This window comes from Paraburkholderia sp. DHOC27 (assembly GCF_003429005.1).
In the GTDB taxonomy this organism is placed as follows: domain Bacteria; phylum Pseudomonadota; class Gammaproteobacteria; order Burkholderiales; family Burkholderiaceae; genus Paraburkholderia.
In genome coordinates, this window is sequence record NZ_QVQV01000003.1 from 458,095 (window position 1) to 514,686 (window position 56,592).

At 63.0% G+C, this 56,592-nt stretch carries 55 protein-coding genes and 1 tRNA gene (2 of these 56 cut by a window edge); 31 read left to right on the forward strand and 25 right to left on the reverse strand.

The features are described from left to right. The 3 genes from D0B32_RS14060 to D0B32_RS14070 all read left to right on the forward strand — a co-directional run. Positions 1–143, forward strand: partial view of an XdhC family protein gene (locus tag D0B32_RS14060; protein WP_117334577.1) — the final stretch only. Its footprint begins 895 nt before the window's first position; only the last 143 of its 1,038 coding nucleotides appear in the window; its start codon lies beyond the left edge, outside the window; the stop codon is at positions 141–143. 289 nt (positions 144–432) lie between these two features. Beyond that, the gene (locus tag D0B32_RS14065; RefSeq protein WP_117334578.1) at positions 433–783 is read left to right on the forward strand and encodes an XRE family transcriptional regulator; all 351 of its coding nucleotides are present in this window, start codon (positions 433–435) and stop codon (positions 781–783) included. A 63-nt stretch (positions 784–846) separates the two neighbouring features. Next, on the forward strand, positions 847–2,811 hold the full coding sequence (locus tag D0B32_RS14070) for a DUF3857 and transglutaminase domain-containing protein (RefSeq protein ID WP_117334579.1): 1,965 nt from the start codon (positions 847–849) through the stop codon (positions 2,809–2,811). A gap of 4 nt (positions 2,812–2,815) precedes the next feature. On the opposite strand, the gene D0B32_RS14075 is transcribed toward D0B32_RS14070, so the two are convergent. Continuing rightward, complete coding sequence (locus D0B32_RS14075; protein WP_117334580.1) at positions 2,816–3,844, reverse strand: serine/threonine protein kinase; 1,029 nt, start codon at positions 3,842–3,844, stop codon at positions 2,816–2,818. Positions 3,845–3,912: 68 nt separating this feature from the next. Further along, entirely contained in the window at positions 3,913–4,125 is a 213-nt protein-coding gene (locus tag D0B32_RS14080) for a hypothetical protein (protein ID WP_117334581.1), read from the reverse strand. On the opposite strand from D0B32_RS14080, the gene D0B32_RS32540 reads away from it, so the two are divergent. The 3 genes from D0B32_RS32540 to D0B32_RS14090 all read left to right on the forward strand — a co-directional run bounded on the left by D0B32_RS32540 (position 4,124) and on the right by D0B32_RS14090 (position 6,204). Further along, on the forward strand, positions 4,124–4,300 hold the full coding sequence (locus tag D0B32_RS32540) for a hypothetical protein (protein ID WP_181969804.1): 177 nt from the start codon (positions 4,124–4,126) through the stop codon (positions 4,298–4,300). The two genes, D0B32_RS14080 and D0B32_RS32540, sit on opposite strands and share 2 nt — an antisense overlap. A 157-nt stretch (positions 4,301–4,457) precedes the next feature. Next, positions 4,458–5,738: an MFS transporter gene (locus D0B32_RS14085; protein WP_117334582.1), complete on the forward strand. Its 1,281-nt coding sequence runs from the start codon at positions 4,458–4,460 to the stop codon at positions 5,736–5,738. Between the two features lie 280 nt (positions 5,739–6,018). Then, on the forward strand, positions 6,019–6,204 hold the full coding sequence (locus tag D0B32_RS14090) for a hypothetical protein (RefSeq protein ID WP_117334860.1): 186 nt from the start codon (positions 6,019–6,021) through the stop codon (positions 6,202–6,204). Between the two features lie 59 nt (positions 6,205–6,263). Here D0B32_RS14090 and D0B32_RS14095 read toward each other — a convergent pair whose 3' ends face one another. Both D0B32_RS14095 and mgrA read right to left on the reverse strand, forming a co-directional pair. Next, positions 6,264–7,274, reverse strand: a complete 1,011-nt coding sequence (locus tag D0B32_RS14095) for a fatty acid desaturase (protein ID WP_117334583.1) — start codon at positions 7,272–7,274, stop codon at positions 6,264–6,266. Between the two features lie 214 nt (positions 7,275–7,488). Next, complete coding sequence (mgrA, locus tag D0B32_RS14100; protein WP_117334584.1) at positions 7,489–8,532, reverse strand: L-glyceraldehyde 3-phosphate reductase; 1,044 nt, start codon at positions 8,530–8,532, stop codon at positions 7,489–7,491. Positions 8,533–8,836: 304 nt separating this feature from the next. On the opposite strand from mgrA, the gene D0B32_RS14105 reads away from it, so the two are divergent. After that, positions 8,837–9,043: a DUF3185 family protein gene (locus tag D0B32_RS14105; protein ID WP_117334585.1), complete on the forward strand. Its 207-nt coding sequence runs from the start codon at positions 8,837–8,839 to the stop codon at positions 9,041–9,043. A gap of 10 nt (positions 9,044–9,053) precedes the next feature. Here the strand turns inward: D0B32_RS14105 and D0B32_RS14110 are convergent, their stop codons facing one another. Then, positions 9,054–9,815 carry a phytanoyl-CoA dioxygenase family protein gene (locus D0B32_RS14110; RefSeq protein ID WP_117334586.1) on the reverse strand — a complete coding sequence of 254 codons (762 nt, stop codon included), beginning with the start codon at positions 9,813–9,815 and terminating at the stop codon, positions 9,054–9,056. A 427-nt stretch (positions 9,816–10,242) separates the two neighbouring features. Here D0B32_RS14110 and D0B32_RS14115 point away from each other — a divergent pair, with 427 nt between their 5' ends. Beyond that, positions 10,243–10,596: a hypothetical protein gene (locus D0B32_RS14115; protein WP_117334861.1), complete on the forward strand. Its 354-nt coding sequence runs from the start codon at positions 10,243–10,245 to the stop codon at positions 10,594–10,596. Between the two features lie 119 nt (positions 10,597–10,715). Here D0B32_RS14115 and metK read toward each other — a convergent pair whose 3' ends face one another. Further along, positions 10,716–11,906, reverse strand: coding sequence for a methionine adenosyltransferase (gene metK, locus D0B32_RS14120; protein ID WP_117334587.1), 1,191 nt, complete (start codon positions 11,904–11,906; stop codon positions 10,716–10,718). Positions 11,907–12,179: 273 nt separating this feature from the next. On the opposite strand from metK, the gene D0B32_RS14125 reads away from it, so the two are divergent. The 9 genes from D0B32_RS14125 (at position 12,180) to hslU (ending at position 21,968) form a co-directional block, all read left to right on the forward strand. Next, on the forward strand, positions 12,180–13,067 hold the full coding sequence (locus D0B32_RS14125; RefSeq protein ID WP_117334588.1) for a lipid A biosynthesis lauroyl acyltransferase: 888 nt from the start codon (positions 12,180–12,182) through the stop codon (positions 13,065–13,067). Between the two features lie 94 nt (positions 13,068–13,161). Continuing rightward, complete coding sequence (dapF, locus tag D0B32_RS14130; RefSeq protein ID WP_117334589.1) at positions 13,162–14,025, forward strand: diaminopimelate epimerase; 864 nt, start codon at positions 13,162–13,164, stop codon at positions 14,023–14,025. 200 nt (positions 14,026–14,225) lie between these two features. Continuing rightward, entirely contained in the window at positions 14,226–14,939 is a 714-nt protein-coding gene (locus D0B32_RS14135; protein WP_117334590.1) for a DUF484 family protein, read from the forward strand. Positions 14,940–15,052: 113 nt separating this feature from the next. Next, a complete protein-coding gene (gene xerC / locus D0B32_RS14140) occupies positions 15,053–15,958 on the forward strand; it encodes a tyrosine recombinase XerC (protein ID WP_117334862.1) in 906 nt (301 codons plus the stop codon). A 102-nt stretch (positions 15,959–16,060) separates the two neighbouring features. Further along, entirely contained in the window at positions 16,061–17,263 is a 1,203-nt protein-coding gene (locus tag D0B32_RS14145; protein ID WP_117334591.1) for a class I SAM-dependent rRNA methyltransferase, read from the forward strand. A gap of 228 nt (positions 17,264–17,491) precedes the next feature. Next, a complete protein-coding gene (locus D0B32_RS14150) occupies positions 17,492–18,577 on the forward strand; it encodes a GTP-binding protein (RefSeq protein WP_117334592.1) in 1,086 nt (361 codons plus the stop codon). A gap of 614 nt (positions 18,578–19,191) precedes the next feature. After that, positions 19,192–19,611 carry an RNA polymerase-binding protein DksA gene (dksA, locus tag D0B32_RS14160; RefSeq protein ID WP_074263073.1) on the forward strand — a complete coding sequence of 140 codons (420 nt, stop codon included), beginning with the start codon at positions 19,192–19,194 and terminating at the stop codon, positions 19,609–19,611. Positions 19,612–20,075: 464 nt separating this feature from the next. Next, positions 20,076–20,612, forward strand: coding sequence for an ATP-dependent protease subunit HslV (hslV, locus tag D0B32_RS14165; RefSeq protein ID WP_117334593.1), 537 nt, complete (start codon positions 20,076–20,078; stop codon positions 20,610–20,612). Positions 20,613–20,621: 9 nt separating this feature from the next. Beyond that, positions 20,622–21,968, forward strand: coding sequence for an ATP-dependent protease ATPase subunit HslU (hslU, locus tag D0B32_RS14170; RefSeq protein WP_117334594.1), 1,347 nt, complete (start codon positions 20,622–20,624; stop codon positions 21,966–21,968). 166 nt (positions 21,969–22,134) lie between these two features. Here hslU and D0B32_RS14175 read toward each other — a convergent pair whose 3' ends face one another. After that, positions 22,135–22,677 (reverse strand): response regulator transcription factor, encoded by a 543-nt coding sequence (locus tag D0B32_RS14175; protein WP_117334595.1) that lies wholly within the window; start codon positions 22,675–22,677, stop codon positions 22,135–22,137. Continuing rightward, the gene (locus tag D0B32_RS14180) at positions 22,674–23,984 is read right to left on the reverse strand and encodes an ATP-binding protein (protein ID WP_117334596.1); all 1,311 of its coding nucleotides are present in this window, start codon (positions 23,982–23,984) and stop codon (positions 22,674–22,676) included. Before D0B32_RS14180 ends, D0B32_RS14175 begins: the two co-directional genes overlap by 4 nt. Positions 23,985–24,085: 101 nt before the next feature. Between D0B32_RS14180 and D0B32_RS14185 the strand changes: the two genes are divergently transcribed. Further along, positions 24,086–25,720: a hypothetical protein gene (locus D0B32_RS14185; protein WP_404935551.1), complete on the forward strand. Its 1,635-nt coding sequence runs from the start codon at positions 24,086–24,088 to the stop codon at positions 25,718–25,720. Positions 25,721–25,768: 48 nt separating this feature from the next. Here the strand turns inward: D0B32_RS14185 and D0B32_RS14190 are convergent, their stop codons facing one another. After that, a complete protein-coding gene (locus D0B32_RS14190; RefSeq protein WP_117334597.1) occupies positions 25,769–26,011 on the reverse strand; it encodes a cysteine-rich CWC family protein in 243 nt (80 codons plus the stop codon). A 193-nt stretch (positions 26,012–26,204) separates the two neighbouring features. On the opposite strand from D0B32_RS14190, the gene argB reads away from it, so the two are divergent. The 8 genes from argB to D0B32_RS14240 all read left to right on the forward strand — a co-directional run bounded on the left by argB (position 26,205) and on the right by D0B32_RS14240 (position 34,245). Then, a complete protein-coding gene (gene argB / locus D0B32_RS14200; RefSeq protein WP_117334598.1) occupies positions 26,205–27,104 on the forward strand; it encodes an acetylglutamate kinase in 900 nt (299 codons plus the stop codon). A 120-nt stretch (positions 27,105–27,224) separates the two neighbouring features. Next, positions 27,225–28,013 carry a pyrimidine 5'-nucleotidase gene (locus tag D0B32_RS14205; protein WP_117334599.1) on the forward strand — a complete coding sequence of 263 codons (789 nt, stop codon included), beginning with the start codon at positions 27,225–27,227 and terminating at the stop codon, positions 28,011–28,013. Continuing rightward, positions 27,991–28,701 (forward strand): nucleoid occlusion factor SlmA, encoded by a 711-nt coding sequence (gene slmA / locus D0B32_RS14210; protein WP_117334600.1) that lies wholly within the window; start codon positions 27,991–27,993, stop codon positions 28,699–28,701. Before D0B32_RS14205 ends, slmA begins: the two co-directional genes overlap by 23 nt. 108 nt (positions 28,702–28,809) lie before the next feature. Continuing rightward, complete coding sequence (locus tag D0B32_RS14215) at positions 28,810–29,385, forward strand: HdeD family acid-resistance protein (protein WP_117334601.1); 576 nt, start codon at positions 28,810–28,812, stop codon at positions 29,383–29,385. A gap of 236 nt (positions 29,386–29,621) precedes the next feature. Continuing rightward, positions 29,622–30,767: a homoserine O-acetyltransferase gene (locus tag D0B32_RS14225; RefSeq protein ID WP_117334602.1), complete on the forward strand. Its 1,146-nt coding sequence runs from the start codon at positions 29,622–29,624 to the stop codon at positions 30,765–30,767. After that, positions 30,764–31,372: a methionine biosynthesis protein MetW gene (gene metW / locus D0B32_RS14230; RefSeq protein WP_117334603.1), complete on the forward strand. Its 609-nt coding sequence runs from the start codon at positions 30,764–30,766 to the stop codon at positions 31,370–31,372. The genes D0B32_RS14225 and metW overlap by 4 nt, the downstream gene beginning before the upstream one ends. A gap of 12 nt (positions 31,373–31,384) precedes the next feature. Then, positions 31,385–32,779: an AmpG family muropeptide MFS transporter gene (locus D0B32_RS14235; protein WP_117334604.1), complete on the forward strand. Its 1,395-nt coding sequence runs from the start codon at positions 31,385–31,387 to the stop codon at positions 32,777–32,779. A gap of 203 nt (positions 32,780–32,982) precedes the next feature. Next, positions 32,983–34,245, forward strand: a complete 1,263-nt coding sequence (locus D0B32_RS14240; RefSeq protein WP_117334865.1) for a M48 family metallopeptidase — start codon at positions 32,983–32,985, stop codon at positions 34,243–34,245. Between the two features lie 81 nt (positions 34,246–34,326). Here the strand turns inward: D0B32_RS14240 and D0B32_RS14245 are convergent, their stop codons facing one another. The 5 genes from D0B32_RS14245 to gatC all read right to left on the reverse strand — a co-directional run bounded on the left by D0B32_RS14245 (position 34,327) and on the right by gatC (position 39,660). Then, positions 34,327–35,106, reverse strand: a complete 780-nt coding sequence (locus D0B32_RS14245; protein ID WP_117334605.1) for an exodeoxyribonuclease III — start codon at positions 35,104–35,106, stop codon at positions 34,327–34,329. Between the two features lie 94 nt (positions 35,107–35,200). After that, a complete protein-coding gene (locus tag D0B32_RS14250) occupies positions 35,201–36,040 on the reverse strand; it encodes a PPK2 family polyphosphate kinase (RefSeq protein ID WP_117334606.1) in 840 nt (279 codons plus the stop codon). 166 nt (positions 36,041–36,206) lie between these two features. Next, entirely contained in the window at positions 36,207–37,682 is a 1,476-nt protein-coding gene (gene gatB / locus D0B32_RS14255) for an Asp-tRNA(Asn)/Glu-tRNA(Gln) amidotransferase subunit GatB (protein WP_117334607.1), read from the reverse strand. Between the two features lie 2 nt (positions 37,683–37,684). After that, positions 37,685–39,202, reverse strand: a complete 1,518-nt coding sequence (gatA, locus tag D0B32_RS14260; protein WP_117334608.1) for an Asp-tRNA(Asn)/Glu-tRNA(Gln) amidotransferase subunit GatA — start codon at positions 39,200–39,202, stop codon at positions 37,685–37,687. A 158-nt stretch (positions 39,203–39,360) separates the two neighbouring features. Continuing rightward, complete coding sequence (gene gatC, locus D0B32_RS14265; RefSeq protein ID WP_117334609.1) at positions 39,361–39,660, reverse strand: Asp-tRNA(Asn)/Glu-tRNA(Gln) amidotransferase subunit GatC; 300 nt, start codon at positions 39,658–39,660, stop codon at positions 39,361–39,363. 377 nt (positions 39,661–40,037) lie between these two features. On the opposite strand from gatC, the gene D0B32_RS14270 reads away from it, so the two are divergent. From D0B32_RS14270 to rodA, 5 genes are all read left to right on the forward strand, one after another. Continuing rightward, entirely contained in the window at positions 40,038–41,081 is a 1,044-nt protein-coding gene (locus tag D0B32_RS14270) for a rod shape-determining protein (protein WP_004189550.1), read from the forward strand. 152 nt (positions 41,082–41,233) lie between these two features. After that, the gene (gene mreC, locus D0B32_RS14275) at positions 41,234–42,445 is read left to right on the forward strand and encodes a rod shape-determining protein MreC (RefSeq protein ID WP_117334610.1); all 1,212 of its coding nucleotides are present in this window, start codon (positions 41,234–41,236) and stop codon (positions 42,443–42,445) included. Further along, positions 42,442–42,954: a rod shape-determining protein MreD gene (gene mreD, locus D0B32_RS14280; protein WP_117334611.1), complete on the forward strand. Its 513-nt coding sequence runs from the start codon at positions 42,442–42,444 to the stop codon at positions 42,952–42,954. The genes mreC and mreD overlap by 4 nt, the downstream gene beginning before the upstream one ends. A gap of 154 nt (positions 42,955–43,108) precedes the next feature. Continuing rightward, positions 43,109–45,514, forward strand: a complete 2,406-nt coding sequence (gene mrdA, locus D0B32_RS14285) for a penicillin-binding protein 2 (RefSeq protein WP_117334866.1) — start codon at positions 43,109–43,111, stop codon at positions 45,512–45,514. A gap of 10 nt (positions 45,515–45,524) precedes the next feature. Continuing rightward, entirely contained in the window at positions 45,525–46,673 is a 1,149-nt protein-coding gene (gene rodA, locus D0B32_RS14290) for a rod shape-determining protein RodA (protein WP_117334612.1), read from the forward strand. Between the two features lie 106 nt (positions 46,674–46,779). Here rodA and D0B32_RS14295 read toward each other — a convergent pair whose 3' ends face one another. The 11 genes from D0B32_RS14295 to htpX all read right to left on the reverse strand — a co-directional run. Further along, positions 46,780–47,493 carry a tetratricopeptide repeat protein gene (locus tag D0B32_RS14295; protein WP_117334613.1) on the reverse strand — a complete coding sequence of 238 codons (714 nt, stop codon included), beginning with the start codon at positions 47,491–47,493 and terminating at the stop codon, positions 46,780–46,782. Continuing rightward, complete coding sequence (locus tag D0B32_RS14300) at positions 47,490–48,272, reverse strand: HpcH/HpaI aldolase/citrate lyase family protein (protein WP_117334614.1); 783 nt, start codon at positions 48,270–48,272, stop codon at positions 47,490–47,492. The genes D0B32_RS14295 and D0B32_RS14300 overlap by 4 nt, the downstream gene beginning before the upstream one ends. Before the next feature lie 196 nt (positions 48,273–48,468). Continuing rightward, complete coding sequence (gene queD / locus D0B32_RS14305; protein WP_117334867.1) at positions 48,469–48,912, reverse strand: 6-carboxytetrahydropterin synthase QueD; 444 nt, start codon at positions 48,910–48,912, stop codon at positions 48,469–48,471. Positions 48,913–48,921: 9 nt separating this feature from the next. After that, positions 48,922–49,554 carry a 7-carboxy-7-deazaguanine synthase gene (gene queE, locus D0B32_RS14310; RefSeq protein WP_117334615.1) on the reverse strand — a complete coding sequence of 211 codons (633 nt, stop codon included), beginning with the start codon at positions 49,552–49,554 and terminating at the stop codon, positions 48,922–48,924. Between the two features lie 127 nt (positions 49,555–49,681). After that, positions 49,682–50,413, reverse strand: coding sequence for a 7-cyano-7-deazaguanine synthase QueC (gene queC / locus D0B32_RS14315; protein WP_117334616.1), 732 nt, complete (start codon positions 50,411–50,413; stop codon positions 49,682–49,684). A gap of 508 nt (positions 50,414–50,921) precedes the next feature. Beyond that, positions 50,922–50,997: transfer RNA gene (locus D0B32_RS14320), tRNA-Phe, on the reverse strand. Between the two features lie 122 nt (positions 50,998–51,119). After that, positions 51,120–51,809, reverse strand: coding sequence for a response regulator transcription factor EsaR (gene esaR, locus D0B32_RS14325; RefSeq protein WP_117334617.1), 690 nt, complete (start codon positions 51,807–51,809; stop codon positions 51,120–51,122). Further along, the gene (locus D0B32_RS14330; protein WP_117334618.1) at positions 51,810–54,227 is read right to left on the reverse strand and encodes a PAS domain-containing sensor histidine kinase; all 2,418 of its coding nucleotides are present in this window, start codon (positions 54,225–54,227) and stop codon (positions 51,810–51,812) included. Beyond that, entirely contained in the window at positions 54,217–54,807 is a 591-nt protein-coding gene (locus tag D0B32_RS14335; RefSeq protein ID WP_117334619.1) for a DUF4390 domain-containing protein, read from the reverse strand. The genes D0B32_RS14330 and D0B32_RS14335 overlap by 11 nt, the downstream gene beginning before the upstream one ends. Then, complete coding sequence (rsmB, locus tag D0B32_RS14340) at positions 54,804–56,237, reverse strand: 16S rRNA (cytosine(967)-C(5))-methyltransferase RsmB (protein ID WP_117334620.1); 1,434 nt, start codon at positions 56,235–56,237, stop codon at positions 54,804–54,806. The genes D0B32_RS14335 and rsmB overlap by 4 nt, the downstream gene beginning before the upstream one ends. Before the next feature lie 220 nt (positions 56,238–56,457). Continuing rightward, positions 56,458–56,592, reverse strand: the 3' end of a protein-coding gene (htpX, locus tag D0B32_RS14345) for a zinc metalloprotease HtpX (RefSeq protein WP_117334621.1). It continues 723 nt past the right edge of the window; 135 of the gene's 858 nt are visible here — the last part of the coding sequence; its start codon lies off the right edge, out of view; it ends in the stop codon at positions 56,458–56,460.

Consider the following 56,592-nt stretch of genomic DNA (forward strand, 5'->3'; position numbering starts at 1 on the left):
CCGTGTCCATTCTTGCCGAAGTCACCGCGGCAAAGAACGGCGTCTCGCTGCCCACGCTGCTGCAAGTGGAAGGCGCGAAAGCCGCGCGCGAGATCGCCGCGAGCAGCGGCGCGGCTTGCAGCGTCGAGTCGCTGAGCCGTTAAATTTTCGCGTCGCAGGCTAGTCTATAGCGAACTCAAAGTTGGCCAACTGGCTGACTGTCTGACGCTTCCGCAAATCCGTAGCATGTCCTCAGATACGACGCATTGATAGGCGGGCCGCGTGCCCGCGCGTCATGCGGCCGTAGCGTCGCGCTCAGGCATTCCATGACGTTCGCACGGACTGACCGTATGCGCGGATCGTACGCGCCGATCACACGCGGAGCGTATTCCTTTGACGGAATATTCCTTTGAGGATATGTTTATTCGTGGCTTGAATTCGAGGTGGCGAACGATGACCAACAAGTTCTCGGAATTGCGGGCAAAGATGCCGCCTGAAGCGCGGGCCCGTTCGGAACGGCAAGCAAACGAGATACTCGCCGAGATGGCACTCGCCGAAATGCGTCGCGCGCGCGGTCTTTCACAGGAAGAACTCGCCAGTCTGCTAAACGTGAAGCAGCCGAGCATCGCCAAGCTCGAACAACGAACGGACATGTACATTTCCACGTTGCGCGATCACATCCACGCATTGGGTGGCGAACTGGTGATGTTCGCCCGCTTCCCGGAAGGCGATGTAAAGATCAGTCCATTGGGAGAGGCGTCTGCCAATGCGAGCGTCGGCACGGGCACGAAAGGCTCCGCCTGACGGAAGCGTCCTGAAAGAGAGCCTCTGCGTCACCCCATAATCGTTCGCATACCTGAACCTGCCATGCGCCTCGCCCGCCTCGTGTGTATCGCCCTTGCCGGCTGGCTCACCAGTGCGTGTGCCACGAGCACCAGTGTGTCGAGCGCGCCAACCGACCCTTACACGAACGAAGGCGAAACGCAGACCTTCACGGTCAACGAGGACGGCTCGTTCGCCAAGCTCGACAGCGTGACGTTGCGCGTGAACAGCGAGGCAGGCGTAGCACGCGCGGCGCAGCAGTATGTCTGGTTCAATCGAAACATGGCGGACGTGCAGATCATCGAGGCGTACACGACCGGCGCCGATGGCGCGCGGCACGACGTGCAGCCCGAGCAGATTCGCGACGTGCAGGAAGCGCGCTCGTTCGATGCGCCGACCTTCCAGGACATTCAGGAAAAGGTCATCGTGTTTCCGGCGGTCGAACCCGGTGCGCGCGTGCATCTCACGTATCGCAAGACACAGAAAGTGCCTATCGTAGCGGGTCAATTCAGCGATTTCACACCGCCCGATCTCGCTCCCACACATAACTTCCGTCTGATCTACGATCTGCCCGCCGACAAGCCGCTGTATGCCGATGCGCGTGGCTTCACGGCGAGCCCGCCCGTCACGCACGATGGCCGCACCATTTACGAATTCCGCTACGACCGCGCGCATTTCGGCCGGCTCGAACGTGGGTCGGTGGCTTATGTGTCGTATGGCGACCGGCTCATGGTGTCCACTTTCGCGGACTATGCCGCGTTTGCCGCGACCTATCGCGCGTCGGCCGTGGACCCAAGCGCGCACAATGCCGCGCTCGTGCAGTTTGCACGCTCGCTCACCGCACATGACACGTCGCCGCGCGCAAAGGCCAAGACGCTCTACGACTGGGTGCGGCGCAACGTGCGATACGTCGCCATCAATGTAGGGCGAGCCGCCGTGGAACCACATCACGCCAGCGCGATTCTCGCGGACCGCTACGGCGACTGCAAAGATCACGTCGCGTTGTACAGCGCGTTGCTCGACGCCGTGGGCATCCGCAACGAGCCAGCCTTGATCAGCAACGGCACGATCTACACGCTGCCGAGCGTGCCCGGCTATGGCGTGATCAATCACGTCATTACGTGGCTGCCTGATCTGCAGATGTATGCGGACTCGACGGCGTCGAACGTCGAATTCGGCTATTTGCCGCCATCCGACATGGACCGTCCGGTGGTCCTCGTCAACGAGGGCACGCTTGCGCAAACACCCGCCACTGCGCCAATGGCGCACCGCACGGACCTGTCCATCACGGTCGCGCCGGATGGTTCAGCGAGCTTCGTCTATCAGCTCGAAGCTTCCGGCTGGTCGGCCGAGCAGGGTCGTGCGATGTTGCGCATGCAGACGCCGGCGCAACGTGAGGAGTCCATCCAGGCGGAATTGCGCAGCGCGAACCTGAACGGCACGGCCACGCTGTCGACCAGCGACCTGAGCGCAACGGACGGACCCTTGACTGTCACGATGACAGGCACGCTGGAAAGTCTCGTCGTACCGGGCGGTGCTGCCTCCATTCCGGCGCTGACGAGTCTCGCCGGAGGCTTCAGCGCCGATGCGCGCTATTGGCTCGGCGAACGGCGACGCACACAGCCGTTCATTTGCCATAACCTCGAATTGCACGAGCGCGCGCGCATTGCGCTGCCCGCCAATTTCCACGTGCTGGAGATGCCCGAGGCACTGCAGACGCAGGACCGTTATATCGACTTCAGTTCACGCTACGCATTCGATCCGCAGAGCAACGTGGTCACGATGACGCGCGACGGCAGCACGCATTTCGCCAGCGACGTCTGCATGCCCGACGATTTCGCCAGCGTGCGCCCGGTTATCGAAGCCATAGGACGCGACGTGCGCGCCGAGGTGATCGTGAAGTCGACGCTCGTCGAGACCTCGCACGTTGCGTCGTTCGAATCCGGCTCGCCGAATGCGCCGGGTTCGTCGGGTTCGCCGTCTTTACCGGCCACGCCGTTTGGACCCTAACGCGCTATACCGGCCAGAGCGGTCCTTCCTGCATCGCGCCGAGCTGCTCGCGCATCTCCAGGATGCGGTCCTCCCAGTAACGCTGCGTGTTGAACCACGGAAACGCCGCTGGAAACGCGGGGTCGTCCCAGCGTCGCGCGAGCCACGCCTGGTAGTGGATCAGGCGCAGCGTGCGCAGCGCTTCGATCAGATATAACTCGCGCGGCTCGAACTCGCAGAAATCTTCGTAGCCAGCGAGCAGATCGGCCAGCGCGCGCGAGGCTTCGACACGCTCGCCCGGCAGCAACAGCCATAGGTCCTGCACGGCAGGTCCCATGCGGCTATCGTCGAAATCGACGAAATGTGGCCCAGCATCGGTCCACAAGACGTTGCTCGGATGGCAGTCGCCGTGCATGCGCAAGGCGCGAATTTCGCCGGCCCGCTCGAAGGCTTGCTGCACGCCTTCCAGCGCGAGGTTCACGACCGTTTCCCAGGCAGTGCGGACGTCGTCGGGCACGAAGCGCTGGTTGAGCAGGAAATCGCGTGGCTCGTAGCCAAAGGTCTGAATATCCAGCGTGGGGCGCGCGATGTAATTCTGCGTTTGACCCACCGCGTGGATGCGGCCAATGAACCGCCCCAGCCATTCAAGCGTATCGCGCCGGTCCAGATCGGGCGCGCGGCCGCCGCGCCGCTCGAAGATCGAGAAGCGGAATCCGTCGAACGTATGCAATGTGTGGCCTTCGAAGGCACGTGCGGGCACGGCCGGAATCTCGCGCGCGGCAAGTTCGGCAACGAACGCGTGCTCTTCGAGGATGGCTTCGTCGGTCCAGCGTTCGGGCCGATAGAACTTGGCGACCACGGGCGGTCCGTCCTCGACACCAATCTGGTAGACGCGGTTTTCGTAGCTGTTGAGGGGCAGCATGCGCCCATCGGTGCGCACGCCGACCGTGCTCATTACGCTGTCGATAGCGTCGAGCACGCATTCCGGCGTCAGCCGGGCGAAAGGCACGGCACTGGAAGCGCCGTCCTGCGAATTGTGAGTTTCGTCGTTCATGCCCGCATTGTGCGCCGCGCCGTCCGCAAAGACGAGCGCCGCGGCACCGCCGCGGGCATCAAGCGCGTTCAGTGCATCTGCGCGCTGGACGGACGCACGAGTTCGCCCGTATCTATCAGGTCTTCGAGGAAAAAGGGTTCAGTGTTGAGTTGCAGCGAAGTGCCGGGTTCCCCGGCGTACCACGCCACCATCGCCATGTCGCCGAGAATACGCATGACTATCCCGCGCGCGCCTTGAGGCACGGCGATATGCACGGAGCGGACGATAGAACCGACTTGCATGATATTTCCCCGTTCTCCCATTGCCGGCTATATGGAAATCGTGCCGGTCGATGTGATGATAAAAAGCGCCGCTACGCCGAAAACGTTGCAAACGCACCTGATTTTTTCCGCGTCGGGCGCGGTGGCGGTCGAGTCCGATGACCTCACTTTACCGCATGCCGATGAGCCATCATAAACCCTGCTGCGCCGCTATATCGAAATCTCGCACGTCTGAACCCAATCGACCACTCTAAACACGCGTATGACACTGGCCCCGCTTGCCGGGCTCGAAGGCGTGATCGGTGCAATCGCGGTATCGTTGAGGCCTTTGCCATTGCGCAGGAGAGTGTTTCGTGACCGCATCGCCGGAACCCCACCGGACTGCTGCTTCAGCTGTTCCCCCGCCCCACGTTGCATCCCATGCTTCTCCCGCCGATGTGCCCTACCTCGAACGCGGCACGCACGCGTACTGGCGCGCGAGCGTCGCGCTGTTATTCGCAGGTTACGCGACCTTCTCACTGCTCTACTGTGTGCAACCCCTCCTGCCTGCGTTTTCCAGTGCGTTCGGGGTGAGTCCGGCGCAAAGCAGTCTGTCGCTCTCCGTGACGACGGCCGCGCTTGCGCTTGCTGTGTTCGTCGCCGGCTTCGTGTCCGAGGGCTGGAGCCGGCACCGTTTGATGACGCTGTCGTTGACGGTGTCAGCGCTGCTCACCCTGGGCGTGTCGGTCGCGCCGCAATGGCATCAGTTGCTGGTCTTGCGCACGCTCGAAGGACTCGCGCTGGGCGGCGTGCCGGCTGTCGCGATGGCCTATCTCGCGGAAGAAGTACATCCGGACGGGCTCGGCCTCGCAATGGGACTCTATGTGGGCGGCACCGCAATAGGCGGCATGGCAGGACGGGTCATCACCGGCGTGGTGGCTGACCTGTTTTCGTGGCGTGTGGCGATCGGCACGATCGGCGTGCTCGGCATTCTCGCGATGCTGGCGTTTCGCGCGCTGCTGCCGCCCTCACGCCACTTCGTGCCGCGTCGCGGACTCGGCTTCTCGCATCATCGTCTCGCGCTCGTCAAACAGTTCGCACGGCCGAGCCTGCCCGCGCTGTTCCTGATGGCGTTCGTACTGATGGGCAGCTTCGTCACGCTGTACAACTACATCGGTTACCGGCTGCTCGCGCCGCCGTTCCAGCTTAGCCAGACTGCCATAGGCGGCATCTTCGTCGTCTATCTGACCGGCGTGGTGGCGTCGCCGTGGTCGGGGCGCATGGCCGATACCTTCGGACGCGGCCGCGTGCTGACCGGCGCCATCGTCATCATGCTGGCCGGTCTGGCGCTGACGATGCTGCCGTCCATTCTCGGCATCGCGGCGGGGATCGCCTGCGTCACGTTTGGCTTTTTCGCCGGTCATGCGGTAGCGAGCGGCTGGGTGGGACGGCTCGCGAAAGAAGCCAAGGGACAGGCGGCCGCGCTGTATCTGCTGGCCTATTACCTTGGTTCGAGCATCGTCGGGTCGTATGGCGGACGTTTCTGGACGGCGCACGGCTGGAATGGCGTTGCCGGACTCGTAGCGGCGCTGCTGGCGCTTGGGGTGGTGACGTCGCTGTGGCTGCGCGGACGGGAGCGGCAAGGGGTGGCTTGAGCGGTTGCTGAGGCGGCTTTGGCGTGAGCCGCCTGTGCAGCACGCATATTCGAAAGCACGGTGTAAGCAAACGCTTCACACGTTCGCACCGCTTTGCCGGTGGCCGCCTGCCGGAGAGCCCCGTCCGGCGCGCCTGTCGCAACCGCGAAAGCGTCGCTGCAGCGCCGCAATCGTGCCTTTTTGCCCAAAGGGTGGCCTATACTCGAATCACGCGTGACAGCCGAAGTACTCCATAAAAAAGTGACTGTCGCCGTTAGGACATCAAAAGGAGACGGGCATGATGAATACCTACTTCACGGTCGCCGATTTCGTTCTGGTCATTCCGATGGCCTTGGCCGGTGCGTTGTTCGTCGGCGCGCTGCCCTGCAAAACGGAATTCCGGCACAACGTGTTTCGTCTGATTGGTGCGCTCATGGGTGTGGGCGTGGCGGTGCTGCTCGTGGAAGGGCTACCGGCGCTCGTTTAGCCGACGTCAATGGGCTTACGGGTGCGTACACAAGCGCGCGAGGCGCGCTTGCGGGGATCTCATGATGTCGTTGCGTCGAGTGCGCCCGGGCCTTTGAACTGACGCAGCACACTGCCGAAATAAGCGGGCGCTGGGGTTGCGCCTGCGTTGTCATGGGCTTCGCGTGCCAGAGCGGGCAACGCAGTCCACGGCACGGTTGGATGCTGATGATGCCATTGATGCAGATGGTGATTCATTAGTACGCCTTGCCATCCTCGCGGCACACGAAAATTTCGTGCGCGCCCAGGCACGTCGAGTCCTACGCCGTGATGCGGCAGGTTGTCGGCAAGCGATAACCAGACGCCACGCAGATACATCGTCTCGGCCAGCACCGGCCACCAGCGCCCGTAGAAATGAAACGCCACCGCGAAGAGCGCGAGCGCCAGCAGCGCGTCGCGGCGAATACGCGCACGCCGGGCCGGATCCGCTGCGAATCCACCGAACAGGCGTTGCACATCGGCGCCCACTGGGCCCTCGGCGCCAATCGCGCGCATCACCTGTGATCGCGCAAGCTTGCGAGGCAAAAAGGCCAGCGCCGGCAATGCCAGTTCGCCTACATACAAGCCGCCCAATATCCGCGCGTAATAGCTGACGCGTGTTTGCCAATGGGGCGTTGTTGCGTCGAGAACATCTGGGCGATCAAAAGGCTCGCGGGTAAAGCGATGGTGCATCAGATGCCCGAATCGCACGGCGTCGAAGGGCAGCGCGAAGGCGATCGCCAATGCACGCGCAACTGTTTCGTTCCAGCGGCGTTCGGCAAAAAGCTGCCCATGAATGGCCTCGTGAATCAGGCCCCAGTGCATGGGCGTGGAGATGACGAGTGGCACCATCAGCAGCAACGCAGGCGCGCCCCATGCACGCAGCAGAAAGGGCCACACAACGAGTTGCAACACCAACGCAAGCGTCATGAGCGCCAGCAAGGTGAGATTGGCGCGTGCGTTAATGGCGGTGCGTTTAGACGAGCGTCGTGCGCCTGGCGCGACAGACGGTGGTGTTGCTGATGCAGTCTGGGCGGCCGCACTTCGGTCCATCTTTCCTCCGTCGAATCATGGTCGGAGGCGACCTTAGCAGCGCTGTATGACAGCGGGAAGAATGGCAGGCGCCACGTCAGAGCGTTGCCTTTGATAGCGCACGTGAGCGCGCGCGCCGCCATGAAAAAAGCCGCCTTACGGCGGCTTTCCGATGCGTGGCCAAGCGCGCTTCGAGCGACGTTCAGCAAACCATGACCTCGCCGTGCAGCACCGCTTAAATTGCCTGATCCGTGGACGGCTTTTCCCACAGATTCACGCCGCCTTCAATCGCAAAGCGGTCGATCTCGGCCAGTTCCTCTTTCGAAAACTCGAGGTTCTTCAGCGCACCGGCGTTTTCGATCACTTGTTCGGGCTTGCTTGCGCCGATCAGGGCCGAGGTGATGCGCCCACCGCGCAGCGTCCATGCGAGCGCCATTTGCGCGAGGCTTTGGCCGCGTCGTTGCGCGATGTCGTTCAGCTTGCGCACGTGCTCGAGGTTTTGCGTGTTCAGGTGATCCTGCTTCAAAGAGCTGCCGCCCGGCTTGTTGACGCGCGCATCCTGCGGCACGCCGTTCAGATACTTGCCGGTCAGGAGACCCTGCGCCAGCGGCGTGAACGCGATGCTGCCCGTGCCGAGTTCATCCAGCGTGTCGAGCAACTCCTGCTCGACCCAACGGTTGAGCATGTTGTACGCCGGTTGATGGATCAGCAGCGGCACCTTGTATTCGGCGAGCAGCTTGGCCATCTCACGCGTCTTGGCTGCCGAGTACGACGAAATACCGACGTACAGCGCCTTACCCTGTTGCACCACGCTCGCCAGCGCGCCGGCGGTTTCTTCGAGCGGCGTATCGGCGTCGAAGCGGTGCGAGTAGAAGATGTCCACGTAGTCCAGACCCATACGTTGCAGGCTCTGATCCAGGCTGGCAAGGATGTATTTGCGCGAGCCGCCGCCCTGGCCATATGGGCCTGGCCACATATCCCAACCCGCTTTCGACGAGATCAGCAGTTCGTCGCGGTAAGGCTTGAAGTCGTCCTTGAACAGACGGCCGAAATTGGTTTCGGCGCTGCCATACGGGGGACCATAGTTGTTGGCCAGATCGAAGTGGGTGATCCCGAGATCGAAGGCCGTGCGCAGAATCTCGCGTTGCGTGGAGATGGGCGTCGTGTCGCCGAAGTTGTGCCACAGGCCAAGCGACAGCGCCGGCAGTTTGAGACCCGACTTGCCGCATACGCGGTACTGCATGTCTGAATAGCGTGCTGAGGCTGCTTCGTAAGCCATTGCTTGAGTCCTTGAGGTGAGCGGAAGGAAAGCGTGCCGGCGTCATGCTGCCAGTCACTGTTGTTGGGTTGAGTCTCGTGGGGCTGCGTTGCGTGGCGTTTGCGAGGTAGCACGCATGCCGCGCGTTATTACCCGGTGTTGCATCCAAGGCCACTGCGGCGACGACGCAGGGCGCTGCGCCGCAGACCAGCCCGTTATCTTAGCCAATCGCCGCGCCCATTGCAGGCACCCATTATGCGGGATGCACATGGACGCGGCCGCGCCGCTCCCCTACACTGCGGCGACACTTTTACGGGAGGAATCCATGACAAAAGCGATTTCAGTCGCGCTGATCGTTGGTGGTGTGCTGTTGCTGTACTTCGGTGGCCAGGCGTTTCATTCGTTGAGCAGCGATGTATCACGGGTATTCACCGGCTCGCCCACCAACAAGGCCATCTTTCTGATTGCCGGCGGTGTGGTGGCGACGCTCGCGGGTCTGATCGGCATCACCACGTCCGGCCGGCGGCGCTAACTCGCCCGGATCAGAACGCAACCTCAGGCTTCGACGTCGAACGCGATCCCGGCAGCGCGACATTGCTCGCGCCGTGATACGTGTACACCAGCGAAAACTTCACCGCGTCGCTGAGGTTCTGCCCTGCGGAGTGCAGCGTGTTGCAGTGGAAAAACACCACGTCGCCCTTCTTGAGTTCGGGCGACACCGCAGCACGAATCTGCGCCTCGTTTTCCGGCAGATCGGCGCGGAAAAACTTGGCCTGATCGAAACGGTCTGAGGTGAACGTTGCCGTGTGCGAGCGCGGCACGAACCACAAGCCGCCGTTGTCCACGGTCTCGGACCCTAGCGCAAGCCATGTGGACACCAGATCGTCCCGCTCGAAGGACCAGTAGCGCGCATCACGATGCCAGCCGGTCAAACTGCCGTACGCGGGATGCTTGGTCATCATGCAGTTGTGATGCGCGCGCGACAGACGCGGCTCCTCACCGAAATACAGCTCCATCCAGCCGCGGATTTCCGGGGCCGTGGCCCACTGTGCAAAGCGCGGGTGCCGCGCGTAGGCATCGAGCAAACGGCGCACGGTATGGCCGCCCGGCGCGTGCCGTGAATCCGGCGCGCCAGGATAGCGCAGGTCGGCTTCGAACTCGACCGGTGCGGCCGCTTCCTGCAACTGCAACTGCGCAATCTCTTTCATTTCATCACAGCGTTCGGGCGCAACCAGCCCCGGCACCACGACGAAGCCCTGCTCCCGCAAACTCTGAACCTGTTCTTTTTTCGAATGAACTGACATGGCGATCCAATACGTTCTGCTAGCCGATGCTCGATTGTAAAGCGGGCGTGATCGGCATGCGGCGTTTGCGTTCGCCTGCGCAATGGGCGGCTTGAAACGGTGCACGGGAGCCTGCACCCAGCGCGAGCATTCCTGCACGCCATTTGCGCACAAAGGGCGTGATCACACGGCTATCTTCTGCTTATTTCCTCCGTAGAAACCCGTAGTCGCTCGGGTTAAAACGGACTTTCTTGCGTCACGATTCGCGTGTAGCCTGCACGCATGTCGAATGTACTTGCCGTTCTTTCCCTTGGCGCACGGGCCGTCGAGCCCCACGCCGTCGCCGCACCCCATCCGTATTCAGGTTTGCGCGTCGAATTCGCTGGCACGCTTGCTGCATATTTTTGCAGCAACCGCGCCCGGTGACCCGCTGCCTATCGTTGAAGCCATGCACACTCTTTTGAACACCCGCTTGACCCGTGCCGCCCTCAAGGCAGCACGTCCCGCCCGCCGCCGTGTGGTGCGGGCTCTGCGCCATCACGCCACCCGCACGCGGGCACTCGCCGGACAATGGCGCGATGCCGGGCCGGTGGATAGCATCCGCATGTGGTTCCAGACCTTTTTCCGCGCGCTGCGCACCCAGGCAAGCTCACGCCGCTTCTCGCTACGCACGCTGCTGCGCAAGCCGACGCCGTTACGCGCGCTGCCTGCGCCTCGCGCGCTTGCACCGCGCAGCACCAGTCGGCGGCCGCGCCGTATGTCGTTTGGTCAGGAAGGGTGGTTCGGCTTCGCGAGCCGCTGAAACGCCGAGGCCTGAAGCGGTAGCGCGGTGAGACAACACGCACGACCATGAAAAAACCCCCGCCCGGCTTGCGCCGGCGGGGGTTTTTGTTCGTGCCGCGGACTGCGTTGCAGCGACGCTCAGGCGATCGCGGCGGCAACCGGTTCCGTACCGGCAGCTTCGGCCAGTACCAGCGCCTTGTCTGTGGCTTCCCACGTGAATTCCGGCTCTTCGCGGCCAAAGTGGCCGTAAGCCGCGCTCTTCTCGTAGATCGGACGCAGCAGATCCAGCATCTGGATGATGCCCTTCGGACGCAGATCGAAATGTTCCTGCACCAGACGCGTGATCGTCGCATCCGACACGCGGCCCGTACCGAACGTGTTGACCATCACCGAAGTGGGCTGCGCCACGCCAATGGCGTACGACACCTGGATCAGGCAACGCGAGGCGAGACCGGCCGCGACGATGTTCTTCGCGACATAACGGCCTGCATAAGCCGCCGAACGGTCGACCTTGGACGGATCCTTGCCCGAGAACGCGCCGCCACCGTGCGGAGCTGCGCCGCCGTACGTGTCGACGATGATCTTGCGGCCCGTCAGACCGCAATCGCCTTGCGGACCGCCAATCACGAAACGGCCCGTCGGGTTCACCAGGAACTTGATGTTGCCCTTGATGAGCTCGGCCGGCAGGGTCGGCTTGATAACTTCTTCGATGACGGCTTCACGCAGCGTGGACAGTTCGATGTCCGGCGAATGTTGGGTGGACAGCACGACGGTGTCGATGGAATCCGGCTTGCCGTCGACATAACGCACCGTGACCTGCGACTTCGCATCCGGACGCAGCCAGGGCAGACGGCCGTCGCGACGCAGGTTGGCCTGGCGTTCCACGAGGCGGTGCGACAGGTGAATGGGCAGCGGCATCAGTTCCGGCGTTTCTTCGCACGCGTAACCGAACATCAGGCCCTGGTCGCCCGCGCCTTGATCGAGGTTGTTGTCGTGCGCACGGTCGACGCCTTGCGCGATATCCGGCGATTGCTTGTCGTACGCCACCAGCACGGCACAGCCGCGATAGTCGATACCGAAGTCGGTATTGTCGTAACCAATGCGCTTGATCGTGTTGCGCGCGATCTGGATGTAGTCGACGTTTGCCGTGGTGGTAATTTCACCCGCCAGCACGACCAGACCCGTGTTGCACAGCGTTTCAGCGGCAACGCGCGAGTACTTGTCCTGGGTCAGGATGGCGTCGAGAATGGCGTCGGAGATTTGGTCGGCGACCTTGTCCGGATGGCCTTCGGAAACGGATTCGGAAGTGAAGAGATAGTCGTTTGCCACGTTGCAGACTCCTGTTATGTGGTTACGGTGAGCTTCACGTAGCCTGCTTCGGGAGCCTGAAGCGGCGACGCTTTAGCGGATTTCCTGACTGTTCGGTGTAAATCGTGATGCACACCAAGCAGCTTCGCCCCGCAAGTTGTCTATTAACTCGGCGAAGACCGTATTATAGCGACTTCCTACAATTGTCACAGAGTACCCACGCGTGTTGTATCTCGACCCGTTCGCCGTTTTCTTATGCGTAGTGTTGGCTGACACACATTACGGAGCCCGTGCATGCTGAGCCGCCTGGGAGCGAAGTTCGCCATTGGGCTGCTGAAACTGTTCGCACTGCTGCCTTACGGCCTGATTGCCCGCCTCGGCGACGGGCTCGGCTGGCTGCTGTATCAGATCCCCAGCCGCCGCAAACGTATCGTCCACATCAATCTGAAGCTGTGCTTTCCGGAGTGGAGCGAGGAGCGTCGTGAGGACGTCGCGCAGAAGCACTTCCGGCATGCCATCCGCAGCTACCTGGAGCGCAGCGTGCAGTGGTTCGCGCCCGCCGAAAAGCTCGAAAAGCTGATCCAGCTCGACAGCGCGATCGACCTCACCGATCCGAACCTGCCGCCCACTCTGTTTCTGGGCTTTCACTTCGTCGGCATCGAAGCGGGCTCGATCTTCCTGAACTACTCGCTCAGGCGCCAATGCGGCTCGCTGTATCAACCCATGTCGAACCCGGAGCTCGAAGAAGTGGCCAAGGCCGCGCGGGCCCGTTTCGGAGCGGATATGGCGAGCCGCGCAGACAGCGCGCGCATCGTGCTGCGCTGGCTGCGCGACAAAAAACCGGTCATGCTCGGCGCCGACATGGACTACGGCATGCGCAATTCGACCTTCGTGCCGTTCTTTGGCGTACCGACCTGCACGCTCACCGCCGTGGGCCGGCTCGCGAAGGTCGGGCACGCGCAGGTGGTGCCGTTCATCGGCGAGGTGCTGCCGAACTACAAGGGGTATCGGCTGAAGGTGTTCAAGCCGTGGGACAACTACCCCACCGGCGATGACGAAGCCGACGCCCGTCGCATGAACGCCTTCCTCGAAGAGCAGATTCCGTTGATGCCGGAGCAGTACTACTGGGTGCACAAGCGCTTCAAGACGCGGCCGCCCGGCGTGCCGAGCGTCTATGCCTGATGCACGCGGGAAGCCCGGCAGCGGCCTCAGCGGCCCGTCGCGAGGCGTTTAAACCGGTTCGGCGCGCCACCGCGCGCTCCCTTACAATAGCGGCATGAAACTGAAATTCACCAAGATGCACGGCGCGGGCAATGACTTCGTCGTGCTTGACGGCTTCACCCAGCCGCTCAATCTGAGCGCGGCGCAAGTGCGCGCGCTCGCAGACCGGCACTTTGGCGTCGGCGCTGATCAATTGCTGCTGGTCGAAAAACCTACCGTCGACGGCGTGGATTTCAGATATCGCATCTTCAACTGCGACGGTGGTGAGGTCGAACATTGCGGCAACGGGGCGCGTTGCTTCGTCAAGTTCGTCCGCGACACGCATCTCACCGACAAGCGCACAGTGCGCGTGCAGGTGCAGAACGGCGTCATCACGCTCACCATGCAGGAGAACGGCGACGTCACGGTCGACATGGGCACGCCCGTGTTCGAGCCGGCTCGGGTACCGTTCGACGCCAACGGTCTGGAAGGGCGCCGCGAAGGCGACGACACGCTCTGGCCGCTCGAGATCAACGGCGCGACGCGGTTCGTGTCGGCGGTGTCGATGGGCAATCCGCATGCAGTGCAGATCGTCGACGACGTCGAGGCGTTCCCGGTCCTCGTCGACGGTCCGGTCATCGAACGTCATGCGCGCTTCCCGCAGAAGGTGAACGCCGGCTTCATGCAGATCGTCGCACGCAATGAAATCAAGCTGCGCGTCTTTGAGCGCGGCGCCGGCGAAACGCTCGCCTGCGGCACGGGTGCCTGCGCGGCGGTGGCGGCCGGTATCCGTCGTGGTCTGCTGGACTCGCCGGTGAAGGTGCATACCCACGGCGGCATCCTGACCATTTCGTGGAACGGCGAGCACGACCCGTCGCCGCTCCTGATGGCCGGGCCGGCCGCGACCGTCTTCGAAGGCGAAATCGAACTCGCCGACTGACTGGCTTGATGAGTAGCGCGCGTTGCGCGAGTAGTTCTTGCCCGGCCAGTCAGCGCATTTAACGAACGGCCGGGGCAGCGCCGCAGAAGTGGCCAACGGAAGTTGTGAACCGCAGTTGCCAGGCGCAATTGCCAACCGAAGGCCAAGTGAATCCATTGACCGATGCGCCCGCGTAAGGGCGTCGTCCTTTAGCCGAAACCATGAACGATCGCGAAGTCGCCGAATACCTGCTCGCCAATCCTGATTTCTTCGCCGAACACGCGGAAATGCTCGCGACGATCCGGCTTGCGAACCCGCATGGCAAAGCCGCGGTTTCGCTGCAGGAACGGCAAATGGAAATGCTGCGCGACAAGAACAAGCATCTCGAACGCCGCCTTGCAGAACTGCTGCGCTACGGTCACGAGAACGACAGCATTGCCTCCAAGTTCAATCGCTGGACCATTCGCGTGATGGCCGAACGCGATCCGTACGCGCTGCCGCGCACGATCGCCAACGGGCTGCGCGACGTGTTCGATATGCCGCAAGCCGCACTGCGCGTGTGGGACGTGGCCGAGCCCTACAACCAGGCGGAATTTGCGCGTCAGGTAGGCGAAGAAGTGCGGATTTTCGCCAACAGCCTCACCACGCCTTACTGCGGCGCCAACACCGGCTTCGAAGCCGCGCAATGGCTCGCGCCGACGCTGACGGCGGTGTCCACGGAAGGCGGCAGCACGCCGGAAGGCGATCAGGCCACGGAATCCATCGCACTGCTGGCATTGCGCGATCCGGAAGCCGATGAAGGCGCCGCGACCTTCGGCTTGCTGGTGATGGGCTCGTCCGACCCGCGCCGCTTCCACGAAGGTATGGCCACCGACTTCCTGACGCAGATCAGCGCCCTCGCCAGCGCGGCGTTGAGCCGCCTGCTGCCGCGCTGACGCGACCACACCGGCCCGATATCGTGAGCGCCGCCGAGCCGAATGCCAATCCGACGACGGATGCAGATGCGGGTGCAAACCCAACTCCGGACGCGGCTCAACGTAGCGGGCCCATCGCTGGATATCTGTCGCATCTCGAGCACGAGCGTCGTCTGTCCGCGCACACGCTGCGCGGCTACACCCACGAACTCGACGAACTGCGGCTGCTGGCAAAAGGCCGGCCGCTGCAGAGCCTGAGCGCCATCGATATCCGCGGGGCGGTCTCGCGGGCTCACGCCAGCGGCATGACGGCGCGCTCGATCAGCCATCGGCTGTCGGCATGGCGCGCGTTTTACCGGTGGCTGGCCGGGCGCGTCGATCTGCCGGCCAATCCGGTCGCCACCGTGCGCGCGCCGAAGCAGGCGAAAACCTTGCCGAAGGCGCTCTCCGTCGACGACGCCAACCGCCTCATGGAAGCCCCCGCGGCCGGCACGGCGGAAGGGCTGCGCGATCACGCCATCCTCGAGTTGTTCTATTCTTCGGGCCTGCGGCTCGCCGAGCTGGTTGGACTCGACGTGCGCTTTGCCGACGTCAACGGCTATCGTTCCGCTGGCTGGCTCAAGCTCGACGCGGCCGAAGTGGAAGTGCTCGGCAAGGGCAACCGGCGCCGCATCGTGCCGGTCGGCAGCAAGGCGCTCGACGCGTTGCGCGCGTGGCTCGCCGTACGCGACGAGTGGGTCAAGGGCGATCCGCATCCGCTGTTTCTTTCGGCGCGCGGCAACCGCATGTCGCCGAACGTCGTGCGCGAACGCGTCAAGCGCATGGCGCTGGTGGCCGGTGTGCCGGCCAATGTCCACCCGCACGTGCTGCGTCACTCGTTTGCTACGCACGTGCTGCAGTCCAGCGGCGATCTGCGCGCCGTGCAGGAACTGCTCGGCCACGCCAGTATCACCGCCACCCAGGTCTATACCGCGCTCGACTTCCAGCATCTCGCGCACGTCTACGATCAGGCTCACCCGCGCGCGAAAAAGCGCGATTGAACGGGCAGTTGGGACGTGGCTGGCCTCGGGGCTGGCGCCACGGTTGGCCCCGCGCTTAGTCCCGCGCTCAGCCTTTCACTTTGCTGGATACCTCCTCGAATCATGAACACAGTCACGCTGAAACCGTCGAAAGACAAGTCGCTGCAGCGCCGCCATCCGTGGGTCTACGCGACCGCGATCGACCGCGTCGACGGCAACCCCGCGCCCGGTGCCACGGTGCTCGTGCGCGCCCACGACGGCCGCTTCCTCGCGCGCGCCGCGTACAGCCCGCATTCGCAGATCCGCGCGCGCGTCTGGAGTTTCGACGAGACCGAGCCGATCGACCACGCTTTCTTCAAGCGCCGCGTGCAGCGGGCCGTCGCGCACCGGCAAGCACTGGTGCACGACACCGGCGCGGTGCGGCTCATCTTTGGCGAAGCGGACGGCCTGCCCGGTCTGATCGTCGACCATTACGTCGCCGAAGCCGCCGGTCAGCGCAGCCAGCTCGTCTGCCAGTTCATGGCCACCGGCGTCGAGGCGTGGAAAGAGGCGATCGTGGCGGCGCTCATCAGCGCAACGGGTTGCCCGAACGTCTACGAGCGTTCGGACGTGTCGATCCGCGAGAAGGAAGGTCTCGAGCAGACCACCGGCGTACTGGCCGGCGAGCCGCCCTCGGACCCGCTGATCGCCAGCGAAAACGGCGTGCGTTATCACGTCGACGTGCGCAACGGCCATAAAACCGGCTTCTACGTGGATCAGCGCGACAACCGGGCACTGGTGCAGCAGCTCGCGCAGGATCGCGACGTACTGAACTGCTTCTGCTACACCGGCGGCTTTTCGCTCGCCGCCCTCAAGGGTGGCGCGAAGCGCGTGGTGTCGATCGATTCGTCCGGTGAAGCGCTGGCGTTGGCGCAGCAAAACGTCGTGGCCAACGGCTTCGATGCGGCGCGCGCTGAGTGGCTCGACGCGGACGCGTTCAAAACGCTGCGCCGCCTGTACGATGACGGCGAACGCTTCGATCTGGTAGTGCTGGACCCGCCCAAGTTCGCGCCGTCGCGCGAACATGTGGACCGCGCCTCGCGTGCCTACAAGGACATCAATCTGACCGGGCTCAAACTGCTGCGTCCGGGCGGGCTGCTCTTCACGTATTCGTGCTCGGGCGCGATCGACGCAGAGCTGTTCCAGAAGATCGTCGCCGGCGCGGCCGCCGACGCCCGGGTCGACGCGCGAATCCTGAAGCGACTGGGCGCCGGCGTCGATCATCCGCTGCTCACGGCCTTTCCCGAAGGCGAATATCTGAAAGGCCTATTGTTGCAAATCGCCTGATCGCCCATAGTTTCGGGGTATTTCCGCCGCGTTGGCTTGCTGGCCATTCGAACCGGGTTTTGAAAGCCGCCTTTGACGGCCAGCTTCGAACGCCGTTTCAGGCCTCCCCAGCAGCGGCTTGGCAGATATGTTTCAATAACCGACCAGCGCGAGCCGCGCGGCCCTGCCCGCCGGCTTCGGTACGCATTCCGATTCACGCAAAGATCCACGCACCAACAGGCGACCACCATGATTCCCGTGACTATCCTGACCGGCTTCCTCGGCAGCGGCAAAACCACCCTGCTCAAGCGCATCCTGAACGAAAAACACGGCATGAAGATCGCCGTGATCGAGAATGAGTTTGGCGAAGAGAACATCGACAACGACATCCTCGTGCAGGACTCGAACGAGCAGATCATCCAGATGAGCAACGGCTGTATCTGCTGCACGATTCGCGGCGATCTGGCGCGCGTGCTCAGCGACCTGGGCGCGAAAAAGCGCGCCGGTGAAGTGGATTTCGACCGCGTCGTGATCGAAACCACCGGCCTCGCCAACCCCGGCCCGGTGGCGCAGACGTTCTTCATGGATAACGAGATCGCCGACGAATTCCTGCTCGACGCCATCATCACGCTGGTCGACGCCAAGCACGCCAACCATCAACTGGACGAGCACGAAGTGGTGCAGCGTCAGGTCGGCTTCGCGGACCGTCTGTTCATCACCAAGGCCGACCTGGTCGACGAAGCGGCGCTGGACGCCCTGCGCCACCGTCTGCTGCACATGAATCCGCGTGCGGCCGTCAAGGTGGTGAATTTCGGTGAGGCCGACATCAAGGAAATCTTCGACCTGCGCGGCTTCAACCTGAATTCGAAGCTCGAGATCGACCCGGATTTTCTCGCCGAAGACGAGCACGCGCATAGCCACGCTCACGCGCATGATGAGCACGGCCATACTCACGATCACGCGAATTGCGACCACGATCATGGCCACTGCGATCACGAAGGCCATGACCACGGCCATCACCATCACGCGCATCACGACGACAAAATCAAGTCATTCGTATTCCGCAGCGAACGCGCGTTTGATCCAAACAAGCTGGAAGATTTTCTCGGCGGCATTTTGCAAATCTACGGCGAACGGCTGCTGCGTTATAAAGGCGTGCTTTATATGAAGGGCGTCGACCGCAAGGTGGTGTTCCAGGGCGTGCACCAGATGATGGGCAGCGATCTGGCCGCGAAGTGGCAACCGGTCGAGAAGAAAAACAGCAAAATGGTCTTTATCGGCATTGAGCTTCCGCAAGACCTGATTACGGACGGCTTGACCGCCTGTCTCGTCTGACGAACCCGCACGGCTAAAGACGCGGATAAGGACGCAGATAAGGGCGCCGGGAACGCCGAATGCTACGGGTCAGAGAACTCGCACGCGTCTGAAACAGACCGAAAACAGCCCGCAAACGCGTTAATTGCGAAAAACGCGTGAAAACCCTGTTGCAGGAATCGTGCACGGCCATCGCTTTTTGGCCGTGCGCGCGTTATATTTTCGGGATATCGGCGTGCAACGGGGATGATTCGTTCCCATTGCGGTGCCGGATTGTGATTCAGTTACAATACGTGCCCACTGGAGAATGACAAAGAATTGCCCGGTCAGCGCGTAACCCGCGCCGGGTAATATACGGCGCCGGAAAATCTTGTCCGGGGAGCTACACGCCGAGAAGCCGGCTGGCGCTTTGCCTCGACAGGCCGCGTCGCCGGTAAAGCATTGCCTCAGGAGCATTTGAAGATCGTTTCCAGAGGAGTTCGGCCCCGCATTCGCGCCCGACGCTTCGGCGTCACGACAGCCCACCGTCCGTGTTCGCCGGCGCTCAAAAGCGCCCGCCTTGGGCGCCTTTGCGGGCAACACGAAAGTGCGGGCAACCTGTAGAAGTTTTGCCTCACATTGAAGAAGCAAGCCAGATGACGACGAAACGACTCTTGACCGAAGCCGAAATCCTGAAGATGAGCGACAAGGATTACATGAATGAGGATCAGCTCGCTTTCTTCAAGAACAAGCTCGAACAGTTGCAGGCGGATATTCTCCGCAATGCCGGCCAGACGACCGAAAATCTTCGCGAAACCGTGATCGTGCCGGACCCGGCCGACCGCGCGACGATCGAGGAAGAGCATGCGCTCGAACTGCGCACGCGCGACCGCGAACGCAAGCTGCTGAAGAAGGTGCAGCAATCCATTGCGCGCATCGAATCGGGTGAGTACGGCTGGTGCGAAGAAACCGGCGAGCCGATTGGTATTCCGCGTATGCTCGCACGGCCCACGGCTACCCTGTCGCTCGAAGCGCAGGAACGCCGCGAACTGCGCCAGAAGCTGTTCGGCGACTGAACGCCACCGGCGCGGTTCGGGTACCGCGCCATTTCACGTTGCTTCGTCGAGAGGCGCACGGTGAACTGTGCGCCTTTTTTCTTTTGCATTTCGTCGATGCCGTACGGTTTGCGCCAGCGCCGCGCCAGCCTGGCGTCATGCATCGTCTCCACGACCGACCCCGCCGCCCGTTGCGCAATCGGTTCCATATCCCGGCGGCAGATTCGCTGCATCAATTCCCTCGCATTTTTCCGCCCCTGGCCATCCGGCTAGCTCTTGATATGACCGCGCACGCCCTAAAATAAACCGGACATGCGTAGTACGAGCGCGCGCATGGCCGGCTTTCATGCGGCTGTATTGCTGGCGCGCGCCCTGTCCGCACAACCGGATTCCAGCGGCAACGCACCGGCGCCCGAGTGGTCGAAGCGAGGCGCAGTGGTAAAGGTGCAGTGCTGCGTCCCACCTGTTTTGCAAAAGGAACGCATATGGAGCAATTTCACGGCACGACGATCGTCTCCGTGCGCCGCGGTGACAAGGTCGCCCTGGGCGGCGACGGCCAGGTGACACTGGGCAACATCGTCATGAAAGGCGGTGCGAAGAAGGTCCGGCGCATCTATAACGGCCAGGTGCTGGTCGGCTTCGCCGGTGGCACCGCCGATGCCTTCTCCCTGCTCGATCGCTTCGAAGCCAAGCTCGAGAAGCATCAGGGCAACCTGACCCGCTCGGCGGTCGAACTCGCCAAAGACTGGCGCACCGACCGCATGCTGCGCCGGCTCGAAGCCATGCTCATCGCCGCCGACGCGCACACCACCCTCGTCATCACCGGCAACGGCGACGTGCTGGACCCGGAAGGCGGAATCTGCGCGATCGGTTCGGGCGGCTCATACGCCCAGGCCGCCGCCAAGGCACTTGCTGACAACACCGACCTGTCGCCCCGCGAGATCGTCGAGAAGTCGCTGGAGATTGCCGGCGACATGTGCATCTATACGAATCACAACCGCGTCATCGAGACGATCGAGTAAGGACCCACGATGAGCACCATGACCCCGGCCGAGATCGTCTCGGAACTCGACAAGCACATCATTGGCCAAGGCCGCGCCAAGAAAGCGGTTGCCGTGGCGCTGCGCAACCGCTGGCGCCGTCAGCAGGTTGGCGAGCCGCTGCGTCAGGAAATCACGCCAAAGAACATTCTGATGATCGGACCGACGGGCGTCGGCAAGACGGAAATCGCCCGGCGTCTCGCGAAGCTGGCCGACGCGCCGTTCATCAAGATCGAAGCCACCAAGTTCACGGAAGTGGGCTACGTGGGGCGCGATGTCGACAGCATCGTGCGCGATCTGATTGAAATTTCGGTCAAGCAAACCCGCGAAACCGAGATGCGCAAGGTACGCACCAAGGCCGAGGATCAGGCCGAAGACCGCATTCTCGACATCCTGTTGCCGAGCGCGCGTCCGGTAGGCTTCGGCGCCAGTTCGAGCGCCGCGGACACGGCGGACGAAGGCGGCACGACGCGTCAAACGTTCCGCAAACGCCTGCGCGAAGGCCTGCTGGACGACAAGGAAATTGAGCTGGATGTTGAGCTGCCGCAAGTCGGCATGGACATCATGGGGCCGCCGGGCATGGAAGACATGACCGAGCAGATCCGTTCCATGTTCGCGAATCTGGGCGGCGGCAAGAAAACGCGCCGTAAGCTGAAGGTCAAGGAAGCGCTGAAGCTGCTCACCGATGAGGAAGCCGCCAAGATGCTCAACGACGAGGAAGTGAAGACCAAGGCGGTGCAGAACGTCGAGCAGAACGGCATTGTGTTCCTCGATGAAATCGACAAGATCGCCTCGCGCAGTGAAGCTGGCGGCGGTGAGGTTTCACGCCAGGGTGTGCAACGCGATTTGCTGCCGCTCGTCGAAGGCACGACCATCAACACGAAGTACGGCATGGTGAAGACGGATCACATTCTGTTCATCGCCAGCGGTGCGTTTCATCTCGCCAAGCCGAGCGACCTGATCCCCGAACTGCAGGGCCGATTCCCGATTCGTGTCGAGCTGGACTCGCTGTCGGTCAACGACTTCGAGTCGATCCTGGTCTCCACCGACGCAAGCCTCGTCAAGCAATATCAGGCGCTGCTGGCCACGGAAGACGTGCAGCTCGATTTCGCCGACGACGGCATCCGCCGTCTGGCCGAAATCGCTTTCTCGGTCAACGAAAAGACTGAGAACATCGGGGCGCGCCGGCTTTACACGGTGATTGAAAAGCTGCTGGAGGAAGTGTCGTTCGCAGCCGGCAATCACGCGGGCACCAACGTGAAGATCGACGCGGCGTATGTGGATCGCGCGCTGAACGAAGTCGCTGACGACGAAGACCTGTCGCGCTACGTGTTGTGAGTTTCACGTGACGCACACGCAAGCGCGGAAACGACTTGCCTGATGCCAAACGCGTGATACCAAACGCGTGACCCCAAACAAAACGGGCGGCCCCTCAAAAGGCCGCCCGTTTTTCCATTCCCTCGTGGCGCGGAGCTTTCACCCGCGCAGCTGCCTGCCTCAAGGGCTACTGCTTGACCGGCCGCTTCGCCAGCTTGCGTTGCAGCGTACGCCGATGCATGTTCAACGCACGCGCCGTTGCCGAAATATTGCCGCCGTGCTCCGCCAGCACGCGCTGAATGTGCTCCCATTCCAGCCGCGCCACCGAAAGCGGCGTGGGATGTTCGATCGCGTCCTCCGCCTGCAACGCGCTCGCTTCGCTTTGCAGTGCCGAGAGAATCGTCTCGACGTTTGCCGGCTTCGCCAGATAGTTGTCCGCGCCATCTTTCACCGCCTGCACGGCGGTTGCGATGCTCGCGTATCCCGTCAGCACCAGCATGCGTGCATCCGGTTGCAACTCGCGCAGCGGCGCCACGAGCGTCAGTCCCGAGTCGTTGCCTAGATGAAGGTCCACCGTGATCTGGCCGAACTTCTGCTGGTTCGCCAGCTTGATCGCTTCGTCGGCGTTGTGCGCTTCCGCTACGGTATATCCACGTCGCGTCAGACCGCGCGCGAGGATGCCGGAGAACACTTCGTCGTCGTCGATCACCAGAAAATTCATATCGCTCATGCCTGTTTCTCCGCATTGGATGGCGCGACGCCCGTGCGTCCGACGCCAGAAGATTGACGGCCCCCTACGGGCAGCCGCAGCACCGCGCGCGTCCCGCGCGGCGTGAAGTCGTTGACGTCCGTGAGCTCGATGGATCCGCGCAGTCGTGCGGCCGCCGAAAACGCCAGGTACAGGCCTACGCCGTGTCCGCCTTGTGTGCTGTCCACCGGCATGGCGCCCAGCGAGCCGCGCAACGACGCCGGAATGCCCGGCCCGGCGTCGCACACTTCGAATTCGATGCGATCGCCCTGTGGCGACAGGCGCGCCGCCAGCGTCACATGATCGCGGCTTGCACGCGCCGCATTGTCGAGCAGGATGGTGAGGATCTGGCTGACCGCCACGGTATCGTCAAGATTGAATTCAGCCGGAGGCGTGCCGATGCGTTCGAACTTGACGTGTGGATGACGCAGCCGCCACTGCTGCGCGAACGACTCCAGCCATTCGCCAACCGGCTCCCGCGCGGCCGTCACCGATGCACGCGAGCGCAGCCGCGCCAGCGCCGAGGTGCACAGCGTCATTTGCTGTTCGAGCAGATCGAGATCCGCCTTGTACGGCGCGAGCCCCTGGTCGGTGCGGGCGGCGTCGCGCAGCTCTTCGGAGAGCATCGCAATGGTGGAGAGTGGCGTGCCGATTTCATGCGCCACGGTCGCGGCCTGCACGCCGAGCGCCACCGCGCGCTCGTCGCGCAACAGGCGCTGCTGGGCGTCGCCGAGCGCCGCGTCGCGCAGACGCAGACCACGCGACATGCGCGCCACGAACCACGCAATCAGCCCGACGCTGACGGTGAAGTTCACCCACTCACCGGCGCGGTAGTAGTCGAACAGATTGGCCGGGTTGTCGAGATTCAGCGGCACGGAATCGAAGCCAAGCAGTGCGTAGCAAATCACGGCGAAGGCTGCGAGCCAGGCCATCAGATGCCACGGCAGCACCGCGGCCGCGATGGCCAGCGAAGGTAGATACAGCGAAACAAACGGATTCGTCGTGCCGCCCGACAGGAACAGGAGCGCGGACAAGGTGCCCAGATCGACCCATAGTTGCCCGAACAATTCGAGATTGGATTCAGGGCGTTGCCGCGCGACGCGCATCCACGTCAGCGCGTTGAACACCATTTCGAGGCCGATCACAAGCAGCATGGCCTGCAACGGCAAGTGCACGCCAATAAAAATCTGGACGACCGCGATGGTCACCAGTTGGCCGATGATAGCGAGGCAGCGCAGCCAGAACAGATGTCCCAGGTTGACGCGGCCGGTGTTGGTTATACGATGCATGACACGAGTTTACCCGTTCAGACTCGTCTCACATACGGCGACGCTTTGCGTCGGTAGCATCCACCGCTTGACAAACATCGCGTCACCGCCAGGATAGATTCATGTCGCATATGATTTCCGCCCCTGGCCACCCTGCGTGGCCCGCCTTTTTGACTTTTCTGCAACACGCGGCGGCAGCAAAGCAGCGCGGTCAGGTGGAAGCGCAGTGCATCTGGCTCGAAGCTGCCGGACATCTACAGGCGCTCGACGACACCGTTCTGCAACAAATCACGCGAGCGTTGCTCGAACAGCATCGTCACGATGATGTCATCGCGCTCTCCGCCGCCATTGCGCAACTTTATCCCGACGACCCGATCACCCACTTTCGCCTCGGCTATGCGCTGCAAATGGCGAATCGTCATCGTGACGCACTCGATCCGTATCGCCACGCACTCGCGCTGAACCCCGATCTTCCGCAACTGCGCAACAATCTGGCGGGCGCGCTGGCCATCCTCCGCGAGAACACGTCCGAACAGGTCGTGTTGCTCGAAGGCGCGGTCAAAGCGCAGCCGTCGAACAGCGACGCATGGATCAATCTCGCCCAGGCGTGCCGCTTTGCCATGAACTTGCCGCGCGCGTTGCAGGCCGGTCAACGCGCCGTCGAACTCGCGCCTGACAGTGCGCTCGCGCTCAACAACTATGCGCTGGCTCTCAAGGAAGCGCAACGTTGGGAAGAGGCGGAAGACCTCACGCAACGCGCCGCTGAACGCGCGCCCGGCGACCCGGCCATGCGTTCCAATCTCGCCCTGGTGCAGCTCGTACGCGGCGACTATGCGCACGGTTGGCCTGCACATGAAGCACGCTGGCAAGGCGCGATGGAACTGGGTGGCGCGCGGCCGGCCTTTCCGGCACCACAGTGGCAGGGCGAGCCGCTCGCGGGAAAAACCTTGCTGGTGTGGGGCGAGCAGGGCATGGGCGATCTGCTGCAAGGCTGCCGCTTCATTCCGCTGCTGGCCGAGCGCGTCCACGCAGAAGGCGGGCGCCTCGTATGGAACTCGTTTCCGCAGATGGGCGCCTTGCTCGAACGCAGTCTGGCGCAGCACGTCGACGCGTATTCGGCCGGAGGCGGCGTCGAGTCCCTGCCGCAGTTCGACTACGAGATTCCTCTCTTGAGCGTGCCGCTCGTGCTGGGCACGCTCGGCAACACGTTGCCGGAGACCGTGCCGTATCTGCATCCCGATCCGGCCGCGGTGGCCGCCTGGCGCTCGCGCCTAGCCGCAGAACACGGGCTCAACGTTGGCCTGGCGTGGACGGGGAGCCTGGGGCATCAGCGCAATCCTTTTCGCCGGGTGGGCTGGGAACGCTACGCGAAGGCCTTCGCGAAACTGGAAGGCGTGGCGTTCTATTCGCTGCAACCGGGCGCCGCGGCAGACGTCGCCGCCGCCCGTGACGCTGGCTTGCCCATGTTCGACTACAGCGGTGAACTGGCAACCTTCGATGACACGGCCGCGTTCGTCGGCGCGCTGGATCTCGTCATTACCGTTTGCACCTCGGTGGCCCATCTGAGTGGCGCGATCGGCCAGCGCACCTGGGTGCTGCTCGACACCAATCCACACTGGACCTGGCTGCTGGAGCGGCGCGACAACCCGTGGTATCCGTCCGCCACGCTGTATCGCCAACGCGAATTCGGCGAGTGGGGACCCGTCATGGACGAGGTCACGCATGATCTGGCCGCGCTGGCGAGTCCTGGCAAATAAGCACCGAGCAGTGCCAGAAAATGCCAACGCGCTTTGCGGCACGCCGCTTCAGTGATCCTCGCCGGCTTTCGTACTGGCACCGCCCGGCAGCCCTTGGGTCGCCGCGATTTCAGCGGCGAGGCACTCTGGACAAAGACATCGGCCGCCCGCCTCGAGACGGTTTGCGGGCAGGCTCGGCATGGCGGCGCACCAGCATCCCGGCGGCGCGGCGTGTCTGCCGCAGTCGAACGCATTGCCACAGCGCGGACAGCGGGCGCTTTTCACCGGCGCTTGGGAGGCGGGCGGGTTCATGACAGTTCCGAGTAAAACCGGACATCCGGTGGAGAAATAATGCCACGTCTCGCAGGACGGTTGAAAGCATCATTGCGTGGTGTGAAATTAGCCGTCCGGCCGAGGCCTGTTACGTGTGGAAATCCCTGCTGCACTGCGCCAGTCCTGTACAATTCGCCGTGTTTCAACTGTTCCGTGCCTGAGCCCCGCCGCCATGTCCGACATTCCCGACCTCTCGCAGATCGCGCCCACCCTCAAGGCTGAAATCCTGGCCGAGGCGCTGCCTTACATCAAGCAATATCACGGCAAGACCGTGGTCATCAAATACGGCGGCAACGCGATGACCGAAGAGCGCCTGAAGCAAGGCTTCGCGCGCGACGTGATTCTGCTGAAGCTGGTCGGTATCAATCCGGTCATCGTGCACGGCGGTGGTCCGCAGATCGACCAGGCGCTCAAGAAGATCGGCAAGCAGGGCACGTTCATCCAGGGCATGCGCGTCACCGACGAAGAGACGATGGAAGTCGTCGAGTGGGTGCTCGGCGGTGAAGTGCAGCAGGATATCGTCACGCTCATCAATCACTTTGGCGGCCAGGCTGTGGGCCTCACCGGCAAGGACGGCGGCCTGATCCACGCGCGCAAGATGCTGATGCCCGACCGCGACAACCCCGGCCAGTACCTCGATATCGGTCAGGTGGGCGAAGTGGAGGCGATCAATCCGGCTGTCGTGAAAGCGCTCCAGGACGACGCGTTCATTCCGGTCATCTCGCCTATCGGCTTCGGTGAAGACGGCCTTTCCTACAACATCAACGCGGATCTGGTCGCGGGCAAGCTGGCGGTCGTACTGAACGCCGAGAAGCTCGTCATGATGACCAACATCCCCGGCGTGATGGACAAGGAAGGCAACCTGCTCACCGACCTGTCGGCGCGGGAAATCGACGCGCTGTTCGAAGACGGCACCATCTCCGGCGGCATGCTGCCGAAGATCGCTTCCGCACTCGACGCGGCCAAGAGCGGCGTGCGCTCGGTGCACATCGTCGACGGCCGCATCGAACATTCGGTTCTGCTGGAAATTCTCACCGAACAGCCGTTCGGCACGATGATCCGCTCGCATTAATATGCGCTGCGTGCGCGGCACGTCCGGTGGATGTGCCGCGCAAACCTGCTGATGGAAAGCTGGCAGCCGCCCGCAGCCTCAATGCAGTAGCGGCACGCGCCAGCACCGCTCCTCACCCTCATGCGCACTTTCCCCTCAAGACACACCCGGCGCCGTCGACCGCACATTGCGGGCGGCAGTCCCGTGTGGCTCTTCGATCTCGACAACACCCTGCACCACGCGTCGCACGCGATCTTTCCCGCTATCAACCGGGCGATGACGCAATACATCATCGACACGTTGCAGGTGGAGCGAGACGAGGCCAACCGCCTGCGCACCGGCTACACGGAGCGCTACGGCGCAGCGCTGCTCGGCCTGACGCGTCACCATCCGGTCGATGCGCACGACTTCCTGAAAGTCGTGCACACGTTTCCCGACCTGCCTTCGATGGTGCGCAGCGAGCGCGGTCTGGCGCGGCTCGTCGCCGCGCTGCCCGGCCGCAAGATCGTGCTGACCAACGCGCCCGAAGACTACGCCCGCGCCGTGCTGGCCGAGTTGCGTATCGAGCGGCTGTTCGAGCGCGTGATCGCCATCGAACACATGCGCGACCGCCGCTACTGGCGCGCCAAGCCGGACCCCAGCATGCTGCGCCGGGCCATGCGCGACGCCCACGTGCCGCTTGCCGACGCGATCCTCGTCGAAGATACCCGCTCGCATCTGAAAAACTACCGCCGGCTCGGCATTCGCACCGTGTGGATTGTCGGCCATCTGCCGAATCCGCTGCGCGCGGACGGCACGCTGGGCCGCCTGCCGGGTACTGGCCGTCCGCACTATGTCGACCGACGCATTCGTTCGCTAAAATCACTGAGATTGGGCACCCGCTCAGTGCGACTGAAGGGACGACAGCATGCAACCGGATCACAAGCATGACGAAGCCGTAACCGAAGACCAGCCAGGCCAGGACAGTAGTCCTCACCGTGCCGCGCGCCTCAAACCGGGCGAGCGGCGCGTGCATATCCTCCAGACACTCGCCTCCATGCTGGAGGCGCCAAAAAACGAAAAGATCACGACGGCGGCGCTGGCCGCCCGGCTGGGTGTCTCCGAAGCCGCGCTGTACCGGCATTTCGCCAGCAAGGCGCAAATGTTCGAAGCCCTGATCGAGTTCATCGAACAATCCATCTTCGGGCTCATCAACCAGATCGTCACCAAAGAACCGAATGGCGTTTTGCAGGCACGTGCCATCGCGTTGATGCTGCTCAACTTTTCCGCGAAAAATCCGGGCATGACGCGGGTGCTGACCTGCGAGGCGCTGGTGGGCGAACACGAGCGTCTGACAGAGCGCGTGAACCAGATGATCGAACGTGTCGAGGCGTCGTTCAAGCAATGCCTGCGACTCGGTCTGATGGACGCCAATGTCCAGCAGGATCAGGCCTCGGCGGACCGTTCAGACAGTCCGCATGGCACACCCGTACCGTTGCCGGGCGACTACGATCCAGCCGTGCGCGCCAATCTTTTGTTGAGCTATATCGTGGGTCGCTGGCACCGTTACGTGCGTAGCGGCTTCGCACGCAACCCGGCCGAACAGGCAGATGCTCAGTTAAGATTGATTCTTCAGTAGTCCGTTGAAGTTTCGTGCAAGGACGGCGGCACTCCCTCATGTGCCGACGTCCTTACACGGATCGCACCGGACTGCGCCTCAATCCTGAACTCTGGGAGTCACCACGCCATGAACAGTCCATTCCTGTCCACGTTGCCGCCGGGCCTGCATACACTGGCCGCCCACTGGGGCTGGCTCGCCATCCGCGGCATCGTCGCCATCCTGTTCGGCATCCTTGCCTTCACGTTGCCGGGCCTCACCATCACCACGCTGGCGCTCGTGTGGGGCGCCTATGCGATCGTCGACGGCGCCTTCGCGCTCATCTACGGGGTGCGGGGCGGCGGCACACGGCGCTGGGCTTATGCATTCGTCGGCTTGATCGGCGTCATTGCCGGGCTGATCGCGTTCTTCTGGCCGAACGAAACGGCCATCATCCTCGTGATGATTATCGGCGCGTGGGCGCTCGCGGTCGGCATCTTCGAAATCATCTACGCCATTCAATATCGGCGCGCCAATGCGCATCCCTGGGTGGTCGGCCTGTCGGGTCTGTTATCCGCCGCAGTGGGCGTGTTTATCCTGATGTATCCGGGCGCGGGCGCGTTGTCACTGATCTGGCTGATCGGCACGTATGCGATCTTCTATGGCGTCCTGATGCTGTTTGCCGCCATCCAGTTACGGCGCTTCCGAAACCGTGCGGGTGCCTGAGTGCGGCCCGCGCCGACGCTGTCACGGCGAATTTTCCGCTATACTTTGCGCCTGAATGATGTGATTGATGCTGTAACAGACGCGCCGATTTGCTGACTCGATTGCGGGCGCGCGAACCAGCCGGACTCCAGTCCGGCGGTTCACTATAAATGCGGCTAAAGAGGTCGTCAGCCGCGCACCCTGTCTCTTCGCGCATTGCCGACACCATTTAGCCGCTCCTGTAGAAGGCGGAATGAATGGAATCGATCGGTATCGTCGCTCCCCAAAAAATGCATTTCCCCGAGCCGCTGCTCATGCAGAACGGCAGCTCGCTCGCCAGCTTCGACCTGATGGTCGAGACCTACGGCACGCTCAACGCAGCACACAGCAATGCCGTGCTGGTTTGCCACGCGTTGAACGCCTCGCACCACGTGGCAGGCGTCTACGCCGACGACCCCAAGAACGTCGGCTGGTGGGACAACATGGTCGGCCCCGGCAAGCCGCTCGACACCAACCGGTTCTTTGTAATCGGCGTGAACAACCTGGGTTCGTGCTTCGGCTCGACCGGGCCCATGAGCTTGAACCCGGCCACTGGCGAACCGTATGGCGCGAGTTTTCCGGTGGTCACCGTCGAAGACTGGGTCAACGCGCAAACCCGCGTGGCGGACGCGTTCGGCATCCAGCGCTTCGCGGCGGTGATGGGTGGCAGTCTGGGCGGCATGCAGGCGCTCGCGTGGAGCATGATGTATCCGGATCGCGTCGGCCACTGCATCGTGGTGGCGTCGACGCCCAAGCTCTCCGCGCAGAACATCGCATTCAACGAAGTCGCGCGCTCGGCGATCCTCTCGGACCCGGACTTCCATGGCGGCAACTACTACGCGCACAACGTGAAGCCGAAGCGCGGCTTGCGCGTGGCGCGCATGATCGGCCACATCACGTATTTGTCGGATGACGACATGGCCGAGAAATTCGGCCGCTCGCTGCGGCGCGCCGAAGGCGCACTGGATGCGTACAACTTCAATTTCGACGTCGAATTCGAAGTGGAGTCGTATCTGCGCTATCAGGGCGACAAGTTCGCCGACTACTTCGACGCCAACACGTATCTGCTGATCACCCGTGCGCTCGACTACTTCGATCCCGCCAAGGCCTTCGACGGCGATCTGACCAAAGCCGTCGCTCACACCACGGCGAAATACCTGATTGCCAGCTTCACGACCGACTGGCGCTTCGCGCCGGCGCGCTCGCGCGAACTGGTGAAGGCGCTGCTGGATCACAAGCGCACGGTCACGTATGCGGAAATCGACGCCCCGCACGGCCACGACGCTTTCCTGCTCGACGACGCGCGCTACCACAACGTGATGCGCGCCTATTACGAACGTATTGCCAGCGAGGTGAACGCATGAACCAGCGCGCTCTCGATTATCTTGCGCTGCGGCCCGACTTCCGCGCCATCGCCCGCTGGGTCGAACCGCGGGCGACCGTGCTCGACCTGGGCTGCGGCGACGGTTCGCTGCTCGCCACACTGAGCGAAGAACTCGAAGTGACGGGCTACGGCATCGAAATCAACGACGCCGGCGTGCTCGCTTCCGCGAAGAACGGCGTGAACGTGATCCAGCAGAATCTCGAGGACGGCCTGCGTCTCTTCGAAGACGGCAGCTTCGACTTTGCGATCCTGTCGCAGACCTTGCAGACCATTCATCAGACAGCGGCGATCCTGCGCGAGACGGTGCGGGTCGGCAAGCAGTGCATCGTCTCGTTCCCGAATTTCGGCTACTGGGCGCACCGGTTGTCGGTGTTGCAGGGGCGCATGCCGGTGTCGAAATCGCTGCCTTATCAATGGCACAACACGCCGAACGTGCGGGTGCTGACCATCAAGGATTTCGAGGCGCTGGCGCCGGAGGTCGGCATCGAAATTCTCGACCGCGTAGTGCTGCACGGCGGTCAGGCGGTGCGTTGGGGCGTGAACTGGCGTGGTAGTCTTGCGGTCTATCGCGTCAAGAAAAGCTAACCACACCTCCAAATGTCGAACCCGCCGCACGAGGCGCCCGCACTAACCGCTCATGTAGAACATACCGGCTGGCGTGCCTTTCTAAATACGCACATGCTGATTTGCGTCTTTCTCGGCTTCACGTCGGGATTGCCGCTGTTCACGCTCGTCTATCTGGTGCAGGCGTGGTTGCGCTCAGAGGGTGTCAATCTGAAGGAGATTGGCCTCTTCGCGCTGATCCAGTTTCCCTACACCTGGAAGTTCATCTGGGCTCCGCTGATGGACCGCTACGTGCCGCGCCTGCCCGGCTGGCGGCCTGGTCGGCGACGCGGCTGGATGCTGGTCACGCAGATTCTCGTGGCGGGCGCGATTGCCTCGCTCGGATTCGTCTCACCGAAAGAAGCGATCTGGACGGTTGCCGCGCTGACCGCGCTGGTCGCGTTCTTCGGTGCAAGCCAGGACATTTCCATTGATGCCTACCGGCGCGAACTGCTGACCGACACCGAGCAGGGTCTCGGCAACGCAGTGCACGTGAACGCTTACAAGATCGCCGCGCTGGTGCCGGGTTCACTCGCGCTGATCCTCTCGGACCATCTGCCGTGGACCACCGTGTTCATGGTCACCGCGGCGTTCATGGTGCCGGGCATGATCATGACGCTCGTCGTGCGTGAGCCCGAAGTGCACGGCGCGCCGCCCAAGAATCTGCGCGAAGCGATCGTCGAACCGTTCCGTGAATTCATCCAGCGTGATGGATGGCGCGGCGCGCTGTTCGTGCTGAGCTTCATCTTTCTCTACAAGCTCGGCGATACGATGGCGACCAATCTGTCGACGTCGTTCTTCCTCGATATCGGCTATTCGCGCACGCAGATCGGCGTGATCGCCAAGACCACCGCGTTCGGTGCGAGCCTCGCGGGCGGCATCGTCGGCGGTATCTGGATGATGCGCATCGGCATTGGCCGCGGCCTGTGGGTATTCGGCGCGCTGCAGATGCTGTCCACCTTCGGCTTTGCGTGGCTCGCGCATCTTGGGCCTTCTTCGCCCGGCCTCACGGCGATCTACGATTTCGCGGTCTTCACCAGCCACGCGGTGACGGAACTGCTGTCCGTGTTCGGCATCGACTGGACGGTGCAGCTCGATCCACGCTCGGTGGCGCTGGCGCTCGTCTATGGGCTCGAAACCTTCGCCACCGGTCTGACGATGGCCGCGTTCACTGCCTACATCGCCAGCACGACGGACCCGCGCTACACCGCGACCCAGTTCGCGCTTTTCACGAGCCTCGCGTCCGTGCCGCGGACGTTGGCCTCGGCGGCAAGCGGTTACGTGGTCGCGCAGATCGGCTGGTTCGATTACTTCCTTGCCTGTACCGCGCTGGCGCTGCCCGGCATGCTGCTGCTGCTGCGCATCGCGCCGTGGAGAGCGAAGCCGTGAGCGGGGTCGTTACGCGGCGGGTGGCGGCGTCGACGGGCGTGGGACCTGTCGACGGCGGGGCGGCTTCGGCTCCCGTTACCGTTGCGTATCGCGCTTTGGAAGACACGGCTGCTCACCCCGTATCTCCGAGGCAAGAGTCGGCGTGGAGCGTGTTACGGCGTTTGGCAGTCGCGCGAGTGTCGCGCTCGCTGCGGACGGCGTTGATGTTGCTGGTCCCGGTGAGTGGCGCCGTCGTCGCGCCATGCAACGCCTATGCGGCCGCCATGCCCGCTGTCGCGGCGTCAGCGGCATCGGGCTCTTCGCCCACCTCCAGCCCTTCGACGCCGCTTCCTCCCAGCGCGCCCGCTGCCAGATCGGCACCGAGTGCCCCGTCTGCGGAAGGTCCTGCGGCGGCGACATCGAATGCAACAAGCGGCGCCAATGCAGCCAGCGGACCCACCACGAACGGCACCGCAAACGCGCCGTCCGCCGCACCCGCCGTGTCAGCCTCGGGCGTGCAGCCCAACCCGCCGGTCACGGCGAAGCAGCCCGCCCGTACGCCCGCCGCCGCGTCTGCATCGGCCACCGGCGCTGCGACCGGCTCGGCTACGGCCACAGCTTCTGCCCCGAGTGCCGCCTCAGCCAGCGAAAACAAGGCGCCGGCCTACTCGCCCAATCCGCAGCCGCAATTCGGCAAATACGCGCTGTTCCGCAACCTGATTCCTTCACCGGCTCTGGAAAGCCAGGCGGCCGATGAATTCGCCGAGATCGTGCGCGGCGCCGTCCACGCCGACCGGCTCTACCCCGACACGGATGCACGTGTGATCCGCGTGCAAACCATCGTCGACAAGCTGATTCCGTACTCGTTGAAGTGGAACGAGCGGGCCAAAAACTGGAAGTGGGAAATTGCGGTGATCCGTTCGCCCGATATCCGCATGTACTGTCTGCCGGGCGGCAAGATCGTGATTTACAGCGGCATTCTCGATCGCGTTCGTCTGAACGACAATGAACTCGGCATGCTGCTCGGCCATGAGATCGCGCACGCGTTGCGTGAGCACGCACGCGAGCGCCTCGGCGAACAACAGGCGGGGCAGCTCGATTCGACCGGGACCATTCCGCAATTGTTCGGGCTCGCCGATCTCGGCGTAGCGCCGCTTGGCATCGGTTCGCAACTGCTGGAAATGAAATACTCGAACACCGACGAAACCGAAGCCGATGTGATTGGCAGCGACATCGCCTCACGCGCCGGCTACGACCCGCGTGCTGCCATCACGCTGTGGGACAAGCTGGCCGCCGCGACGCGCAGCAATCACGATCAGGGCTATATCTACGTACATCCGTACACGCCGGCACGGCGCGCCGACATCATGAAACGGCTGCCGGATATGCTGGTGCTCTACGCCAAGGCGATTGGCAAAACGGTCGACCAGCTCCCGGACTATGCCGGCATCGGGCGGCCTCGCCGCACCGGCCTGCGCGATCAGTAATCCGCTTGCAGACGTTAAGCGAACGTCCAGACTCGCACGCTTCGCTTCACGTCTGCGCTGCCACCGACGCCTGACGTCGGATTACTTCTTCACCTTGTGGTCGTAATCGACCGTTAGCGGCGCGTGGTCACTGAACTTGATGTCGCGGAACACCTCGGTACGCTTGGCCTTGCTGGCAATGCCGGATGTCGCGATCTGATAATCGATCCGCCACCCCACGTTCTTCGCGTACGCCTGGCCGCGATTGCTCCACCACGTGTACTGCTCGGGGCGCTGATCGAGCGTGCGGAACACGTCCACATAGCCCACTTCGTCGAACAATTTGGTGAGCCACGCACGCTCTTCCGGCAAGCAACCTGAGTTCTTCTGATTGCTCTTCCAGTTCTTGATGTCGATTTCCTTGTGGACGATGTTCACGTCGCCGCACACGATCACCTCGCGCTCCTTGCCGAGTTCGGCGAGATGCGGCATGAACTCGTCCATGAAGCGGAACTTGGCTTGCTGACGGTCTTCACCACTCGAACCGGACGGCACATACACCGACACGATGGAGAGCTTGCCAAAACGCAGCTCCACGTAGCGCCCTTCCGGATCGAACTCTTCGCTGCCAAAGCCGATCACGACTTCATCCGGCTCGTGCCGCGTATAAACGCCCGCGCCGCTGTAGCCTTTCTTCACCGCATGCTGGAAATAGCCGGTGAAATTGTGCGGCGCGAGGAATTCAGGCGTCATGTCGTCCTGCGAGCATTTGATTTCCTGCACGCACAACACGTCGGCTTTCTGCTCGCCGAACCATTCGAAAAAGCCTTTCTTTGCCGCGGAGCGGATGCCGTTCAGGTTGGCGGTGATAACACGCAACATGTCGTTCCTTTCTTGTTGATTCGTGATGGGTAGGGCGTCGCGGTGAGCGCCACGCCTGGACCGCCGGGGCCTGGGCCAGCGGTCCGCTTTTAGGTCATTCGACCTTCACGCCCTTGAGCGATTCCTTCGCGGGCGGATATTCGAGCTTCAAACCTTCGAGCGTACGCAGCAGCAACTCGGCGACCATCACGTTGCGATGCGTCTTCGAATCGGCCGGGATGATGTACCACGGCGCAAACTCGGTCGAAGTCGCGGCCAGTGCATCCTGATACGCCTCCTGATATTGGTCCCATTGCTTGCGCGCTTCGAGATCCGACACGTCGAACTTCCAGTGCTTGGTCGGATCGTCGATGCGCGCCTGCAAACGCTCGCGCTGCTCGTCCTTCGAAATGTGCAGCATGCATTTGATGATCGTCGTACCGCTGTCCGCGAGCAACGCTTCGAACTCGCGAATGTGACGGTAGCGCGTCTGCGCTTCGTCCTTGTTCAGTTGCCCCAGCACCACCGGCACCAGCACGTCTTCGTAGTGACTGCGGTTGAACACCGTCAACTCGCCGGCAGCCGGTGCCTGTGAATGGACGCGCCAGAGAAAATCATGCGCCAGCTCGGTAGGCGTGGGCGCCTTGAACGGCACGATCCGCAGGCCGAGCGGATCCACCTCGTGAAACACCGCACGCACCGTGCCGTCCTTGCCGCTCGTATCCATGCCCTGCAGCACCAGCAACACGCGCTGCACACGCTGCGCATGCAGACGCTCCTGCAACGCGTCGAGCTGCGCGCCGACTTCGGCGAGGCGCGCCTTGTCGGAATCTTTTGATCCCGTCGAAAACGGCTTCGTGCCCGGATCGAATTGCGCGAGCGCGAATTTCTCGATGCGTTTGGTGTCATCGAAATACGGCACGCGGTAATCGTCGAGTTCCGGCTTTTTTGACATGCATGTTCTCCCGAATCTGCCGCCGCGCCTGTACCGTCCAAACGCCGCGGGGTCCTGCAAAAGGAAACGGGCCGCTGCCCTACTTTCGTCCGGCAACAGCCCGTCTCGGAGGGACGCAGCGCACACCGAAGCGCAAGCCGCGTCCCTCACCTTACCTCGTCCAGGATCAGGACAGCTTCTTCTTCAGCAGTTCATTGACCTGCTGCGGATTCGCCTTGCCCTTGGTCGCCTTCATGGCCTGACCGATCAGCGCGTTGAAGGCCTTTTCCTTGCCCGCGCGGAATTCCTCGACCGACTTCTGATTGGCTGCGAGCACTTCGTCGATGATCGCTTCGAGCGCGCCAGTGTCGGAAATCTGCTTGAGGCCCTTCGCTTCGATGATGCGGTCAGCGGCAGCTTCGTCCGTGGCCTTTTCGTCCCACATGGCGACGAAAATTTCCTTGGCGATCTTGTTCGAGATCGTGCCGTCAGCAATGCGCTGCAACAGCAACGCGAGCTGCGCCGACGAGACCGGACTGTCGGCAATCTCGAGCCCCTCGCGATTCAGCAGCGACGACACCTCGCCCATCATCCAGTTCGCTGCAACTTTGGCGTGTGCCGCGCCGATCTTCGCCACCACGGCTTCGTAGTAGGCGGCCATCGCCTTGCTCGAGGTCAGCACCACGGCGTCATACGGCGTCAGACCGTATTGCTCCACCAGACGCTGCTGAATCGCCACCGGCAGCTCCGGCATTTCGGCCTTCACGCGCTTGACCCATTCCGCGTCGATCATCAGCGGCATCAGATCGGGGTCGGGGAAATAGCGATAATCGTGCGCGTCTTCCTTGCTGCGCATGGAACGCGTTTCGCGGCGGTCCGGGTCGTACAGACGCGTTTCCTGCACCACCGTGCCACCGTCTTCGATCAGTTCGATCTGACGGCGCACTTCGTATTGAATCGCTTCTTCGAGGAAGCGGAACGAGTTCAGGTTCTTGATCTCGGCGCGCGTGCCGAATTCCGCTTGCCCGACCGGGCGCACGGACACGTTCGCATCGCAACGGAACGAGCCTTCCTGCATGTTGCCGTCACAAATGCCGAGCCATGTGACGAGCGTATGCAGCGTCTTGGCGTAGGCAACCGCTTCGGCCGCACTGCGCATTTCCGGCTCGGTGACGATTTCGAGCAGCGGCGTGCCGGCGCGATTCAGGTCGATGCCGGTCATGTCCGCGAAGTCTTCGTGCAGCGACTTGCCCGCGTCTTCTTCGAGGTGGGCGCGCGTCAGATTGATAGTCTTGACGTAGGCTTCCTTGCCCGCCTTTTCATTGGCCGGCACCTGAATCGTGACCGTGCCGCCCTGCACGACCGGAATCTCGTACTGGCTGATCTGATAGCCCTTCGGCAGATCGGGGTAGAAATAATTCTTGCGCGCGAAGATGCTGCGCGGCGCGATGGTCGCGCCGATGGCGAGACCGAATTCGATGGCGCGCTGCACGGCGCCGCGGTTCATCACCGGCAGCGTGCCCGGCAGGGCGAGATCCACGGGGCAGGCTTGCGTGTTGGGCTCAGCGCCAAACTGCGTGGCCGCGCCCGAGAAAATCTTCGAAACGGTCGACAGTTGCGTGTGCGTTTCGAGACCGATGACAACTTCCCATTCCTTGGCCATAGTCAAACTCCTGCCGGTGCTTTGCGGTGCCAGTCCGTGGCACGCTGGAACGCGTCTGCAACCTGCAGCATGCGAGCTTCATTGAAGTAGTTGCCGATGATCTGCAGACCCACCGGGCGCTGCGCATTCGCGCCCGCGCCAAAGCCGCAGGGCACGCTCATGCCGGGCAAACCGGCGAGGCTCACCGAGAGCGTGTAGATATCGGCGAGATACATCTGCAGCGGATCGTCGCCCTTGGCGCCGAGATCCCACGCCACCGATGGCGCGACCGGTCCCATGATGACGTCGCACTGCTCGAACGCCTGCTGGAAATCCTGCGCGATGATGCGGCGGATCTTTTGCGCCTGCAGGTAGTACGCGTCGTAGTAGCCGTGCGACAGTACGTAGGCGCCCACCAGAATGCGCCGCTTCACTTCCGGACCGAAGCCCTCGGCGCGCGACTTCTTGTACATGTCGAGCAGATCACGGTATTCCGCGGCACGATGGCCGTAGCGCACGCCGTCGAAACGCGACAGGTTCGACGAAGCTTCCGCCGGCGCGATCACGTAATACACCGGGATGGAGAGCTCGGTTTTGGGCAGCGACACGTCTACGAGCGTGGCGCCGAGTGCTTCGTATTGCTTCAGGGCGGCGTCGATGGTCGCGCGCACGTCGTCCGCGAGACCCGCGCCGAAGTATTCCTTCGGCAAGCCAATGCGCAATCCTGCCAGGGGCTTCGCGCCAGCACCTGCTGGGGCTGCAGAACCCGCAGCAGCGTCAGCCGACCACGCCTGACCCAGGTAACGCGTGTAGTCTTCGTCGTCACGCTGGAGGCTGGTCGAATCGTGCGTGTCGAACCCGGCCATTGCGTTGAGCAGGGTGGCGCAATCCGACGCGCTTTGCGCCATCGGACCCGCCTGGTCGAGCGACGACGCAAACGCGATCATGCCGTAGCGCGACACGCGGCCATACGTGGGCTTGATGCCGGTGATGCCGGAGAACGACGCCGGCTGGCGAATCGAGCCGCCGGTATCTGTGCCGGTGGCAGCCGGCGCAAGGCGCGCGGCGACCGCCGCCGCCGAGCCGCCCGACGAGCCACCCGGCACCGCCTTGAGGTCCCACGGGTTCTGCACCGGACCGAAGTACGAATTCTCGTTGGAGGAGCCCATCGCGAACTCGTCCATGTTGGTCTTGCCGACGCACACCATGCCGGCGCGATTCAAACGCTCGACCACGGTTGCATCGAACGGGCTCGTGTAGTTGGCGAGCATTTTCGAACCGGCCGTGGAGCGCCAGCCGCGCGTGACGAACACGTCCTTGTGCGCGATCGGCACGCCCACCAGCGGCCCGGCGTGGCCGGTGTGAAGCAGCGCGTCGGCGGCTTTGGCCTGCGCCAGGGTCAGCTCTTCGTCGACCTGCACGAAGGCGTTCAGGCTGTTGGCGTCAGCGATGCGTTTTAGATACAACTGCGCCAGTTCGACTGCTGAGCATTCCTTCGCAGCGAGCGCGGCACGCAGTTCGGTCAAGCTTTTTTCATGCATTACGTTCTTCCTGAAGAGCGCGGCAGCGCCGCAGGCACTGCCGGAGAGGCGTTTGGCCAGACAGCCGGTGGATCCCGCCTAAGAGTCACACCTATGAGTCACACCTATAACCCACGCCGGGCAAAACCTCGCGGCGCCACGCGCCGGGGCCCGTTGGTTTATTCAATGACCTTGGGCACCAGATAGAGCCCGTCTTGCACGGCGGGAGCGGGACGCTGGAATTCGTCGCGCTGCACGACTTCCGTGACGGCATCCGCACGCAGGCGCAGTGCAACATCTTCGATCTGTTCGATAGGATGCGCGAGCGGTTCGATGCCCGTGGTGTCGACGGCCTGCATCTGCTCGACGAGGCCGAAAAAGTCATTGAGCTGGGCAAGTGTGTGCTCAGCTTCGGCGTCGGCCAGTTCGAGCCGCGCAAGATGCGCGATGCGTTTAACATCGGTCAGAGTCAGAGCCATGCAATCACCGGAAAATGTGGCGGGCTGTCACAGTGTGGAAAAACATTGCTGTGACAGCGAGTTACAACACTGGAGGGCGGCCTCGAAAAAGGGGCCAGCGGTGGCAAAAGTGCCAACCGTTTCCTTTAAATCAAGCAAAATTATAAGGTATCATTACGCGTTCGACCCAAACCCGGACCGACTTACCAAGGCCTTTCTGGTCATTTCCCACAAATGAATCAGAGTTTGAAGCCGGCCTTGTTTCGGCCTCCGGTAGATTCCCTCGCAGCTTCAAGCCGTTAAGGCGCCGCATCCGCCCGGTTGAAGCTGTTATTTTTTCCGCTGCCGCCCTGCGCATGAGTTGCGAGGCCCCGGCCCCAAGCGAGACAGGATTTTGAATGTTCGGTTTTTTGCGCAGCTACTTCTCTAACGATCTGGCGATTGACCTTGGCACTGCCAACACGCTCATCTACATGCGTGGCAAAGGTATCGTTCTCGACGAACCGTCAGTTGTCTCCATCCGCCAGGAAGGCGGTCCCAACGGCAAGAAAACCATTCAGGCGGTGGGCAAGGAAGCCAAGCAGATGCTTGGCAAGGTGCCAGGTAACATCGAGGCCATCCGCCCCATGAAAGACGGCGTGATCGCCGACTTCACCGTCACCGAACAGATGATCAAGCAGTTCATCAAGACGGCCCACGAATCGCGTATGTTCTCGCCGTCGCCGCGCATCATCATCTGCGTGCCGTGCGGTTCTACCCAGGTGGAACGCCGCGCCATCAAGGAAGCGGCACATGGTGCGGGCGCATCGCAGGTGTACCTCATCGAAGAGCCGATGGCTGCCGCAATCGGCGCCGGCCTGCCGGTGTCGGAAGCCACCGGCTCGATGGTCGTCGATATCGGCGGCGGCACCACGGAAGTCGGCGTGATCTCGCTCGGCGGCATCGTCTATAAAGGCTCGGTGCGCGTGGGTGGTGACAAGTTCGACGAAGCCATCGTCAACTACATCCGCCGCAACTACGGCATGCTGATCGGCGAGCAAACCGCCGAAGCCATCAAGAAGGAAATCGGCTCCGCGTTCCCTGGCTCTGAAGTCAAGGAAATGGAAGTGAAGGGCCGCAACCTGTCGGAAGGTATTCCGCGCAGCTTCACCATCTCCAGCAACGAAATCCTCGAAGCCCTCACGGATCCGCTGAACCAGATCGTGTCGTCGGTGAAGATCGCGCTCGAACAAACGCCGCCGGAACTCGGCGCGGACATCGCCGAGCGCGGCATGATGCTGACGGGTGGCGGCGCACTGCTGCGCGACCTCGACCGTCTGCTCGCCGAAGAAACCGGCCTGCCGGTGCTCGTCGCCGAAGACCCGCTGACTTGCGTCGTGCGTGGCTCGGGCATGGCCCTCGAGCGCATGGACAAGCTCGGCAGCATCTTCTCGTACGAGTAAGCGAGAGCGACTCTCCATGTCAGCAGCGCGGATCGGACGGCTAGCCTCCTCAGGGCCGGCCTGCCTTGAGCTGGGTCAACCAGCCACCGCGCACTGACCGCGCGTCTTCGCGTCCAAGCTCTACCCAACCGCTCACGCCCCCGGCGCCGACCATGGAATACAGTCCGCCGCCTCTGTTCAAGCAAGGCCCTTCCGCGCTCGCACGGCTGATTTTCTTCGTGCTGCTCGCGCTCGCCTTGCTGATCTCGGACGCGCGCTTCAACACGCTCGAGATCGTGCGCGGCGTGCTGGGCGCGGGCCTGTATCCATTGCAGCGTGCCGCACTGGTGCCGCGCGACATCTTCATGGGGGCTGCCGATCTTGCCGTCACCAGCGCCACTTTGCGCAGTCAGAACGACGAGCTCCATAAAAAGAATCTGCAGCTTTCGTTGCAGGCCAATTCGGCGGCGGAACTGAACGCCGAAAATGCCCATCTGCGCTCGTTGTTGCAGTTGTCACAGCGCATGACCACCGTGTCGATTCCCGCCGAGATCCAGTACGACACACGCGACCCGTTCACGCAAAAAGTCGTGATCGGCCGTGGCGCACAGCAGGGCATCCAGAACGGCTCGCCGGTCGTCAACGAAGACGGCGTGATCGGCCAGGTCACGCGTGTGTTCCCGATGCAGGCCGAGGTGACGCTCCTCACCGACAAGGATCAGGCCGTGCCGGTGCAGGTGGTGCGCACGGGCTTGCGCAGCGTGATCTACGGCACCCCGAAGGGCGACTCGCTCGATCTGCGCTTCGTGCCGATCAGCGCCGACGTTCAGACGGGTGATGAACTCGTGACGAGCGGACTGGACGGTACCTATCCGCCCGGCCTGCCGGTCGCGAAGGTGGTGCGGGTCGACAAGCAGGCGGATACCGCCTTCGCCCGCGTCGTCTGTCTGCCGGTCGCGCCGGTGCGCGGCGCGCGTCAGTTGCTCGTGCTGCACTATCAGAACACGGTGCTGCCACGTCCCGCCGACGAACCCGACGCCGCCAGTGCCGCAAAAGAAGCCAAGGCGAAGAAGGGCGCCAAACCCGGCGACAAGACCACGGAGAAGTCAGCGGAAAAAGCCACGGACAAGAACGCGAAAGCCGCCGCACCGGCCTCGGGCAGCGCAGCCGCGGCTGCCGCCGCGAAGCCTGCCTCGGCCGCAGCGGAAAAGAAGGGCACTGGCGAGAAGAAAGCAGCCGTCGAGAAAAAGTCCGCCGCTGCGCGCGCCGCCGCCGAAAAAGCCGAGAAAGCGGCCGCGGGCAAGTCCGCTCCGGGCACGCCCGCCGCCGCGAAACCGGCCGCCGATAACAGCGCCAAACAACCCGCGCAGGGGGGCCAGCAGTGAACCGCCCGCAATACATCCTGCAACCGGTCAATCCGTACTTCATCGCCTTTAGCCTCGCCGCCGCGTTCCTGCTGAACCTGATGCCGTGGGGGCGTCTGATCGGGGTGCCCGACTTCGTCGCACTGGTACTGCTGTTCTGGAACGTCCATCAGCCGCGCAAGGTGGGCATGGGCATCGCGTTCATGCTCGGCATTCTGATGGACGTGCATAACGCCAGTCTGCTGGGCGAGCATGCGCTGGCCTATACGCTGCTCTCGTATGGTGCTATCACTATCCATAGGCGCGTACTGTGGATGTCGATTGGCGTGCAGACCTTCGCGGTAATGCCGCTCTTCGTCGTCGCGCAACTGGTGCCGTTTTTCATCCGTCTTCTGATGGGGGCGGCATTTCCCGGCTGGGGCTACCTGATCGACGGGTTCGTCGAAGCGGCGCTCTGGCCCATTGCGAGTGTGCTGCTGCTGATGCCGCAGCGGCGTCCGGCTGATCCGGACGACACCCGCCCCATTTAGCGCAGTGCGCGCCTCGAGCCCCGTTGAACATGCTGAATACGCTGCACAGATGTTCGCCCGCCCGGCTCGATCCGCACGACGCACGCCTCCTGGCCCAAGCAGCCGGTGAGGCGCTACTTCACGATGGCCGCCTCGCGGCCCTTTGATCAAACGCATGGCTGCCGAATTCAAGGACACACAACAACAGCTTTCGAAATTCCGCCTGCGCGTCGCGGCGGCGGGGCTGTTCGTGTTCGTCTGCTTCGGGCTGATCGTGTTCCGTTTCCTGTTCCTGCAGGTCTGGCATTACAGCAAGTATTCGCTGCAGGCCGACGAGAACCGCATTTCCGTGGCGCCGATCGTGCCGAACCGCGGCATCATCACGGACCGTAACGGCGTGGTGCTGGCCAAGAACTATTCGGCCTACACGCTCGAAATCACGCCCTCGAAGCTCAACGACACGCTCGACAACGTGATCGACAATCTCGCCACCGTCATCTCCATCGACGCACGCGACCGGCGCCGCTTCAAGAAGCTGCAGGAAGATTCGAAGAACTTCGAGAGCCTGCCCATCCGTACCCGCCTCACCGACGACGAAGTGGCGCGTTTCACCGCGCAGCGTTTCCGCTTCCCCGGCGTCGAAGTGCGCGCGCGTCTGTTCCGGCAGTACCCACTCGGGCCGACGGCGGCGCACGTGATCGGTTATATCGGCCGCATTTCGCAGCACGATCAGGACAAGATCGACGAGGCCAGCGACCAGAACGACAGCGATCCGGATCACTACGATCCGCGCCTCGACGCGAACAACTACAAGGGCACCGACTACATCGGCAAAATCGGCATCGAGCAGAGCTACGAGACCGAACTGCATGGCCAGACCGGTTTCGAGGAAGTCGAAGTCACCGCTGGTGGACGCCCAGTGCGTACGCTGTCGCGTACCCAGGCAACGCCGGGCAACAACATCGTGCTGTCGCTCGACATCGGCCTTCAGCAGGTCGCCGAGCAGGCGTTCGCAGGCAAGCGCGGCGCGCTGGTCGCCATTGAACCCGCAACCGGCGACGTGCTGGCGTTCGTCTCGGCACCAAGCTTCGATCCGAACTCCTTCGTGGACGGCATTGATCAGCAGACGTGGGACGACCTCAACAACTCGCCCGATCACCCGCTGCTGAACCGTCCGCTGCACGGCACGTATCCGCCGGGGTCCACGTACAAGCCTTTCATGGCACTGGCCGCGCTCACGCTGCACAAGCGCACGCCGAGCTGGGGCTTTCAGGATCCGGGCTTCTACACCTTCGGTGGCCACACGTTCCGCAACGACGTGCGCTCGGGGCAAGGCTGGATCGACCTGAACCGTGCCATCGTGGTGTCGAACGATACGTACTTCTACATGCTCGCGCACGACCTGGGCGTTAACGCGATCGCCAACTTCATGAAGCCGTGGGGCTTCGGCCAGATCACCGGCATTGATATTTCCGGCGAAGCGAAGGGCATCCTGCCGTCCACGGAATGGAAGCGCAAAGCCTACCGCAAGCCTGAGCAGCAGCGCTGGTACGAAGGTGAGACCATCAGTCTCGGGATCGGCCAGGGCTACAACTCGTTCACGATCCTGCAACTCGCGCACGCGGTGGCCACGCTCGCCAACAACGGCGTCGTGATGAAGCCTCACCTTGCGAAAGAGATCGAAAACCCGATCACGAAAGATACGCGCCTCACCGTGCCGAAGGACGACGGCCGCATCGACGTGCCCCAGGCCGACATCGACATCGTCAAGCGGGCGATGGTCGGTGTGGTCACCAACGGCACGGCCTCGAAGCTCTTCATTGGCGCGCCTTATCAGGCGGCGGGCAAGACCGGTACGGCGCAGGTCTATTCGCTGCAGGGCGCCAACTATAAGGGTCATGCGATCGCCGAGCATCTGCGTGACCACGCGCTCTTCATCGCTTTCGCGCCCGCTGACCACCCGAAGATCGCGCTTGCGCTGATCGTGGAAAACGGCGGCTGGGGTGCGGAAGCGGCGGGCCCGATTGCGCGTCACGTGCTCGACTATTACCTCGTCGACCGCCAGAAGCCGGGCGCCGAAGCGGCCGCCATCGAAGCCGCGGCCTCGGCCACCGAGGACGCATCGGCGCCGGTGATTGGCGCGCCGCCCGCATCGTCGGTCGAAACGACGCAACCGGCCATCGTCGCCGCCGGCTTCACGCCGTTGCCCATGCCGGGCGCGGCGAGCGCTGCGGCGGCGGCTTCGGCGGCGGCAGCGGCTGCCGCCAACGCTGCCTCCAGCAGCGCGCCGGCCTCATTCTCGGCACCGGCGGTTTACGCGCCTGGCGCAGCCGCAGCGTCGCCCTCGACGCCCTCGACGCCGTTCAGCCCTACCACCGCATCGCCGGCAGCTTCCGACACGAGCGTCGTCGCACCGGTTACTGCAGCGTCATCGGCCAAGCCTGTCGCATCGCGCAAATCCGGCCCGCGTCATCCGCGCCCTGCGAGCGAGCCTGGCCAAACCGCTGCCGCCCCTTCGCGCGACGACAGTATTCAGCCCGCGTCACCCCGCCAGCCGGTTTCCGGCGGCATCGACGAGTAAGGAGAAAGGCATGCAGTTCGACAAGCGCGCCTGGCTCGACCGCATCAAGAAGATGTTCATCGGCTTCGACCGCCCGCTCGCGCTGGCGGTGTTCCTGCTGATGTGCGTCGGCATCGTCACGCTGTACAGCGCCACGCTCGACATGCCGGGCAAGGTGGAAGACCAGCTGCGCAACATCATGCTGACCTTCGTGCTGATGTGGGCGCTGGCCAACGTGCCGCCCAACACGCTGATACGCTTCGCGGTCCCGCTCTACACCTTCGGCATAGCGTTGCTGGTCGCGGTCGCGCTGTTTGGCCTCACGCGCAAGGGCGCCAAGCGCTGGATCAACGTGGGTGTGGTGATCCAGCCGTCCGAGATCATGAAGATCGCCACGCCGCTGATGCTCGCGTGGTACTACCAGCGTCGCGAAGGAGTCATGCGCTGGTATGACTACATCGTCGGCCTGATCATTCTTGCCGTGCCGGTGGGGCTGATCGCCAAACAGCCTGACCTCGGCACGGCGGTGCTGGTGTTCGCGGCAGGGCTGTTCGTCATCTACTTCGCAGGCCTCAGCTTCAAACTGATCGTGCCGGTGCTGCTTGCTGCGGTAATCGCGGTGGGCTCTATCGCCACGTTCCAGGACAAGATCTGTCAGCCGGAAGTGCAGTGGCCGCTGATGCACGACTACCAGAAGCATCGTATCTGTACGCTGCTCGATCCGACTTCGGATCCGCTCGGCAAGGGCTTCCACACCATTCAGGCAGTGATTGCGATTGGCTCGGGTGGCCCGCTCGGCAAGGGCTGGTTGAAGGGCACCCAGGCGCACCTGGAATTCATTCCTGAGAAGCACACCGACTTCATTTTTGCGGTGTTCTCCGAAGAGTTCGGACTGGCTGGCGGCGTCGTGCTGCTGGTGCTGTATATGGCGCTGATTGCGCGAGGGCTATACATCGCGGCCAACGGTGCAACGCTATTTGGACGCTTGCTGGCGGGCTCGCTCACGATGGCCTTCTTCACCTACGCGTTCGTCAATATCGGCATGGTGAGCGGCATTCTGCCGGTGGTCGGCGTGCCGTTACCGTTCATGAGTTACGGGGGAACGGCGTTGATTACGCTGGGCGTTGCCACCGGGCTCATCATGAGCGTGGGCCGGCAGAAGCGCTTGATGCAGAGTTGATTGCGACGTGAAGTCATGTCGCGCATAGACGCTTGGTACATCGAGCGTGAACGCTAAAAACAAGGGGCGCCACAGCGCCCCTTGTTCGTTTACCGCCGCGCCAGCATCACTGCGGCTTGGCTTCGTGCTCGTCGCGCAACTCAGCGCTGAGTTGCTGAAACTTGAGCTTGGCGGCGGGATCGCCCTGCGCCGCGGCAGCCGCGTAATACGCACGCGCGACGTTCAGGTTCTTGTCCACGCCATCGCCACCACGCTCGTAAAACGAACCGGCAACATACTGCGCGGTCATATCGCCACCCTCGGCCGCTTTCTTGTACCAGATGAACGCCTGCCGATTGTCGCGCGCCGTGCCGCGACCATCCAGAAACTGATTTGCCAGTGCCAGCTCGGCCTGCACGTGACCCTGCTGCGCGGCCTTCAGAAACCAGCGATGCGCCTCGACCGGATCGCGCCCGACAAACTCACCATCGTCGTACATCTTGCCGTACACATACTGCGCGTGTGACATGTTCGCTTCAGCGGCTTTGAGCAGCCACTTCTTGCCTTCGTCGACATTGGCCGTGGTGCCTTCGCCGTTGAGCAGCATCATCGCGTAGTTGAATTCGGCCAGCCGGTTGCCGCGCTCGGCGGCGTGCCGGAATTCGGTGAGCGCAGCGCCCATGTTGCCCGCGTTGTAGTCGGCCACCGCGGACTGCGTTTCCGGGTCATCTACCTTCGGCGCCTTTTGCTGCGCATTTGCGGCAGCAGAAAACGCAGTCACTGCCACACAGACGGCAACGCAAACGGCCACGCGTGCCACGCCCTTTGAAACCACCCTCATGACCTAACCTCCTGAAGCGCCTGACGTGTCGCGCGCACCAGCCACATGACGTCGGCCGCTACCGCGATGAAACGAAAACCGGCGTCGCGATACTGACGCGCGCCGGCTGAATCCATAGCGAAGATACCGGTGGCGATGTTCGCCTTTTGTGCCGCAGCAACGACATGCGACATTGCCTCCTGCACCTCCGGATGCTTCGAGTCGCCGAGATGGCCGAGGCTGGCGGCGAGATCGGCGGGTCCGATGAACAGGCAATCCACGCCCGGCGTCGCCGCGATCTTGTCCACTTCCTGCACGGCGCGCGCCGACTCGATCTGCACGATCGTCGCGATCTGCGCGTTGGCCGTCTGCACATAGTCGCGGCGCATGCCATACGAACCGGCGCGCACGGCACCGGCCACGCCGCGCAGACCGTCGGGGGCATCGGCCGTTGGGTACTGCGTCAGACGCACCGCTCGCGCGGCTTCCTCGGCGGATTCGATATTCGGGAACATCAGCGTGCGCGCGCCGGCATCGAGCACGCGCTTGACGAGCCAGCCCTCGTTCGCCGGCACGCGCACCACGGGCTCGCTCGGCAGGTGCGCTGCAGCAATGGCGCGCAACTGGCTCGTGACATCGGCGCTGTCGATGGGCGCATGCTCCATGTCGATCAGCAGCCAGTCGAAACCGGCGTGCGCGAGCGCCTCGGCGGCGCTATCGCTGCCCAGCGACAGCCATAGCCCGAAGAGCGGTTCGGCTTCCGCCAGACGTTGCTTGAGGGGATTGGTGAAGGTGCTCATCGCCGCGCTCCCCGGCAAGACGCACGCTTGCGTGGAACACGGGAAAGGCGGCTGGCGCCGCTGGCTGGCTGCCCGCTGGGCAGTATCTCGAGCAATGGATTGACCGGCATGTCTCGCTCCGCTTGGTTATCGAAACGATCATACCGTGACAATAACGCGGCCGCTGAGGCTCACCCGGTCGCGTATCGGCGCGGGTTCAATCGCGGACCACGTCGGCCCAGCAATTCGGCGTTTCGTAGAGCCGCACTTTATGCAAACGCAGGTTCACGCCGTAGTGCGCGTCGTAGACGTTGGCGAGGATATTGAACGCGACGGCGGCGAGGTTTTCGACCGTCGGAATGCGATCGAGCACCACCGTCTTGTGACCCGGCATGGCGTCGAGAAAGCCGCGTACCTGGGTATCGCCTTCGTACACGATAAACGCGTGATCCCACACGTCCACCAGATGCTCGACCGCGAGCGATTTCACATCGGCGAAGTCCATCACCATGCCGCGATCCGGCGCGCCTTCTGTTTCGACGAGGTCGCCTTGCAGCGTCACTTCGAGTACGTAGCGATGCCCGTGCAGATTGCGACACTGGCTACGGTGATCAGGAATGCGGTGGCCCGCATCGAATTCGAGTTTTCGGGTAATCGTCAGCACGGCAAATCAGGGAATGTTCAGATACTTGTGGGTCTGCATCGACAGGCGCCATTGTGGATGGCGTTTGCACCAGTCGATCGCGAGTTTGGTGTTGATGTCGCGCGACGGGCCGTCCATAGGCTGGACGAGGAAATATTCGAAGTCGAGCGCCGCGTATTCGGACAACCGCTGGTTGTCCTGAGGAATCACGACCTTCAGTTCGTTGCCTTTCGTGACGACCAGCGGTGCGTCGGCCTTCGGGCTCACGCAGATCCAGTCGATCGTCTCGAGCACCGGCAACGAGCCGTTGGTTTCAATGGCAATCTCGAAGCCCGCGGCATGCAGCGCGCCGACGAAAGGCTGGTCCATCTGCAACATCGGCTCGCCGCCGGTACAGACGACGAAGCGCTCGCCTTCACCTTCCGGCCATTGCGACGCGATCATCTGCACCAGTTCTTCGGCGGTGCGGTACTTGCCGCCATTCTCGCCATCCGTGCCGACGAAGTCCGTATCGCAGAAGCGGCACACGGCCTCAGCACGGTCTTCCTCGCGGCCCGACCACAGGTTGCAGCCGGCAAACCGGCAAAACACTGCCGGACGCCCGGCATTCGCGCCTTCGCCCTGCAAGGTGTAGAAAATTTCTTTGACCGCGTACGTCATGCTGCTTTCTGCCTGGCCATCATGGCCTGATTAAGGTTGCCGCTAGTTGCCCGCGGCCTCGTAGGGAGCAGGCTCACGCGGTCTGGAACAACGCCGGACGTCTGGAATGGCTGGAACGGATGCCGGCCTAAACGGGCTCCGTGACTTTCTCGCCGCTCAGATACGCTTCGTAGCCGCGCTTGCGCAGACGGCACGCCGGACACTCACCGCAGCCAAAACCCCACGCATGCAGTTCGGCCCGCTCGCCCACGTAACACGTGTGCGTTTCGACGCGGATCAGTTCGACCAGCTCGTCGCCGCCCAGCTCATGCGCGAGGCGCCACGTATCGGCCTTGTCGAGCCACATGAGCGGCGTTTCGAGCAGCAGACGCGTATCCATGCCCAGATTGAGCGCCACTTGCAGCGCCTTCATCGTATCGTCGCGGCAGTCGGGGTAGCCGGAGAAATCCGTCTCGCACATACCGCCAACCAGCACCTGCAAACCGCGCCGATAAGCAATTGCTGCGGCGATGGTCATGAACATCAGATTGCGACCCGGCACGAAGGTGTTCGGCAAGCCGCTCGCCGCGGCCTCGATCTGGATTTCGCGCGTCATCGCGGTTTCGCTGATCGACCCGAGCACGGACAGGTCGATCATGTGATCGTCGCCAAGCCGCTCGGCCCACTGCGGAAACCCGCGGGCAACCGCACTGCGGAAGCCTTCCCGGCATTCGAGTTCGACCCGATGCCGCTGACCATAATTAAAGCCGAGTGTCTCGACCGTTTCGTATCGTTCGAGCGCCCAGGCAAGGCACGTAGCCGAGTCCTGACCGCCGGAAAACAGCACCAGAGCGCTACGCTTAGCGTCTTTGCGGATCACCGTGAAACTCCGTGAATGAAGAGAGCGACGTCGCGCTGCGCGTTATGCGCCATGCCACGCGACGCAGGCCGGCGTTACAACCGGCTCATGCAGTATAGGCCGCGCCTCTCGCGTGGAAAGTCGCTCGCACTTATACCGCTAATGGTCGGGCACATGGCTTCGCGCGATGCCGCTTCTGCGGCTTTCGCGGCTTCGCAGACGGAGCCGCGCCGGGATGAACCCTTGCCGCGATCGGGCGCCGGTTGCGCCGCCCTGGCGAGAATCGCCCGTGACCAACGCACATGACAAACACGGATGAAGCACCAGCCCGAGCCGTGAGGGACTTGTCTGAAAGCACAGCAAGTCCTTGAACTGGCGCGATTTTATCATGCGACGCCCAATGCCGCCCGAGGCACAACAACGGCCTCAAGAGCAGCCTCACCGCCCTGACCCGCGCGGCTCGATACGCCTCGCGCCCGTCAGAAAAGGAAAAGCCCCAGGAATCTTGCGAGTTCCTGGGGCTGAATCCTGGTGGCCTGGGACGGAATCGAACCATCGACACGCGGATTTTCAATCCGCTGCTCTACCAACTGAGCTACCGGGCCAACGAAGAAGCGAGAGTATAACAAAGGGAGCCGACCGCCTCAAGCCCCTCTCTCAAATTTTTTGCTGACGTGAATGATTGGCCGATCACTGGCCGACCATTCGCGCCCACATCTGGGCAATTTTACTCGCCCTTGTTCTTGCCCAGATCGACACCGAGCTGCTTGAGCTTGCGATACAAATGCGTGCGTTCAAGCCCGGTCTTTTCGGCTACGCGCGTCATGCTGCCATTCTCGCGCGCGAGGTGATATTCGAAGTACGCGCGCTCGAACGCGTCGCGTGCGTCGCGCAGCGGGATGTCGAATGAAATCGAGGCCGTTTGCGCGGCGCCTGCGCCGCTGCCAAGTCCATCACCGGAGAGCATCGGCAGTGCGGCCGCCGAGGCCACCGCCGACGGGCTGCTGGGCACCGCGGGCTTGCTCGCCGCGCCCGGCGCAGCAGGTGCCGGATTACCGCGTGCAAGACCCTGCTCGACCGCCTTCAGCAACTTTTGCAGCGCGATCGGTTTCTCGAGGAAGTTGAGCGCGCCGATCTTGGTGGCTTCGACCGCCGTGTCGATGGTTGCGTGGCCCGACATCATGATCACCGGCATCGTCAGTTGACCTTGCGCGGCCCATTCTTTGAGCAACGTCACGCCATCAGTGTCGGGCATCCAGATGTCGAGCAGCACCAGGTCAGGCGCCTGGCGCAGCCGGAAGTCGCGCGCTTCCTGCGCGTTCTCCGCCGCCTCCACGACATGCCCTTCGTCGCTCAGGATCTCCGAGAGCAATTCCCGGATGCCCATTTCATCATCTACCACCAGGATGGTTGCCATTTAAGCTGCCCTTGTCTGCACTGTTGCTTTTGTCGTTCCCTGCGCCGCATTGCCATGCGCCGCCTGCGGCCCTGCTCCCGGTGCCGCAGCCACATCGTCTGCCAATTGAAGAAAGAGGATCGAAATCTGCGCACCCTCGATCACATCGCCTGCTCTCATGCGATTACGAATGTCGATACGCGCGCCGTGTTCATCGACGATCTTCTTGACCATTGCCAACCCAAGTCCTGTTCCTTTGGCCTTGGTCGTCACGTAAGGTTCGAATGCACGCGTCAGAATGCGCGCGGGGAAACCCGGTCCGTTGTCGGATACGGTCAGACGTACCGCGACGCGCGCTTTGCCTTCTGCGTCGGGGTCGCCATATTCTACTGTCCTCGTCTCCAGCAGCACACGTGGTTGCTGGGCCTCGGCTACCGCATCCTGCGCATTCTGCAGCAGGTTGTGGATGACCTGGCGCAATTGCGTTGCGTCGCCACGTATCACCGGCAACGCGGCCAGCTCGACACGAATCGCGCTCTTGCCTTCTTCGATACCGTACAGCGTCAGCACTTCGCTCACCAGTTCGTTGAGCTGCAGATTGGCGAGCACCGCTGGCGGCGTGCGCGCGTAATCGCGGAAACTGTCCACCATCTGCTTCATCGCCGCGACCTGATTGACGATCGTCGTTGCGCCGCGCTTCAGCACGTCCGCGTCGCTCGGCGCGAGCTTGTCCGCGAGTTTCATCTGTAGACGCTCGGCTGACAACTGGATCGGCGTGAGCGGATTCTTGATCTCGTGCGCAAGGCGCCGCGCTACTTCACCCCAGGCAATGGAACGCTGCGCCGAGATCACGTCGGAGATGTCGTCGAACACCACCACGTAGCCCGAGGTTTGCACGTCTTCCGCGTCGCGGTCCGTGGCGGACACGAGGCGCGCGCCACGTACCAGCAGGGTCAACGGTTCGGTTTCGCCTGGCACCTGCACCGAGAATTGCTGCTGCCAGTGGCCGCGATCATCGTGACCATCGCCGCTGGCTGCCTCGCGATCGGCGAAGGCCTTGCGCACCATCGCGCCGAAATCGCTCAACACCGTGATGCGATCAAGCGCGGAACCCAGCGCGGCCTGGAACGGTTGACGGAAGATTCGTTCCGCGCCGCGATTGGCCGTGGTCAAGCGAAACTGCCGGTCGAATACGAACACGCCCGCGGTGAGGTTGGCGAGAATACTCTCCAGATACGCCTTCGAATGTTCCAGTGCGATGCGGTTGTTTTCCACCGCCGCGCGCGCCTCGGAGAGTTGCCGCGTCATCGCATTGAACGACTGCGTCAGGAAGCCGAGTTCGTCACGCGACTTGATTTCGCGCTTGGGCGTGTAGTCGCCTTCGGTCACTTCCTTTGTGCCCTGCGCCAGCAGGAACAGCGGTCGCGCAAGCTGATTGCCCAAGGCGAGCGCGAGCATCATCGCGATGAAGGTGGCGAGAAAGAGCGCCAACGTCAGCGTGCCGATGTACATCTTGCGCAAGCCCGTGCGCCCCAATGCCTTCTCCTGATACTCGCGATACGCACGCTGCACAGCGTCTGCGTTGCGGGCCAGCGATGGCGGCACCGGTTGCGTGAGTTGCAGGAAACGGTCACCAGGTTGCAGCAACGAAGCGTTGGCGTCCGGGATGCGCTGCACGACGCGCAATCGCAGCACACCCTTGCCACCGTTGGCGTTCGGATCGCCATCCACTTCGCCTTCAATGGCGGCGAAGCCGTGGCCACGCGCCTGTTCGATCATCATGGGCGTGGGCAGGTCGTTCGGCACCAGCGTCACATAGTTGCCCGAAGCCTGCGCGACGACGTGCATGTCAGGCGCCGCGCCCGACATGCTGCCCACCGGTTCGACGATGGTCGCATCCTGCACACCGAACTGGTCGCGCAGACGCAGCAGCGTCAGCGTCGTACCCGCCGAATCGGCGCTGGCGAGTTGCTCGGCCATCAAACGGCCCTTGGTTTGCAGGTCCGACAGCGACGCGTCGAGCATGCCGCGGCCCAGATTCAGGCCGGACGTGAGCGCCGTTTCCACATTCACGTCGAACCACGATTCGATACTGCGCGAGACGAACTGATACGACACGACGTAAATGATGCCGCCTGGCACCACGCCCACCAATGCCATGAAGAAGGCAAGCTTTGCCAGCAGCCGCGTGCCGAACTTCCCTTTGCGCAACCGGTAAATGATGATCAGGACGAGCGCCGTCACCACCAGCAGGAAGATCAGCGCGACCGCGACATTGGCCGCGTACAGCCATTGGTAGTAGCGGTCGAAGAATTCGGTGTTGGCGCTGGCAGCGGCCAGCAACACCAGCAGCAGCACGGCCGTGACCGCCACCGTCGACACCAGTACGCGCACGACGATGCTGCTGATGCTGGTGGTACCGCGCACTCTATTTAGCACGTTCGGTCACCGTGAAAGTAAAACGCTTCCAGTCGGAAGAGAGATTCCAGTCGCGGTTGTTGACGGCGTCGATCTGGAATGGCTTGGGCATCAGTGCGATGTCGAGTTGCATGCGCACGGACGCGGTATAGGTTTCTCCGTTCTGCACTTGATTGCGGTCAATCACATGCCATGACGTCACGTGCTGGATCACCGCCAGTGCGTCTTTCAGCGTGCTGAAGCCGAGTTGCAAACCGCCGGTCGACACACGGTATTCGCGCGTGAGCGGCTGAAACGACAGCCGGATGCTTTGCGACACGCTCACTGGCTGTTCGTCGAACCAGTACCAGCGCGGCCGGCTGAGTTCGAAGTCGGTCGTGAAGTAAAGCGGAATGCCTTTGTTGACGGCGTCTTCGAGATTGCTGTTCAACTCGAAGTCGAATCGCGCGTCGAGCTGCCAGCCGTTACCATCCGATTGCAGCGAGGCGCGCTGCACCGCGATCGAATCCGCACGCGCCGCATCTGGCGCGACCAGCCAAAAGGCCAGCGCTATCCAGAGCACGGCGGCGAGCCGAAGCGGAAAGAAGCGTTTGATGGTCACCGTTTCTGAAAGCGCGCGTAGAAAAATCCGTCGTGATCTGGGTTCGAGCCGGTTTCCGGCCCGGTATGGGAACCGTCCGGAGCGTCGGCAGGCGCGCGGGCCGCTGTGGGCAGCAGTTGCCCCGGCGCGTCCAATCGTACCGCATCCTGGTAGTTGTCTCCAAACCACTGCGCCTGCAGTTCGCCCTCGTCAGGAAAGATCGAACAGGTGACGTACAGCAACTCGCCGCCCGGTTTCACGAGCGGCCACAGCGCCGCCAGAATGCGCCGCTGCTCGGTCACCAGCGCGGGAATATCCGATGCACGCCGTAACCAGCGAATGTCCGGATGACGCCGGACGATGCCCGACGCCGAACACGGCACGTCGGCAAGAATGCGGTCGAAGGGGCGGTCGATGTCGTCGTGCCACTTGGCCGGCGCACCCGCATCGCCGATACGGACCTCGGCCGACAAACCCAGCCGTTGCAGGTTCTCGCCAATGCGCCGTGCACGGGTCGCATCGCTTTCGAGCGCAATCAGTTCGAGATTGGCAAGTTCGAGCAAATGCCCGGTCTTGCCGCCAGGCGCGGCACAGGCGTCCAGCACACGCATGCCGTCGCGCGCGCCCAGCCATTGCGCGGCCAGTTGCGCGCCCGCATCCTGAACCGACACGACGCCGTCGCTGAAGCCCGGAATGCGATCGACCGGCATGGCTGTTTCAAGGCGCACGCCATCCTCACCGGCGCGAGCGGCTTCGATATGGTGATCGCGCAAGACTTGCAGATAGGCGTCGACGGTCGAGCGGCGTGCGTTCACCCGCAGCGTGAGCGGGCCCTGCACATTGCCGGCGGCAAGCACGTCCTGCCATTGATCGGGCCATGCGCGACGCACGCTGTCGATCCACCAGGCCGGATAGTTCCAGTGCGCGACTTCGTCGGCTTGCGATTCGCTCAACAGCGCCTCGCGTTCGCGCAGGAAATTGCGCAGTACCGCGTTGACGAGTCCCTTCGCGAAGGCAAATTCACGCCGCGCGGCGATGGCATTGACCGCCTGGTCGACCACGGTGAAGGGCGGGTAGGCCGCGACGTCTTCGTCATCGGCGAGCAGGGTGAGCGCGCAGGCGAGCAGATTGCCGACGTGCGGCGGCGGGGCTTTACGAACCAGCTTTGCGATCAGCCAGTCGGCGGTCGCGAGACGCCGCATGGTGCGGTAGGAGATGTCCTGTACCGCACCGCGTGCCGCCGCTGCGTTGCCCTCGGGCGCAGACACGAAAACCGACTGCAACGCTGCCGGGAGCGCCGAACCGAGCCGCACGGAACCGACCGCCTGGGCCGCGCAGTCAAGCGCGAAACCGAGCGATTCAGGCGCGAGATGCAGCGTCGACAGACGCGATTCACGCTGACGCGGCGCGGGCGATGGCGAAACAGAACGCGTGGAAGGCTTTGATGTCATGGGAAGGCAGCAGCAGGCCGCGCGGAGCGCGCAACGCAAACAACACATTGTAGCGTGGGCCGCCGGGCGGCCTATGTGGAGGGGCTACAGGTGAGTGGCTTGCCGCCGGGGCTGGCGTGAGATGTCGGAAGACAGCGCGCTTGCGGCGCGGCGGCCGCTTCGGTCTGCGCGGCTTTGGCCGCCAGGCTCCGGCGGCATTCGGCGCCCAGCCTCGTGCGCGTTACTCGAAACGCCCAGTACGCGCCATTTCCGTCAGTCGCGAGATACGCTCCTCGGTGGACGGGTGGGTGGAAAAGAGGCTTGCCATGCCGCCGCCGGACAGCGGATTCATGATCATCATCTGTGCCGTGGACGG

What these genes read in the sequence shown, in the direction of transcription:
- D0B32_RS14065 (WP_117334578.1), top strand. Translation starts at nt 433, where the DNA reads ATGACCAACAAGTTCTCGGAATTGCGGGCAAAGATGCCGCCTGAAGCG.
- D0B32_RS14070 (WP_117334579.1), top strand. Translation starts at nt 847, where the DNA reads ATGCGCCTCGCCCGCCTCGTGTGTATCGCCCTTGCCGGCTGGCTCACC.
- D0B32_RS14075 (WP_117334580.1), bottom strand. Translation starts at nt 3,844, where the DNA reads ATGAACGACGAAACTCACAATTCGCAGGACGGCGCTTCCAGTGCCGTG.
- D0B32_RS32540 (WP_181969804.1), top strand. Translation starts at nt 4,124, where the DNA reads ATGATATTTCCCCGTTCTCCCATTGCCGGCTATATGGAAATCGTGCCG.
- D0B32_RS14080 (WP_117334581.1), bottom strand. Translation starts at nt 4,125, where the DNA reads ATGCAAGTCGGTTCTATCGTCCGCTCCGTGCATATCGCCGTGCCTCAA.
- D0B32_RS14090 (WP_117334860.1), top strand. Translation starts at nt 6,019, where the DNA reads ATGAATACCTACTTCACGGTCGCCGATTTCGTTCTGGTCATTCCGATG.
- D0B32_RS14095 (WP_117334583.1), bottom strand. Translation starts at nt 7,274, where the DNA reads ATGGACCGAAGTGCGGCCGCCCAGACTGCATCAGCAACACCACCGTCT.
- mgrA (WP_117334584.1), bottom strand. Translation starts at nt 8,532, where the DNA reads ATGGCTTACGAAGCAGCCTCAGCACGCTATTCAGACATGCAGTACCGC.
- D0B32_RS14105 (WP_117334585.1), top strand. Translation starts at nt 8,837, where the DNA reads ATGACAAAAGCGATTTCAGTCGCGCTGATCGTTGGTGGTGTGCTGTTG.
- D0B32_RS14110 (WP_117334586.1), bottom strand. Translation starts at nt 9,815, where the DNA reads ATGTCAGTTCATTCGAAAAAAGAACAGGTTCAGAGTTTGCGGGAGCAG.
- D0B32_RS14115 (WP_117334861.1), top strand. Translation starts at nt 10,243, where the DNA reads ATGCACACTCTTTTGAACACCCGCTTGACCCGTGCCGCCCTCAAGGCA.
- D0B32_RS14125 (WP_117334588.1), top strand. Translation starts at nt 12,180, where the DNA reads ATGCTGAGCCGCCTGGGAGCGAAGTTCGCCATTGGGCTGCTGAAACTG.
- dapF (WP_117334589.1), top strand. Translation starts at nt 13,162, where the DNA reads ATGAAACTGAAATTCACCAAGATGCACGGCGCGGGCAATGACTTCGTC.
- D0B32_RS14135 (WP_117334590.1), top strand. Translation starts at nt 14,226, where the DNA reads ATGAACGATCGCGAAGTCGCCGAATACCTGCTCGCCAATCCTGATTTC.
- D0B32_RS14145 (WP_117334591.1), top strand. Translation starts at nt 16,061, where the DNA reads ATGAACACAGTCACGCTGAAACCGTCGAAAGACAAGTCGCTGCAGCGC.
- D0B32_RS14150 (WP_117334592.1), top strand. Translation starts at nt 17,492, where the DNA reads ATGATTCCCGTGACTATCCTGACCGGCTTCCTCGGCAGCGGCAAAACC.
- dksA (WP_074263073.1), top strand. Translation starts at nt 19,192, where the DNA reads ATGACGACGAAACGACTCTTGACCGAAGCCGAAATCCTGAAGATGAGC.
- hslV (WP_117334593.1), top strand. Translation starts at nt 20,076, where the DNA reads ATGGAGCAATTTCACGGCACGACGATCGTCTCCGTGCGCCGCGGTGAC.
- hslU (WP_117334594.1), top strand. Translation starts at nt 20,622, where the DNA reads ATGAGCACCATGACCCCGGCCGAGATCGTCTCGGAACTCGACAAGCAC.
- D0B32_RS14175 (WP_117334595.1), bottom strand. Translation starts at nt 22,677, where the DNA reads ATGAGCGATATGAATTTTCTGGTGATCGACGACGACGAAGTGTTCTCC.
- D0B32_RS14180 (WP_117334596.1), bottom strand. Translation starts at nt 23,984, where the DNA reads ATGCATCGTATAACCAACACCGGCCGCGTCAACCTGGGACATCTGTTC.
- D0B32_RS14185 (WP_404935551.1), top strand. Translation starts at nt 24,086, where the DNA reads ATGTCGCATATGATTTCCGCCCCTGGCCACCCTGCGTGGCCCGCCTTT.
- D0B32_RS14190 (WP_117334597.1), bottom strand. Translation starts at nt 26,011, where the DNA reads ATGAACCCGCCCGCCTCCCAAGCGCCGGTGAAAAGCGCCCGCTGTCCG.
- argB (WP_117334598.1), top strand. Translation starts at nt 26,205, where the DNA reads ATGTCCGACATTCCCGACCTCTCGCAGATCGCGCCCACCCTCAAGGCT.
- D0B32_RS14205 (WP_117334599.1), top strand. Translation starts at nt 27,225, where the DNA reads ATGCGCACTTTCCCCTCAAGACACACCCGGCGCCGTCGACCGCACATT.
- slmA (WP_117334600.1), top strand. Translation starts at nt 27,991, where the DNA reads ATGCAACCGGATCACAAGCATGACGAAGCCGTAACCGAAGACCAGCCA.
- D0B32_RS14215 (WP_117334601.1), top strand. Translation starts at nt 28,810, where the DNA reads ATGAACAGTCCATTCCTGTCCACGTTGCCGCCGGGCCTGCATACACTG.
- D0B32_RS14225 (WP_117334602.1), top strand. Translation starts at nt 29,622, where the DNA reads ATGGAATCGATCGGTATCGTCGCTCCCCAAAAAATGCATTTCCCCGAG.
- metW (WP_117334603.1), top strand. Translation starts at nt 30,764, where the DNA reads ATGAACCAGCGCGCTCTCGATTATCTTGCGCTGCGGCCCGACTTCCGC.
- D0B32_RS14235 (WP_117334604.1), top strand. Translation starts at nt 31,385, where the DNA reads ATGTCGAACCCGCCGCACGAGGCGCCCGCACTAACCGCTCATGTAGAA.
- D0B32_RS14240 (WP_117334865.1), top strand. Translation starts at nt 32,983, where the DNA reads ATGTTGCTGGTCCCGGTGAGTGGCGCCGTCGTCGCGCCATGCAACGCC.
- D0B32_RS14245 (WP_117334605.1), bottom strand. Translation starts at nt 35,106, where the DNA reads ATGTTGCGTGTTATCACCGCCAACCTGAACGGCATCCGCTCCGCGGCA.
- D0B32_RS14250 (WP_117334606.1), bottom strand. Translation starts at nt 36,040, where the DNA reads ATGTCAAAAAAGCCGGAACTCGACGATTACCGCGTGCCGTATTTCGAT.
- gatB (WP_117334607.1), bottom strand. Translation starts at nt 37,682, where the DNA reads ATGGCCAAGGAATGGGAAGTTGTCATCGGTCTCGAAACGCACACGCAA.
- gatA (WP_117334608.1), bottom strand. Translation starts at nt 39,202, where the DNA reads ATGCATGAAAAAAGCTTGACCGAACTGCGTGCCGCGCTCGCTGCGAAG.
- gatC (WP_117334609.1), bottom strand. Translation starts at nt 39,660, where the DNA reads ATGGCTCTGACTCTGACCGATGTTAAACGCATCGCGCATCTTGCGCGG.
- D0B32_RS14270 (WP_004189550.1), top strand. Translation starts at nt 40,038, where the DNA reads ATGTTCGGTTTTTTGCGCAGCTACTTCTCTAACGATCTGGCGATTGAC.
- mreC (WP_117334610.1), top strand. Translation starts at nt 41,234, where the DNA reads ATGGAATACAGTCCGCCGCCTCTGTTCAAGCAAGGCCCTTCCGCGCTC.
- mrdA (WP_117334866.1), top strand. Translation starts at nt 43,109, where the DNA reads ATGGCTGCCGAATTCAAGGACACACAACAACAGCTTTCGAAATTCCGC.
- rodA (WP_117334612.1), top strand. Translation starts at nt 45,525, where the DNA reads ATGCAGTTCGACAAGCGCGCCTGGCTCGACCGCATCAAGAAGATGTTC.
- D0B32_RS14295 (WP_117334613.1), bottom strand. Translation starts at nt 47,493, where the DNA reads ATGAGGGTGGTTTCAAAGGGCGTGGCACGCGTGGCCGTTTGCGTTGCC.
- D0B32_RS14300 (WP_117334614.1), bottom strand. Translation starts at nt 48,272, where the DNA reads ATGAGCACCTTCACCAATCCCCTCAAGCAACGTCTGGCGGAAGCCGAA.
- queE (WP_117334615.1), bottom strand. Translation starts at nt 49,554, where the DNA reads ATGACGTACGCGGTCAAAGAAATTTTCTACACCTTGCAGGGCGAAGGC.
- esaR (WP_117334617.1), bottom strand. Translation starts at nt 51,809, where the DNA reads ATGGCAACCATCCTGGTGGTAGATGATGAAATGGGCATCCGGGAATTG.
- rsmB (WP_117334620.1), bottom strand. Translation starts at nt 56,237, where the DNA reads ATGACATCAAAGCCTTCCACGCGTTCTGTTTCGCCATCGCCCGCGCCG.